Genomic DNA, 56,967 nt, shown 5'->3' on the forward strand with positions numbered 1-56,967 from the left:
CCACCTGTCGGCCGTCACCCAGGCGACCGCCCTGGCCGCCCTGGAACACACCGGCACCCTGCTGGGCTATGTCGAGCAGCTCAAGGCCGAACGGGACCGCCTGGTCACCGAACTGCTCGCCCTCGGCTACGAGGTGACCGCGTCGGACGCGAACTTCGTGCAGTTCGGCCGCTTCGAGGACTCCCACGAGACCTGGCGGAAGATCCTCGACCGGGGCGTCCTGGTCCGGGACAACGGCGTGCCCGGCTGGCTCCGGGTCACCGCCGGAACCCCCGAAGAGAACGACGCGTTCCTCGACGCGGTACGTGAGTTGAAGAAGGAGCAGAGCACATGAGCCGCGTAGGCCGCATAGAGCGGGTGACCAAGGAGACCTCGGTCCTCGTCGAGATCGACCTCGACGGCACCGGGAAGACCGACATCAAGACCGGCGTCGGCTTCTACGACCACATGCTCGACCAGCTCGGCCGGCACGGTCTGTTCGACCTCACCGTGAAGACCGAGGGCGATCTGCACATCGACTCGCACCACACCATCGAGGACACCGCCCTCGCCCTCGGCGCCGCCTTCAAGCAGGCCCTCGGCGACAAGGTGGGCATCTACCGCTTCGGCAACTGCACGGTCCCGCTGGACGAGTCCCTCGCCCAGGTCACCGTCGACCTGTCCGGCCGCCCCTACCTCGTGCACACCGAGCCCGAGAAGATGGCGCCGATGATCGGCGAGTACGACACCACCATGACCCGGCACATCCTGGAGTCCTTCGTGGCCCAGGCCCAGATCGCGCTGCACGTGCACGTGCCCTACGGGCGCAACGCGCACCACATCGTGGAGTGCCAGTTCAAGGCGCTCGCCCGGGCCCTGCGGTACGCCTCCGAACGCGACCCGCGCGCGGCCGGCATCCTCCCCTCCACGAAGGGCGCCCTGTGAACGGCACCTCGACCCTGCTGATCGTCGTCGGCCTGTTCCTCGTCGGCGGGATCTACTCCTTCGTCAAGCAGAAGATGCCCAAGGGCCTGATCGTGCTGCTGTCCATCGGCGCCGCGATGTGCCTGGCGGCCGGTGTGGTGAGGCTGGAGGTGTGGAATTGAGCAGCCCCCTGAAGTCGCGGAAGAAGGTCGTCGTCTTCGACTACGGCTTCGGCAACGTCCGCTCCGCCGAGCGCGCCCTCGCCCGCGCGGGTGCCGACGTGGAGATCACGCGTGAGTACGACAAGGCCCTGAACGCCGACGGCCTGCTGGTGCCCGGCGTCGGTGCCTTCGCCTCCTGCATGACGGGCCTGCGCGAGGCCCGCGGCGACTGGATCGTCGACCGCCGGCTGTCCGGCGGCCGCCCGGTCATGGGCATCTGCGTCGGCATGCAGATCCTCTTCGCGCGCGGCATCGAGCACGGCGTGGAGAGCGAGGGCCTCGACGAGTGGCCCGGCTCCGTCGAGCCGCTCCAGGCCGAGATCGTGCCCCACATGGGCTGGAACACCGTCGAGGCGGCCCCCGGCTCGCAGCTGTTCGCCGACCTCGACCCGGACGCCCGCTTCTACTTCGTGCACTCCTACGCCGTCCACGACTGGTCGCTGGAGACGCACAACCCGGCGATGACGGCCCCCAAGGTCACCTGGTCCACCCACGGCAAGCCGTTCGTCGCCGCCGTCGAGAACGGCGCCCTGTGGGCCACGCAGTTCCACCCCGAGAAGTCCGGCGACGCCGGAGCCCAGCTCCTCACCAACTGGATCGGAACACTGTGAGCAAGCTCGAACTCCTCCCCGCCGTGGACGTCCGGGACGGCCAGGCCGTCCGCCTGGTGCACGGCGAGTCCGGCTCCGAGACCTCCTACGGCTCCCCGCTGGAGGCCGCCCTCGCCTGGCAGCGCTCCGGCGCCGAGTGGCTGCACCTGGTCGACCTGGACGCCGCGTTCGGCACCGGCGACAACCGTGAGCTGATCGCCGAGGTCGCCGGGGCCATGGACATCAAGGTGGAACTGTCCGGCGGCATCCGCGACGACGACACCCTCGCCGCCGCCCTCGCCACCGGCTGCAGGCGCGTCAACCTGGGCACGGCCGCCCTGGAGACGCCGGAGTGGGTCGCCAAGGTCATCGCCCAGCACGGCGACAAGATCGCCGTAGGTCTCGACGTCCGCGGCACGACCCTGCGCGGCCGCGGCTGGACCCGCGACGGCGGCGACCTCTACGAGACGCTGGAGCGCCTCGACAAGGAGGGCTGCGCCCGGTACGTCGTCACCGACATCGCCAAGGACGGCACGCTCCAGGGCCCCAACCTGGAACTGCTGCGCAACGTGTGCGCCGCCACCGACCGCCCGGTCGTGGCGTCCGGCGGGGTTTCCTCGCTCGACGACCTGAGGGCCATCGCCGACCTCGTCCCGCTCGGTGTCGAGGGGGCCATCGTCGGGAAGGCGCTGTACGCGAAGGCGTTCACCCTTGAAGAGGCCTTGGAGGCTGTGTCGTCATGACCGTGCGACGTGTGCAGAGCGGAAGTCCCTGGGAAGAGTCCTTCGGTTTTGCACGCGCCGTCGCGGCGGGCGACCGGGTGCTGGTCGCGGGCACGACCGCGTTCAAGGGCGATGTGCTCTACGGCGAGGGCGACCCGTACGAGCAGGCCAAGGTGGCCTTCACCACCGCCCTGGAGGCGATCGCCGAGTTCGGGCTCGCGCCCGAGTCCGTGATCCGCACCCGTGTGTGCCTGGCACACGCCCGGGACGTCGACGCGGTGGGCCGGGCCCACAAGGAGATGTTCGACGCCGTACGCCCGGTCACGACCCTGCTGATCGTGCAGGGCTTCATAGACTCCCGGGTCCTGGTGTCGGTGGAAGTGGAAGCATTCCGAGGGACACCCTCCGAAGAACTCTAGAGGAGCACGATTCATGACCCTGGCGGTCCGAGTCATCCCCTGCCTGGACGTGGACAACGGCCGGGTCGTCAAGGGCGTCAACTTCCAGAACCTCCGCGATGCGGGCGACCCCGTCGAGATGGCCAAGGTGTACGACGCCGAGGGCGCCGACGAGCTGACGTTCCTGGACATCACCGCCTCGTCGGGCAACCGCGAGACCACCTACGACGTGGTGCGCCGCACGGCCGAGCAGGTGTTCATCCCGCTCACGGTCGGCGGCGGCGTCCGCACCGCCGAGGACGTGGACAAGCTGCTGCGGGCGGGAGCGGACAAGGTCGGCGTCAACACCGCCGCCATCGCCCGTCCGGAGCTCATCCGCGAGATCGCCGAGCGCTTCGGCCGTCAGGTCCTGGTCCTGTCGGTGGACGCCCGCCGCACCGACTCGGGCTCCTTCGAGGTGACCACCCACGGTGGCCGCCGCTCCGCCGGCATCGACGCCGTCGAATGGGCCCACCAGGCAGCGGAACTGGGCGCGGGCGAGATCCTGCTCAACTCGATGGACGCGGACGGCACCAAGGACGGCTACGACCTGGAGATGATCCGGGCCGTCCGCAAGCACGTCACGGTCCCCGTCATCGCCTCGGGCGGCGCGGGCCGGCTGGGCGACTTCCCACCGGCCGTCGAGGCCGGCGCGGACGCGGTGCTGGCGGCCTCGGTGTTCCACTTCGGGGACCTGCGCATCGGCCAGGTCAAGGAGACGCTGCGGGAGGCGGGCCACCCGGTGCGCTGACGCCGCCCCTGACCGCCGAGAGCCCCGGCCGCACCCTGCGACCGGGGCTCCGGCATGCCCGCTCGGATTCCGGGCCGCCCAACCTCAAGCTGCCGAGACCTCAAGCTGCTCGGGTCCCGAGCTGCCGAGACCTTGAGCTGCTCGGGTCCCGAGCTGCCGAGACCTTGAGCTGCTCGGGTCCCGAGCCGCCCAGACCTTGAGCTGCTCGGGTCCCGAGCCGCCGAGACCTCAAGCTGCTCAGATCCCGAGCTGTTTCGTCTCGTTGAGTTTCGCGATCGCGTTCTCGTCGCCGTCCAGATCGACCTTGGCCGCGCTCTGTCGGCCGTAGGAGAACAGCACCAGCTCGGACGGCTCGCCGGTCACCGTGACCACCGGGGTGCCGCGGTGGGCGACCGCCGTCTGCCCGTCGGGGCGGCGCAGGACCAGGCCCGTCGGGACGCCGCGGCCCATCAGGCGGGCGGTGCGCTCCAGACGGGACCACAGGGCGTCCTGGAAGACCGGGTCGAGATCGCGCGGCGACCAGTCGGGCTGGGCGCGCCGGACGTCCTCGGTGTGGACGTAGAACTCGATGATGTTCGACGCCTCGTCGACCGGCTTGAGGGAGAAGGGCGAGAACCGCGGGGGGCCCGTACGGATCAGCTGGATCAGCTCCTCGTACGGCTTGTCGGTGTACTCCGCCATCACCTTGTCCAGGCGCGGCGCGAGCTGCTTGATCAGCATCCCGCCGGCGGCGTCCGGGCGGCGCTCGCGCACCACCACGTGTGCGGCGAGGTCCCGGGTCCTCCAGCCCTCGCACAGGGTGGGCGCGTCCGGGCCCGCGGTCTCCAACAGGTCGGCGAGGAGAAGTCGTTCACGCTTGGCATGGGTCGACATGCGGCCAGCCTACGGCCGCCCTCCCGCTCGGCCCAGCAGACGTGCCGTTCCCGGCCGCAGCACCGGTCCGCACAGTGGACACCGGGCCGGTCCGGCCGGTGGCGCGCGGCACAATGGTCACCATGACCAGCACGCCCAGCCCTCTCGACCCGGAGATCGCCGCGCGCCTCAAGCGCAGCCCCGACGGTCTCCTGCCCGCCATCGCCCAGCAGTACGACACCGGAGAGGTGCTGATGCTCGGCTGGATGGACGACGAGGCGCTGCACCGCACCCTGACCACCGGCCGGTGCACGTACTGGTCGCGCAGCCGCCGGGAGTACTGGGTCAAGGGCGACACCTCCGGCCACTTCCAGTGGGTGAAGTCCGTCGCCCTGGACTGCGACGCGGACACCGTGCTCGTCAAGGTCGACCAGGTCGGCGCCGCCTGCCACACGGGAGCCCGCACCTGTTTCGACGAGGACGTGCTCCTCAAGGACGGCGGCACCGACCGCCCCGCCCGGGATCAGTAAGGTCAGCGGCCATGGACCTCGAGACGTTCCGCAAGCTCGCCACCGACCGGCGGGTCATCCCCGTCACCCGCAAGCTCCTCGCCGACGGCGACACCCCGGTCGCGCTCTACCGCAAGCTCGCCGCCGAGCGGCCCGGCACCTTCCTGCTGGAATCCGCCGAGAACGGCCGCTCGTGGTCCCGGTACTCCTTCGTCGGCGTGCGCTCCGCCGCGACGCTGACCGCACGGGACGGACAGGCCCACTGGCTCGGCGCCCCGCCCGTCGGCGTCCCCACCGACGGTGACCCCCTCGCCGCCCTGCGCGCCACCGTCGAAACCCTGCACACGCCCCACCAGGAGGGCATGCCGCCCTTCACCGGCGGCATGGTCGGCTACCTCGGTTACGACATCGTCCGCCGCCTGGAGAAGATCGGCCCCGGCGAGCGCGACGACCTCAAGCTGCCCGAGCTGACCATGCTCCTCACCAGCGACCTGGCCGTGATGGACCACTGGGAGGGCTCGGTCCTGCTGATCGCCAACGCGATCAACCACAACGACCTGGAGACCGGCGTCGACGAGGCCCACGCCGACGCCGTCGCCCGCCTCGACGCGATGGAGGCCGACCTCTCCCGCGCGGTCGCCCAGCCCCCGGCCGTCCTCCCGCCCTCCGAGCTCCCCGAGTACACCGCGCTGTGGGGCGGCCCCGACTTCCAGGTGGCCGTCGAGGACATCAAGGAGCGCATCCGGGCCGGTGAGGCCTTCCAGGTGGTCCCCTCCCAGCGCTTCGAGACGCCGTGCACCGCGAGCGCGCTGGACGTCTACCGGGTCCTGCGGGCCACCAACCCGTCCCCGTACATGTACCTGTTCCGTTTCGACGGGTTCGACGTCGTCGGCTCGTCCCCCGAGGCCCTGGTCAAGGTCGAGGACGGCCGGGCCATGGTGCACCCCATCGCCGGCACCCGCTGGCGCGGCGCCACCCCCCAGGAGGACCAGGCCCTCGCCGACGAGCTGCTCGCCGACCCCAAGGAGCGCGCCGAGCACCTCATGCTCGTGGACCTGGGGCGCAACGACCTGGGGCGGGTCTGCGAGCCCGGCTCGGTGGAGGTCGTCGACTTCATGTCCGTCGAGCGGTACTCGCACGTCATGCACATCGTCTCGACCGTGACGGGCCGCGTCGCCCCGGGCCGCACCGCCTTCGACGTCCTCACCGCCTGCTTCCCGGCCGGCACCCTCTCCGGCGCCCCCAAGCCTCGCGCCATGCAGATCATCGACGAACTCGAACCGTCCCGCCGCGGCCTCTACGGCGGCTGCGTCGGCTACCTCGACTTCGCCGGCGACTCCGACACCGCCATCGCCATCCGCACGGCCCTCCTGCGCGACGGCACCGCCTACGTCCAGGCCGGCGCGGGCATCGTCGCCGACTCCGACCCGGTCGCCGAGGACACCGAGTGCCGCAACAAGGCGGCCGCGGTCCTGCGCGCCGTCCACACGGCGAACCGGCTCGGAAAGGCCTGAGATGAACCCCGGGTGACGCTTCGCCCGGGGTTCAGGCGATAGTGGGGTACGTGACTGCTGTACCTCACCCCCGTTCCGAAGCCCCCGGATCCGCCCGGGCCGGCCGCCTGAGCCTCGCCGTCGCGCTGCTGAGCGGCGCGCTCGGCGCTGCCGTGGCGCTGCTCGCCACCCGGCAGGAGTGGTCGCAGGGCACCGCGACGGTGGCCGGCGGCGCCTTCCCCCTGACCGCCAAGGGCAGCGACGTCACGGGCGTTCCCGCGGCGCTCGCCATAGTGGGCCTCGCCGCGCTCGTCGCCGTGTTCGCGGTCCGTCGCGCCGGTCGCCTGGTCGTCGCCGCGCTGCTGGCGCTCTCCGGCGTCGGCATCGCCGCCGCGGCCCTGCTCGGCGCCTCCGACAGCGCCGCGCTCGACGAGCAGGCCGCGCAGGCCTCCGGCGACACCTCGGCCTCCGTCGACGCCCTCGGCCACACCGCCTGGCCGTACGTCGCGGTCGCCGGCGGCGTGCTGATCCTCCTGGCCGGGCTGCTCGCCCTGCGGTACGGCCGGCTGTGGCCCGGCATGTCCGGCCGCTACGAGCGGTCCGGCACGCCCCAGCCACGGCGCAAGGCCCCCGCCGTCGACCCCGACCGGCCCGAGGACCTGTGGAAGGCACTCGACCGCGGCGAGGACCCGACCGGGGCCTGAGCCCACACGGGCGACCGCGGCGACCGGGGGAGTACCCCCGCTCACCCGGCACGCGCGCGTGCGGGACAATGGGCCCGAGCGTCCTGCTCAGACACGCACACAGCAACGAGGAGCAAGCAATGGCGGGCAGCAGCCACGGTCACACCCCGGCCGCCTGGACCGGTGTCACGATCGCCTTCATCGGTTTCTGCGTCTCGGGCGCGTTCATGGTGTTGGACCAGCCGGTGGGCTTCTGGGCGGGCATGGTGGTCGTGCTGCTCGGCGGTGTCGTCGGCGGCATCATGCGGATGATGGGCCTGGGCCAGCCCAAGGACCTGCACCAGCCGCACCGGATGACGGGCGACCGCGAGCCGGCGAGCGCCGAGGGCTGACCCCCTGCGGAACACCCTGGTCGTGTGAGGGGCGGCCGGCACTCGGGTGCCGGGACCGCCCCTCACGCGCGTGCGGGGCACAATGCATACCGTGAACGCCGAGAGCCGAAGGGTGACGCCGAGCGTCCCGAGCCGTCTGGCCGTCCCCGCCGGGGTGCTCGCGGCCGTCGCCGCCGCCTTCGCCTACGTGGGCGCCGTGGACCCCAACGAGCCCGGCCAATACCCCGTCTGCCCGCTGCTGCGCTACACCGGCCTCTACTGCCCCGGCTGCGGCGGCTTGCGCAGCGCGCACGCCTTCGTCCACGGGGACGTCCTCACGGCGCTGCACGCCAACGCGCTCGCGACCCTCGGCTATCTGGGCTTCGCCGTGCTGTGGACCGTATGGGTGGTCCACGCGGCCCGCGGGCGCCCGCTGCGGATCGACCCCCGCCCGGGGCTGGTGTGGAGCCTCGGGGCGTTGCTGGTGATCTTCTCCGTCGTCCGGAACCTGCCCTTCGGCGGCCGGCTCCATCCTTGATCAACGGACGGACGTCCAGTACGGGGGCACCTCCCGCCCGAGCCGTGCGAAGCTGGTTCGAGGGTGGGGGAGGGGCCGGCGTCAACCGGATGCGAGGCCTACGCCCCGCTGCGGATACCATCGCAGTGACCATCGCTTTTCCGATCGGTCGCTGGAACTGTCAAGAGTCTGGAAGGGGGCCGCTCGCGTGAGTGTGCTCGACGAGATCATCGACGGAGTCCGTGCCGACCTCGCGGAGCGGCAGGCGCGCGTCAGCCTCGACGAGCTCAAGGAGCGCGCGGCGAAGGCTCCCGCGGCCAAGGACGGCGTGGCCGCACTGCGCGGCGACGGTGTCAAGGTCATCTGCGAGGTCAAGCGCTCCAGCCCGTCCAAGGGCGCGCTGGCCGCGATCGCCGACCCGGCCGGTCTCGCCGCGGACTACGAGGCGGGCGGAGCGGCCGTCATCTCCGTCCTCACCGAGGAGCGCCGCTTCGGCGGCTCGCTCGCCGACCTGGAGGCGGTCCGCGCCCGGGTGGACATCCCGGTCCTCCGCAAGGACTTCATCGTCACGTCGTACCAGCTGTGGGAGGCCCGTGCCTACGGCGCCGACGTCGTGCTGCTGATCGTCGCCGCCCTCGACCAGCCCGCCCTGGAGTCCCTCATCGAGCGCGCCGAGTCCATCGGGCTCACGCCGCTCGTCGAGGTGCACGACGAGGACGAGGTCGAGCGCGCGGTCGACGCCGGCGCCCGTGTGATCGGCGTCAACGCGCGCAACCTCAAGACCCTCGAGGTCGACCGCGGCACCTTCGAGCGGGTGGCACCGGAGATCCCCGACCACATCATCAAGATCGCCGAGTCCGGCGTCCGCGGCCCGCACGACCTCATCGCCTACGCCAACGCCGGCGCCGACGCGGTGCTGGTCGGCGAGTCCCTGGTCACCGGCAAGGACCCCAGGACGGCCGTCTCGGACCTCGTCGCGGCCGGCGAACATCCCGCACTCCGGCACGGCCGGAGCTGATCACCGCTAAAGTTGCCCCGATGACTCTCACCCTGACGACCGTGGACCGGTACGCCCGCCTCGCGCGCGGCTGCCGCCCCCGCGGCTGCCGTGCGCCGGCCCGCCGGGTCCACGGCCGCCGCGTCCGGTACGTCATCGGTGACGAGCCGGGCCAGGTCAACGGCATGCGATGGCAGCAGCGCCCCGTAAGGGGCGCGGGGAACGGCGCGACCAGCCCCGACGGGCCCGCGGCCGACTGACCGTCCCCGCCCCCACGGCGAATAGTGATCAACACACACACTCACCGTGAGGTATTCGCATGCCCAGCCAGTTCTTCATCCCCGACCCCGAGGGTCAGACCCCGAGCCCCGAAGGCTACTTCGGGGCCTTCGGCGGCAAGTTCATCCCCGAGGCCCTCGTCGCCGCAGTCGACGAGGTGGCCGTCGAGTACGACAAGGCCAAGCACGACCCCGAGTTCGCCAAGGAACTCGACGACCTCCTGGTCCACTACACCGGCCGCCCCAGCTCCCTCACCGAGGTGCCGAGGTTCGCCGAACACGCCGGGGGCGCACGGATCTTCCTGAAGCGGGAAGACCTCAACCACACCGGCTCCCACAAGATCAACAACGTCCTCGGCCAGGCCCTGCTCACCCGGCGCATGGGCAAGACCCGGGTCATCGCCGAGACGGGCGCCGGACAGCACGGCGTGGCCACGGCCACCGCCTGTGCGCTATTCGGCCTCGACTGCACGATCTACATGGGCGAGATCGACACCCAGCGCCAGGCCCTCAACGTGGCCCGCATGCGGATGCTCGGCGCCGAGGTCATCGCCGTGAAGTCCGGCAGCCGCACGCTGAAGGACGCCATCAACGAGGCCTTCCGCGACTGGGTCGCCAACGTCGACCACACCCACTACCTCTTCGGCACCGTCGCAGGACCGCACCCCTTCCCCGCGATGGTCCGCGACTTCCACCGGGTCATCGGCGTCGAGGCCCGCCGCCAGCTCCTGGAGCGCGCCGGACGCCTGCCCGACGCGGCCGTCGCCTGCGTCGGCGGCGGCTCCAACGCCATCGGCCTCTTCCACGCCTTCATCCCGGACGCCGACGTCCGCCTCATCGGCTGCGAACCGGCCGGGCACGGCGTCGAGACCGGCGAGCACGCCGCGACCCTCACCGCGGGCGAGCCCGGCATCCTGCACGGCTCGCGCTCCTACGTCCTCCAGGACGACGAGGGCCAGATCACCGAGCCCTACTCGATCTCCGCCGGCCTCGACTACCCGGGCATCGGCCCGGAGCACTCCTACCTGAAGGACTCCGGCCGCGGCGAATACCGCGCGATCACCGACGACGCGGCGATGCAGGCCCTGCGCCTGCTGTCGCGCACCGAGGGCATCATCCCGGCCATCGAGAGCGCCCACGCCCTGGCCGGCGCCCTGGAGGTCGGCAAGGAGCTGGGCAGGGACGGGCTGATCGTCGTCAATCTGTCCGGCCGCGGCGACAAGGACATGGACACCGCCGCCCGCTACTTCGGCCTGTACGACACCGACGCCGAGGTCGCCGCCGACGCGGACACCGACACCGCCGAGATCGAGGGGGACGCCAAGTGAGCGGGAACATCGAGTTGTTGGGCGACACCCTCGCCGCGGCCCAGGCCGAGGGGCGCGCCGCCCTCATCGCCTACCTCCCGGCCGGGTTCCCGACCGTGGACGGCGGCATCGAGGCGATCAAGGCCGTCATCGACGGCGGCGCCGACGTCGTCGAGGTGGGCCTGCCGCACAGCGACCCGGTCCTCGACGGCCCGGTCATCCAGACCGCGGACGACATCGCCCTGCGCGGCGGCGTGAAGATCGCCGACGTGATGCGCACGGTCCGCGAGGCCCACGCCGCCACCGGCAAGCCGATCCTCGTCATGACGTACTGGAACCCCATCGACCGCTACGGCGTCGAGCGGTTCACCGCCGAGCTCGCCGAGGCGGGCGGCGCCGGGTGCATCCTGCCCGACCTCCCCGTGCAGGAGTCGGCGCTGTGGAGGGAGCACGCCGAGAAGCACGGTCTGGCCACCGTCTTCGTCGTCGCCCCCAGCAGCAAGGACGAGCGGCTCGCGCAGATCACCGCGGCGGGCAGCGGCTTCGTCTACGCCGCTTCCCTCATGGGCGTCACCGGCACCCGCGCCACTGTCAGCTCGCAGGCCCAGGGCCTGGTGGAACGCACCCGGGCCACGCGCGCCGACCTGCCCGTCTGCGTCGGGCTCGGCGTCTCCAATGCCACCCAGGCGGCCGAGGTGGCAGGCTTCGCCGACGGCGTGATCGTCGGCTCGGCCTTCGTCAAGGCGATGCTGGACGCCCCGGACGACGCGGCCGGTCTGGAAGCCGTGCGCGCGCTCGCGGGCGACCTCGCCAAGGGCGTGCGCCGGCAGGCGTAAGAAGGCGGGAAGTCATACAGGTCCCTCGTACGGGTGGACCTGGGGCCGGGGAGGCGCGGTGCGCCTCCCCGGTTCGTTTCCCGGGGTGTGAGCGAGAAGAACCGTGAGGGAAAGCGCACCGCCCGGGAGAAGCTGGCGGTCGAGCGCGAGAAGCAGAAGTCCGCGGACAAGCGCCGGCGCGCGCTGGTGGTGGGCGGGGCCGTCGTCGCCGTCCTGGGACTCGCGGCGGTGATCGGCGTCGTCGCGGCCAACGCCGGCAAGGACGACGGCAGCGAGGCCGAGGCCTCGGGCCCGGTCGTGGTGCCCTCCGGAGCCCAGGGCAAGGACAGCCTCGCCCTCCCGGTCGGCAAGGACAGCGCCAAGTCCACGCTCACGGTGTGGGAGGACTTCCGCTGCCCCGCGTGCAAGTCCTTCGAGACGGCGTACCGGCCGGTGATCCACGAGCTGACGAACGCCGGCGAGCTGAAGGTCGAATACCACCTGGTCACCCTGATCGACGGCAACATGCGCGGCACCGGCTCCCGCAACGCCGCCAACGCGGCGGCCTGCGCCCAGGACGCCGGGAAGTTCCCCGCGTACCACGACGTGCTCTTCGACAATCAGCCCTCGGAGGTCGACGACGCCTACGCGGACAACGCCAAGCTGATCGAGCTGGCCGGCAAGGTCGACGGTCTGGACACCCCCGCCTTCCGCACCTGCGTCGAGAAGGGCACGCACAACGGCTGGGTCGCCAAGTCCCACCAGGCGTTCAACAAGGGCGGCTTCTCGGGCACGCCGACCGTGCTGTTCGACGGCGAGAACATCTACCAGGACCGGACGATGACCCCGGCCAAGCTGAAGCAGATGGTGCAGGAGGCGAACAAGGGGTAAGGGGCATTTCTCCCGCCCCTGTTATGGACCCGTAGCCGGGCTGCCTGCCGCGGGCCCGGTGCGGCACGGTAGCGTCGACCTTGCCATGGAACTTGCCTTCATTCCCAGCCCGTCGCGCGGGGTGCTGTACCTCGGCCCCATTCCGCTGCGCGGCTACGCGTTCTGCATCATCATCGGCGTCTTCGTCGCGGTCTGGCTCGGCAACAAGCGCTGGATCGCCCGGGGCGGGCGGGCCGGCACGGTGGCCGACATCGCTGTCTGGGCCGTCCCCTTCGGCCTGGTCGGCGGCCGCCTCTACCACGTGATCACGGACTACGAGCTGTACTTCAGCGAGGGCCGTGACTGGGTGGACGCCTTCAAGATCTGGGAGGGCGGCCTCGGCATCTGGGGCGCGATCGCGCTGGGCGCGCTGGGCGCGTGGATCGGCTGCCGTCGCCGCGGCATCCCGATGCCCGCCTACGCCGACGCCGTCGCGCCGGGCATCGCCTTCGCCCAGGCGATCGGCCGCTGGGGCAACTGGTTCAACCAGGAGCTGTACGGCAAGCCCACCGATCTGCCCTGGGCCCTGGAGATCACCTCCTCGTCCGACGGGCGGGTGCCGGGCACCTACCACCCGACGTTCCTGTACGAGTCGCTGTGGTGCATCGGTGTGGCGCTGCTGGTCATCTGGGCCGACCGCCGCTTCCGGCTCGGACACGGCCGGGCGTTCGCGCTGTACGTCGCCGCGTACTGCGCGGGGCGCGGATGGATCGAGTACATGCGTGTCGACGACGCCCACCACATCCTGGGTGTCCGGCTGAACGTCTGGACCGCGATCCTCGTGTTCCTGCTCGCGGTGACGTACCTGGTGGTGTCGTCGAAGAAGCGGCCCGGCCGGGAGGACGTCGTGGAGCCGGGCGCGGATGCCTCCGGCGGCGAGACCGACGGTGCCGAGTCGGCCGATGCGGCGGGCAAGGCCGATCGGGCCGAGGACGCCGGTGAGGACGACGAGCCCGCGGACGAGGCCGAGGCCGACGGTGCCAGGAACGAGGCCGGGTCGGGGAAGAAGACCTGACGGTCCACCGTATGTGACACGCCGAGGGCGCCCGGGAATCTCCCCGGGCGCCCTCGGCACGTCAGCGGTGGCGGGTCGGGTCGTGGGCAGGGGGTTGGGCCGTGGCCTTCGGCACGTCAGCGGTGGCGGGTCGTGGGCAGGGGTGTCGGGCCGGGGCTCGGTGCGTCAGCGGGGGCGGGCCATGGACAGGGTGCGTCGGGCCGCCGTGACCATCGCCGCGTCGATGAAGCGGCCGTCCGGCAGGGCCTGGGCGCCCTGCTCGACGGCGGCCGCCTTGAGAACCGTTTCCGCCTGCTCGATCTCCTTCTCATCGGGCAGATACGCCCGCTCGATCACCGGCAGCTGGCGGGGGTGGATCGCGGCCCTGCCCAGAAAGCCCAGGGCGCGGCCGTGCGCGCAGGACGCGGCCAGGCCCTCCTGGTCGTGGATGTCCGGGTGGACCGACTGGGCCGGTGGCGGCAGGCCCGCCGCGCGCGCGGCCACGACCACCCGGGAGCGGGACCAGTCCAGGCCCGTGCCGTCGCGAACGCCGAGGTCGGCACAGAGGTCGGCCTCTCCGAGGGAGATGCCGCGCAGACGGGGGTGGGCGGTCGCGACGGCGTAGGCCTGCTCCACGCCGAGGGCCGTCTCCAGGAGCGCGTACAGGTCGGTCCGGGCCGTGCGGCGGGCCACGTGGACGATCTCGGCGGCCGAGGTCACCTTGGGCAGCCGCAGCCCGGACAGGCCCGGCGTTCCCACGAGGGCGGCGATGTCCTGCTCGCCCCAGCCGCCCGACGCGTTGACGCGGACATGGACCGGCACCGGAGGCCGGTCCGTGAGCAGCTCCGCGGTGGCGGCGCGGGCGTAGGCCTTGCGGTCCGGGGGGACCGCGTCCTCCAGATCGATGACGACGACGTCGGCGCCGCTGGTGAGGGCCTTCGCCACCACGTGGGGTCGGTCGCCCGGCGCGTAGAGCCAGGTGAGCGGGTACGCCGTCACAGGGCGCCCTCCGCGCGCAGCGCCGTGAGGTCGTCCGGGGTCAGGCCCAGTTCGGTGAGGATCTCCTCGGTGTCGGCGCCGTGCGGGCGGCCGGCCCAGCGGATCGCGCCGGGCGTGGCGGAGAGCCGGAACAGGACGTTCTGCATGCGCAGCGGGCCGAGTTCGGGGTCGTCGACGGTCGTGATGGTGTCCAGGGCCTGGTACTGCGGGTCCGCCATCACGTCCCGGACGTCCTGGACCGGGGCCACCGCCGCCTCGGCCTTGTCGAAGGCGGCCAGGACGTCGGTGCGGGTGCGTGCGGCGATCCAGCCGCCGACCGCCTCGTCCAGGACGTCGGCGTGGCGGGCGCGGTCGGCGCCCGTGGCGAACCAGGGCTCGTCGATCAGTTCCGGGCGGCCGACCAGGTGCATCACGCGTTCCGCGACCGACTGGGCGGAGGTGGAGACGGCGACCCAGGTGCCGTCCGCGGTGCGGTAGACGCCGCGCGGGGCGTTGTTGGGGGAGCGGTTGCCGGTGCGGGGCTGGACGTGCCCGAGTTGGTCGTACCAGAGGGGCTGGGGGCCGAGGGCGGCCAGGATCGGCTCGATCAGGGCCGTGTCGACGACCTGTCCCTCGCCGGTGCGCTCGCGGGCGGCGAGCGCCGTCATCACCGCGTACGCCGTGGTCAGGCCCGCGATGGCGTCGGCCAGACCGAAGGGCGGGAGGGTCGGGGGCGCGTCCGGTTCGCCGGTCATCGCGGCGAAGCCGCTCATCGCCTCGGCCAGGGTGCCGAACCCGGGCCGGTGCGCGTAGGGGCCGAACTGGCCGAAGCCGGTGACGCGGGCCAGGACCAGGCGGGGGTTGACCGACGACAGCTCCGGCCAGCCGAGATCCCACTTCTCCAGGGTGCCGGGGCGGAAGTTCTCGATGATCACGTCGGTGCGGGCGGCCAGGCGCAGGAGGGTGGCGCGGCCGCCGGGCTTCGACAGGTCGAGGGTCATGGTCCGCTTGTTGCGGCCCAGCATCTTCCACCACAGGCCCACGCCGTCCTTGGACGGGCCGTGGCCGCGGGAGGGGTCCGGCTTCCGCGGGTGCTCGATCTTGATGACGTCGGCCCCGAAGTCGCCGAGCAGGGTGGCGGCCATCGGGCCGGCGAAGAGGGTGGCGAGGTCCAGGACACGGAGGCCGGTGAGGGGCGCCTTCGGGGGCGCCGGCGTGGACGCGGTCATGGGCGGCGGGTCTCCCGGTGCGTGAGGTGGGCGAGGGTGTCGAAGCCGATGCCGTTGAAGTCGCCGACGGACGTGGCCAGCCGGTTCTTCAGGGGTGCCGTCCAGCGGTCGGGGAGCGCGGCGGGGTGCCCGGCCAGCAGTCCGGTGATGCTGCCGGCCGTCGCGCCGCCCGAGTCGGTGTCCCAGCCGCCGCTCACAGCGCGGCAGACGGAGCCGGTGAAGTCGCCGTTCGCGTGGGTGAGGGCGGCGGCGATCAGAGCGGTGTTGGGCACGGCGTGCACCCAGTGGTAGGTGGCGGCGTGGGTGGCGTGGAGGGTGTCGACGACGGTGTCGAAGTCCTCGTGCTCGTGCGCGAGCCGGACGGCTTCGCGGACGGCCCGGGCGAGGCGGGAGCGTGGCGGGACGACGGTGAGGCCGGTGCGCAGACAGGTGTGGACGTCGTGGTCGCCGGTCGCGGCCGCCGCGATGGTGGCCGCGGTGAACATCGCGGCGAAGACGCCGTTGGCGGTGTGCGTGAGGGTGGCGTCCCGGTGGGCCTGCTCGGCCGCCGCGGCCGGGTCGCCGGGGTTGGTCCAGCCGTGGACGTCGGCGCGGATCAGGGCGCCGATCCATTCGCGGAACGGGTTGCGGTGGCGGGCGGTGTGCGGGGGCTCCAGGCCGGTCAGGAGGTTGCGGTAGGCGACGCGCTCCGCGGTGAACGTGCGGCCGGCGGGGAGTTCGTCGAGCCAGGTCCGGGCCACGTCCGTGGTGGTGAAGGCCCTGCCGTGCCGCTGGAGCAGGACGAGGTTGAGCACGGGGTAGTCGAGGTCGTCGTCCTCGGGCATGCCGTCGATGTTCTCGGCGAGGGAGGTGGCGGCCGAGCGGCGGTTCCAGGGATGCCGTTCGAGGAGTTCCGCCGGGACTCCCCGGGCGGTGAAGTACGTGGTGAGGGGCCAGTTGCCGGTGGACCGGGCGAGCCGGCGGATGGCGTCGAGGGGGAGCTTCTCGACCGGCTTGCCCAGGAGGCAGCCGGCGGCGCGGCCGAGCCAGGCGGCTTCCAGGCGGTGTGGGGTGGTGGCCGGGGTGTCCACGGGCCCGGGCCAGTCGGGGCATGCCGCCTTGATCCTCTCCAGGTCCGTGGGTTCGTCGTCGGTCAGGTGGCTGGGAAGGTCCTCCAGTTCGTCGAGGAGGTCTGCGGCCAGTCGGCGCAGGTAGCGGGACGCGGGGGTGGGGGAGGCGCCCGCGGTGGCCGGGGCGTCCGGGCCGCCCGCCGCGCGCCAGCGGGCCGCGACCGCCTTGGGCTCGCGGCCGTCCTGGGCCGCCTGGCGGAGTTCGTGGCCGATGAGGTCCTCCGGCTGGACCCAGGTCAGTCGGAGCATTCCCGGCCTCCGAGGGACGCGAAGGCCTGCTCGTGGGCCCGGCGGCGGGACATGTCCCGGTCGAAGATCTCGCGGGTCACGGCCGTGAGGGTGACCGCCGGTTCCCAGAGGTCCAGTCGGCTCGCCTCCGCGACCGTCTCGGCCCAGTCCTCCGGGACCGGTGAGCCAAGGGCCCCCGCCAGGGCGCCGGCCATCGTGGCGATGGAGTCGCAGTCGCGGCCGTAGTTCACCGCGCCGAGGACCGCGTGGCGGTAGTCGCCGCGTGCCACCAGCACCATGCCCAGTGCGACGGGCAGTTCCTCGATCGCGTGCAGGCGGGACGGGCGGCGGGCGCCGAGCGAGGGGGAGCGGTAGTCGGGGCCCACCGTGTCGTAGGGGGTCACGGCCTCACGCAACGGCCGCAGTGCCGACTCGTAGTCCGTGTGGCGGGCCGCCTCCTCGCAGACCCGCTCGATCGCGGCCCGGGTGCCGTCCTTCGCGAGGGAGAGACACGAGGAGACGACCGACTCCGGGGTCGCGCCGGGCGTGCACGCCGCCGCCACGGCCGCGGCCAGGACGCCCGCCGCCTCACGGCCGTACGACGACTGGTGGGCGCCGGCGATGTCGAGGGCCTCGGCGTAGGCCGCACGCGGGTCGGCCGCGTTGACCAGTCCGACGGGGGCCATGTACATCGCCGCCCCGCAGTTGACGATGTTGCCGGTGCCGGCCTCGCGCGGGTCGGCGTGGCCGTAGTGGATCCTCGTCACCAGCCACTTCTCCGCCAGGAAGATCCGCTGGAGGGGGAGGGCCTCGCTCTCCAGTTCCGGGATCCAGCGCGGCCCGGTCATCAGGTCCGGGACCAGGTGGTCGGCGACGGCGTAGGCGTCGAGGTGGTCGCGGACCCGGGCGTAGACGCGGACCAGGGCGTGGGTCATCAAGGTGTCGTCGGTGACGTGGCCGTCGCCCTTGTGGTACGGGGCGAGGGGACGGGCCGTGCGCCAGTCGTCGCCGTGCCAGGGGCCGACGATGCCGTGGACGCGGCCGCCGTGGCGTTCGAGGATCTGTTCGGGCGAGTAGCCCTCGACGGGGCCGCCGAGCGCGTCGCCGACGGCCGCCCCGACCAGGGCTCCGGCGATCCGCTCGTCCAGCGGGGTGTTTTGATGGGTCTTGGGCTGCATGGCCGCATCATCCACCCGGCCGGGCCGGTTGTACGGCTTCCAGGAGTTCGGCGAGTTCCACGAGGTCCGTGCCGGTGAGGCGGGGCAGGACGCAGCCGGAGAGGGTGCGGCAGGTCTCCCGCCAGGACGCGGGGATCGACGCGCCGCCGCCCAGCGCGCCGGTGAGGGCGCCCGCCAGGGCCGGGGCGGAGTCCGCGACGCGGGACAGGCAGGCCGCCGCGGGGATCGCCTCCGCGATGCGGCCGCGCGCGGCGGTGGCCAGGGCGAGGGCGACCGGGACGGTCTCGGCGGCGGCGATGCCGTAGCTGTAGACGTGGTCGACGATCTGGTGCTCCAGGGGTGGGACCAGGGCGAAGGCGCTGTCCGCGCCGGTGGCGAGCCGCAGGGCGTGCCGGGCGTTGCGGCCGATCTCCGTCTCCTCGGGGAGTTCGGTGAGGGCCGCGGTGACGCAGGCGTCGACGTCCGCGCCGGCCAGGGCGAGGGCGAGCGCCGCCGCCATCGCTCGGGCGCCGTGGACGCCGTCGCCGTCCTGGGTGTAGCGGGCGTCGAACTCGGCGAGGTCGGCGGCGCTTCGGGGGTCGCCGGGGTGGGCCACGGCCAGGACGCAGGCGCGTACGCAGGCGGCGTCGTCGAAGTAGTGCGGGTTGTCGTGGCCGGTGGCGGGCGGGCGCAGGCCGGTGGCGAGGTTGCCGAGGCCGGCGCGGACGGAGATGCGGGCGCGCAGGGGGAGGACGGCGGATTCGATCTCGGGGGCGCGGTCCGCCGCGGCGGCGACCTCGGCGGCCAGGGCGTTCCAGGTGAGGTCGATGGCGGCCCGGGTGCGGCGTTCGCGGCTGAGGTCGTTCAGGACGGTGTCGTCGCCTGCGCGCAGGAGGGCTTCCGCGGCGAAGGCCGCCCATTCGGCGTCGTCGGAGGGGCCGAGGCGGAGGGGTTCGGGGGGCTGGTTCAGGGCGATGGGGACGGGGAGGGTGGTGGTGGCGTTGTGTTCGGCGAAGGTGTCCAGTTCGCGGGTGAGGCGGCGGGTCCAGTCGGGCATGCGGGCGGCTCGGTGCCGGGCTGCGGGCCAGCCTGCGGCGTCGCCGGCGGCCAGTCCGAGCAGGAGGCCTTCGGCCTTTTTGTCTCCCGCCCGCGCACCGCCCGTAACTGTCACCCGAGGGGTCCTGGTCGCCCGTGGTGCGCCCTCGCCGTCGGCGGCCGCGGGTTCGCGTGCCGGCACGCCGAGTGCCGTCGCGTCGTGTGTCGTCCCGCTGTGTGTCGTCCCGCTCTGTGCCGGCGCGTCGTGTGTCGTCGCGCCGTGTGTTGTCCCGCTGTGTGTCGTCATGTCGCGTGCCGGCGCGTCGTGGGTCGTCACCTCGTGTGCTGTCGCGTCGTGGGTCGTCATGAGGGGGTCTCCGTTCCGTCGCCTGCCAGGACGAAGTCCGTCGGTTCCGGTTCTGTGGCGTCGGGTGCCGGTGCCAGCAGGTCCGCCACGTCCAGGACGTGGTAGCCGGCCATCGCCGGGAGGCATCTGCCGCGGACCGGGCCGATGGGCGTCGCCCAGGCCTGCGGGATCGCCGACACGCCCTGCGTCGCGCCCGCCAGCGCCCCCGCCACCGCCGCCGTCGTGTCCGCGTCGCGGCCCATGTTCACCGCGGTCAGGACCGACTGCTCGAAGTCGCCGTCGGCCGCCGCGTACGCGCCGAAGGCGAGGGCGACCGCCTCGGGGGCCAGGTCGGTCCAGGGGTAGCCGCCGATGACGACCGCGGAGCGGACCGCGCGTTCGCCGCGGTGGGCGACGGCCACCGCGCGGCGCAGGCTGCGGGCCGTCCAGGAGTCGTCGGGGACGACCGCGAGGGCCGCTGCCACCACCGCGTCCGACGGGGCGCCCGCCATCGCCGCCGCGACACCCGCGGCCACGGCCCGGCCGCCGTGGATGCCTTCGCCGTCATGGCTCACCGAGCCGTCGATCGCGACCAGCCGGGCCGCCTCCGCCGGGCGGCCCGCCGCGAACACCCCGAAGGGGGCCGCGCGCATGGCCAGGCCGTCGCTCCAGGCGTGCCGGTGCTGGGCGGAGATCGGGGCGGCCAGGCCCCGGCGGAGGTTCTCCAGGGTGCCGCGTTCGCTGAACCCGGCGCCCCGGAAGGGGCCCTCGTCACGGTCGGCGATCCACTCGTGCCAGGCCGCTTCCACATGGCCCGGAGTGAGGGCGGAGCCGTGCCGGGCCAGCAGCAGGCCGGAGAAGATCGCGTACTCGGTGTCATCCGTGCCGGACGGGTTATCAGAGACGTACCCGGTGATCCGGCCCCACCGGGCGCGGATCTCGGAGGGCTTCATGTTCTCGGCGGGGGCCCCGAGCGCGTCACCGACGGCCAGGCCCAGCAGTGCGCCCCGTGCCCGTGCCCGGAGCCCGATCGATGCCATGGGGGATGTGTCCCACTCCGGTGACTCCGCCGAGCCTCACGAGCCCCAGCATCACCCGGTCGACATCTGCGCGCAGTGATGATCAAGTGAGCGGAAAAGGGTAAACCTGCAGGTTAGCCCAGCCTTTCCTTGCTGGCGGAGATGGAATCCGGGGCGTAGTTTTGGCGTTGTAAAACTCTGGAACGTGTCCAAAGAGCGCGTTCCGGAGACAGTCCGTGGACGGGGAGTGGGGTTCTTCTCATGGCCATCATCGAGACCGAGGCGACGCTGCACGAGGCGCACCGGGACAATCACACGCACCGGGACGTGAACGGCGGCTGGCTGCGTCCCGCGGTGTTCGGCGCGATGGACGGCCTCGTCTCCAACCTCGCCCTGATGACCGGTGTCGCGGGCGGTGCGGTCAGCCAGCACACCGTCGTCCTCAGCGGACTCGCGGGCCTGGCCGCCGGTGCCTTCTCGATGGCCGCCGGCGAGTACACCTCCGTCGCCTCGCAGCGCGAGCTCGTCGAGGCCGAGCTGGACGTGGAACGCCGCCAGCTGCGCAAGCACCCCAAGGACGAGGAGGCCGAGCTCGCCGCCCTCTACGAGTCGAGGGGCGTCGAGCCGCGGCTTGCCCAGGAGGTGGCCCGGCAGCTGTCGAAGGATCCCGAGCAGGCCCTGGAGATCCACGCCCGGGAGGAGCTGGGGATCGACCCCGGCGATCTGCCCTCGCCGACCGTGGCGGCCGTGTCGAGCTTCGGCTCGTTCGCCCTGGGCGCGCTGATTCCCGTCGCCCCCTATCTGCTGGGCGCGAGCAGCATGTGGCCCGCGGTGTTGCTGGCGCTGCTGGGGCTCTTCCTGTGCGGCGCGGTGGTGGCCAAGGTGACGGCACGCACCTGGTGGTACAGCGGGCTGCGGCAGCTGTTCCTGGGAGGCGCGGCGGCCGGTGTGACGTACGCCCTGGGCACCGTGTTCGGAACCGCCGTAGGATAGCGCGGCTCGGACTTATGCAAGGGACTGCATAAGTAGTCGTTACTCGTTGGTTTCGGATGTGCGACCGCCGGGCATGAGCCGTAAGCGCTGCGGGCAACGACGCTCGCCGCGCACCCTCAGCGGGTCGGGCGAAGACGCTTGCCCCGCCCCTCGGGCCGACGCAACCGATCTGACCAGATCGTTTCGTGCGGCCCCTCCACAGCTTCCACTGCTGGTGCGGTACCCCCGCCGCGAACCCGCAGTGTCCGCATGCTGGAACGGATTATCCCGGTTCCCGAGAACCGCTCCATCATGTAACCTGCACGAAATTTTGCGATCACGCGAGGGCCAACGTCGTCCCTCGGCACTTGCAATGCCACCTGACGACGACGGGAGAGCCGATGCGTACGCCGCGCCAGCCGTCCCAGCATTCCGCGAATGGCCAGAACTGGTCGTTCATGGATGCTCGCCCTGCTGCGCAGGGTATGTACGACCCCCGCAACGAGCACGACGCCTGCGGCGTCGGCTTCGTCGCCACCCTCACCGGCGAGGCGTCCCACACCCTGGTCGAGCAGGCTCTGACCGTCCTGCGCAACCTCGAACACCGCGGCGCCACCGGCTCCGAGCCCGACTCCGGCGACGGCGCCGGCATCCTGTCGCAGGTCCCGGACGCCTTCTTCCGTGACGTGGCCGGATTCGAACTGCCCGACGCCGGCTCCTACGCCGTCGGCATCGCCTTCCTGCCGGAGGACTCCACCGCCGACGCCGTCTCGCAGATCGAGACGATCGCGGCCGACGAGGGCCTGACCGTCCTCGGCTGGCGCGAGGTGCCGGTCGCGCCCCAGCTGCTGGGTGCCACCGCCCGGTCGACCATGCCGGTCTTCCGCCAGATCTTCGTCAGCGACGGCACTTCGGAGGGCATCGCCCTCGACCGCAAGGCCTTCGTGCTGCGCAAGCGCGCCGAGCGCGAGGCCGGCGTCTACTTCCCGTCGCTGTCCGCGCGGACGATCGTCTACAAGGGCATGCTGACCACCGGCCAGCTGGAGCCCTTCTTCCCGGACCTGTCCGACCGCCGCTTCGCCTCCGCGATCGCGCTCGTGCACTCCCGGTTCTCGACGAACACCTTCCCGTCATGGCCGCTGGCCCACCCGTACCGCTTCGTCGCGCACAACGGTGAGATCAACACCGTCAAGGGCAACCGCAACTGGATGGTGGCCCGCGAGTCGCAGCTGGTCTCCGACCTGTTCGGCTCCGACGACAAGGCCATCGACCGGATCTTCCCGGTCTGCACGCCGGACGCCTCCGACTCCGCGTCCTTCGACGAGGTCCTCGAACTCCTGCACCTGGGCGGCCGCTCCCTGCCGCACTCCGTGCTGATGATGATCCCGGAGGCGTGGGAGAACCACGACTCCATGGACCCGGCCCGGCGCGCCTTCTACCAGTTCCACTCCACGATGATGGAGCCCTGGGACGGCCCGGCCTGTGTCACCTTCACCGACGGCACCCAGGTCGGCGCGGTCCTCGACCGCAACGGCCTGCGCCCCGGCCGCTACTGGGTCACCGACGACGGCCTCGTCGTCCTCGGCTCCGAGGTCGGCGTCCTGGACATCGACCCCTCCAAGGTCGTCCGCAAGGGCCGCCTCCAGCCCGGCCGCATGTTCCTCGTCGACACCGCCGAGCACCGCATCATCGAGGACGACGAGATCAAGGCCGAGCTCGCCGCCGAGAACCCGTACGCGGAGTGGGTCGAGGCCGGCGAGATCGAGCTGTCCGACCTGCCCGAGCGCGAGCACATCGTGCACACGCACGCCTCGGTCACCCGCCGCCAGCAGACCTTCGGCTACACCGAGGAGGAGCTGCGCGTCCTCCTCGCGCCGATGGCCAAGGCCGGCGCCGAGCCGATCGGCTCGATGGGCACCGACTCGCCGATCGCCGCGCTGAGCGACCGCCCGCGGCTGCTCTTCGACTACTTCACCCAGCTCTTCGCGCAGGTCACCAACCCGCCGCTGGACGCGATCCGCGAGGAGCTCGTCACCTCGCTGCGCTCCGCGCTGGGCCCGCAGGGCAACCTGCTCGACCCGAGCGCCGCCTCCTGCCGCAGCGTCCTGCTGCCCTTCCCGGTGATCGACAACGACGAGCTGGCCAAGCTCATCCACATCAACGCCGACGGCGACATGCCCGGCTTCAAGGCCGCGACGCTGTCCGGCCTGTACCGGGTGCACGGCGGCGGTGACGCGCTGGCCGCGCGGATCGAGGAGATCTGCACCGAGGCCGACGCCGCCATCGAGAACGGCGCCCGCCTGATCGTCCTGTCGGACCGCCACTCGGACGCCGAGCACGCGCCGATCCCGTCGCTGCTGCTCACCGCGGCCGTCCACCACCACCTCATCCGCACCAAGCAGCGCACCCAGGTGGGCCTGCTGGTCGAGGCCGGTGACGTCCGCGAGGTCCACCACGTCGCCCTGCTCATCGGCTACGGCGCCGCCGCCGTCAACCCGTACCTGGCGATGGAGTCCGTCGAGGACCTGGTCCGCGCCGGCACCTTCCTGCCCGGCGTCGAGCCCGAGAAGGCCATCCGCAACCTCATCTACGCCCTCGGCAAGGGCGTGCTGAAGGTCATGTCGAAGATGGGCATCTCGACCGTCGCCTCCTACCGCGGAGCCCAGGTCTTCGAGGCCGTCGGTCTCGACGACGCCTTCGTCGAGAAGTACTTCAACGGCACGGCCACCAAGATCGGCGGTGTCGGCATCGACGTCGTCGCCAAGGAGGTCGCCGCCCGGCACGCCAAGGCCTACCCGGCCTCCGGCATCGCCCCGGCGCACCGCGCGCTGGACATAGGCGGCGAGTACCAGTGGCGCCGCGAGGGCGAGCCGCACCTGTTCGACCCGGAGACGGTCTTCCGCCTCCAGCACTCCACGCGCTCCGGCCGCTACGACATCTTCAAGAAGTACACCGAGCGCGTGAACGAGCAGTCCGAGCGCCTCATGACGCTCCGTGGGCTCTTCGGCTTCAAGTCGGACCGGCAGCCGATCTCCATCGACGAGGTCGAGCCGGTCTCCGAGATCGTCAAGCGCTTCTCCACGGGCGCCATGTCGTACGGCTCCATCTCCCAGGAGGCGCACGAGACCCTCGCCATCGCCATGAACCAGCTGGGCGGCAAGTCCAACACCGGTGAGGGCGGCGAGGACCCGGAGCGCCTGTACGACCCGGCCCGCCGGTCGTCCATCAAGCAGGTCGCCTCCGGCCGCTTCGGTGTGACCTCCGAGTACCTGGTCAACTCCGACGACATCCAGATCAAGATGGCCCAGGGCGCCAAGCCCGGCGAGGGCGGCCAGCTGCCCGGCCACAAGGTCTACCCGTGGGTCGCCAAGACCCGTCACTCGACCCCGGGTGTCGGTCTGATCTCCCCGCCGCCGCACCACGACATCTACTCCATCGAGGACCTCGCCCAGCTGATCCACGACCTGAAGAACGCCAACCCCCAGGCGCGGATTCACGTCAAGCTGGTCTCCGAGGTCGGCGTCGGCACGGTCGCGGCCGGTGTGTCCAAGGCTCACGCGGACGTCGTCCTCATCTCCGGCCACGACGGCGGCACGGGCGCCTCCCCGCTCACGTCGCTGAAGCACGCCGGCGGCCCCTGGGAGCTCGGCCTCGCCGAGACCCAGCAGACCCTGCTGCTCAACGGCCTGCGCGACCGTATCGTCGTGCAGACCGACGGCCAGCTGAAGACCGGCCGTGACGTGGTCATCGCCGCGCTGCTCGGCGCCGAGGAGTTCGGTTTCGCGACCGCGCCGCTCGTCGTCTCCGGCTGCGTCATGATGCGCGTCTGCCACCTCGACACCTGCCCGGTCGGCATCGCCACACAGAACCCGGTCCTGCGTGAGCGCTACTCCGGCAAGGCCGAGTACGTCGTGAACTTCTTCCAGTACATCGCCGAAGAGGTCCGCGAGATCCTCGCCGAGCTGGGCTTCCGCTCCATCGAGGAGGCCGTCGGCCACGCCGAGACGCTCGACGTGACCCGCGCGGTCGACCACTGGAAGGCGCAGGGCCTGAACCTGGAGCCGCTGTTCCACGTGCCCGAGCTGCCCGAGGGCACGGTCCGCCACCAGCTGATCGCCCAGGACCACGGTCTGGAGAAGGCGCTCGACAACCAGCTGATCAAGCTGGCCTCGGATGCGCTCGCCGCGACCGGCGCCACCGACGCCCAGCCGGTGCGCGCCCAGGTGCAGATCCGCAACATCAACCGCACGGTCGGCACCATGCTCGGCCACGAGGTGACGAAGAAGTTCGGTGGCGCGGGCCTGCCCGACGACACCATCGACATCACCTTCACCGGCTCCGCGGGCCAGTCCTTCGGCGCCTTCGTGCCCAGCGGTGTCACGCTGCGCCTGGAGGGCGACGCCAACGACTACGTCGGCAAGGGCCTCTCCGGCGGCCGGATCGTCGTCCGCCCGGACCGCGCTGCCGACCACCTCGCCGAGTACAGCGTCATCGCCGGCAACACCATCGGCTACGGCGCCACCGGCGGCGAGATGTTCCTGCGCGGCAAGGTCGGCGAGCGGTTCTGCGTCCGCAACTCCGGCGCCACGGTCGTCTCCGAGGGCGTGGGCGACCACGGCTGCGAGTACATGACCGGCGGTCACGCGGTGGTGCTCGGCGAGACCGGCCGCAACTTCGCGGCCGGCATGTCCGGCGGTATCGCGTACGTGATCGACCTGGACCGCGACAACGTCAACGTCGGCAACCTGGACGCCGTCGAGCCGCTGGACGACACCGACAAGCAGTGGCTGCACGACGTGGTCCGCCGCCACCAGGAGGAGACCGGCTCGACCGTCGCCGAGAAGCTCCTGGGCGAGTGGGACACCGCCGTCGAGCGCTTCAGCAGGATCATCCCCAGCACGTACAAGGCAGTGCTCGCCGCCAAGGACGCCGCCGAGCGAGCCGGTCTCTCCGAGACCGAGACCCACGAGAAGATGATGGAGGCGGCGATCAATGGCTGACCCGAAGGGCTTCCTGAACCACGGGCGCGAGCTCGCCAAGTCCCGCCCCGTCGAGGAGCGCGTCAAGGACTGGAACGAGGTCTACGTTCCCGGCTCCCTGCTGCCCATCATCAGCAAGCAGGCCAGCCGCTGCATGGACTGCGGCATCCCGTTCTGCCACAACGGCTGCCCGCTGGGGAACCTCATCCCCGAGTGGAACGACTACGCCTACCGCGAGGACTGGGCGGCGGCGCAGGAGCGTCTGCACGCCACCAACAACTTCCCGGAGTTCACGGGCCGCCTGTGCCCCGCTCCGTGCGAGTCGGCGTGTGTGCTCGGCATCAACCAGCCGCCGGTCACCATCAAGAACGTCGAGGTCTCGATCATCGACAAGGCGTGGGAGACCGGGGACGTCGCCCCGCAGATCCCGGAGCGCCTGTCCGGCAAGACGGTCGCGGTCATCGGCTCGGGCCCGGCGGGTCTCGCCGCCGCCCAGCAGCTGACCCGCGCCGGCCACACCGTCGCCGTCTACGAGCGCGCGGACCGCATCGGAGGCCTCCTCCGCTACGGCATCCCCGAGTTCAAGATGGAGAAGCGGCACATCAACCGCCGTATCGAGCAGATGCGCGCGGAGGGCACCCGCTTCCGCACGGGCATCGAGATCGGCCGCGACCTGAAGGCCACGGACCTGAAGAAGCGCTACGACGCGGTCGTCCTGGCCGTCGGCGCCACCACGGCCCGTGACCTGCCGGTGCCCGGCCGTGAGCTCAAGGGCATCTACCAGGCCATGGAGTACCTGCCGCTGGCCAACAAGGTCCAGGAGGGCGACTACGTCACCACTCCGCTGTCGGCCGAGGGCAAGCACGTCGTGGTCATCGGCGGCGGCGACACCGGCGCGGACTGCGTGGGCACCGCCCACCGCCAGGGCGCGGCCTCCGTCACGCAGCTGGAGATCATGCCCCGCCCGGGCGAGGAGCGGAACGCGGCCTCCCAGCCGTGGCCGACCTTCCCCATGCTGTACAAGGTCACCTCGGCGCACGAGGAGGGCGGCGAGCGGGTCTACTCCGTCTCGACGACCCACTTCGAGGGCGACGAGGACGGCAACGTCCAGTGGCTGCACCTCACCGAGGTGGAGTTCATCGACGGCAAGCTGACCCCGAAGCCGGGCTCCGAGCGCAAGATCCCCGCGCAGCTGGTGACCCTCGCGATGGGCTTCACCGGCACCGACCGGGAGAACGGCCTGGTCGAGCAGTTCGGCCTGGAGCTCGACGAGCGCGGCAACATCGCCCGCGACGCCGACTTCCGGACGAACGTGCCGGGCGTGTTCGTCGCCGGTGACGCCGGCCGCGGCCAGTCGCTCATCGTCTGGGCGATCGCGGAGGGCCGCTCCGCTGCGCGCGGAGTGGACCGTGCCCTCACCGGCGCGAGCGAGCTGCCGGCGCCGATCCGTCCCACGGACCGCGCGCTGATGGTCTGACCGCACCGCACAAGACGTCCCGTACAACGGCGTACGGAACACTGACGGCGCCTGCCCCACAGTCCCCGACCGGACGCCCGGGCAGGCGCTGTCGCACGTCCTCAGCCGTTCCCGCCGCCGCTCTCGACGCCGTTCCCGCCATCGGTCCTGCCGCCGTTCCCGCCGTCGGTCCTGCCACCGTTCCCGCCGTCGGTCCTGCCGTCGTTCTCGCCGTGGGTCCTGCCTTCGTACCCGTCGCCGTTCTCGCCGTCGTTCTCGTCCGGCCGTACCTGGATGTGGTCCTCGGCCAGTTCCAGCAGCACCCGGTCCGCCATGCCCAGGGCAGCCGTGTACTCGGCGGGCAGCTGAAGGCGGCCCGCGCGGTCGAGCATCGCGTACTCACGCGCCACGAGGGACTCCCGGCCCGTCTCGTCGACCTCCGTGCGGCGCAGCACCTCCGTCGAGGTACGGCCGTCGCGGATGGCGACCGTGCGGCGGACCTCACCGGCGACCGCCTGGTCGTGCGTGACGATGACGATCGTCGTGCCCAGTTCCTCGTTCGCCCGGCGGAACGCCGCGAAGACCTGCTGTCCGGTCGCCGAGTCCAGCTCGCCGGTCGGCTCGTCGGCGAGCAGCACGGCGGGGTCGTTGGCGAGGGCGACCGCGATCGCGACGCGCTGTTGCTGACCGCCGGACATCGCCTGCGGACGCCGGTCCCGGCAGTCGGCGACGCCCAGCAGGGACAGCAGATCGTCCACCCGCCCGGCACGTTCGCGCCGGGAGCCGCCCGCCAGCTGCATCGGCAGGGCGACGTTCTGTGCGGCCGTCAGATACGGCAGCAGATTGCGCGCCGTCTGCTGCCAGACGAAGCCCACCACCTCACGCCGGTACCGCAGCCGCGCCTTCGCGTCCATCGTCAGCAGATCACGGCCCGCGACCTTCGCGGCGCCCGCCGTCGGGACGTCCAGGCCCGCGAGGATGTTCATCAACGTCGACTTGCCGCTGCCGGACGCTCCCACCAGGGCCATCAACTCGCCCTCGCGCACCAGCAGATCGAGCCCCTGGAGCGCCTGCACCTCCACCGCGTCCCCGCCCCCGCGCCGGGCGAAGATCCGCACCAACCGGTCGCAGGCGATCAGCGCGTCGTGCCCGTACGCGGGCCGGTCGCGCTGCCGCGCCACCCGGCGCTGAAGCTCCTCGAGCGACTCCGTCGTACCGCTCATCGCATGTCTCCCGCCCTGAGGTGAGTGATCGGTGTCCGGCGCCCCGCCCACCAGGCCTGGGCGACCGCCACCGCCCCCGCCAGCAGCACCGCGCCCGCGGCCGGCAGAGCCAGCGACCACACGTCGGCCCGCAGCACGGCATCCGGGGCCGTCACACCGGAGATGCCGGCCAGGGCCAGCCGGTCCAGGTCGATGCCGGGGGAGAGCAGCCCCACCGTCGCCCAGCCGGCGGCCATGCCCCCGCCGGCCGCGAGCAGCGTCTGCGGCAACGCCTCCAGGCCGAGCAGGCGCCTGCCCTGGCGGGTCGTCATGCCCAGTGTGCGCAGCCGGGCCAGCAGGGCGGCCCGCTCCGGAGCGGACCGCAGCAGACCGAGCACCAGGGCGAGCACGGCGTAGCCCGCACCCGCGGCGACGGCCCAGACGTAGATCCGTTCGGCGCCCTCCTGCAGCGGCGAGTCGGACAGCGCCGCGCGTTCCTCGCTCCGCAGGGTCACGGCCAGGCCCGGATGGGCGCCGCGCACGGCCGCCCGCAGTGCCTTCCCGTCGAGCCCGGCGCCGGCCGCCAGCAGGACCGAAGGGCCGGGCGAGCCCTTCAGCCCCGCCGCGTCGACCAGCAGGAACTCCCCCTCGGGGACGGCCGGGGTGCGGGGCCGCACCGCGGTGACCCGCACGGTCACGGGCCCGTAGTCGGTCACGATCCGGCGCGGCGACTTCCCCAGCCGCTCGGCGACGCTCGGGGAGGCGACCGCGTCCAGCACCCCGCCCCGGGTCCGCAGGGCGTCCGCCGCGAAACCCCCGAGCCCCACGTGCCGGGCCAGTCCCGCGTACGAGTCCGGCTCGACCCCCACCAGGGGCAGCGACCCCGACTCGTCGGACGCGCGCTCCGAGGCGTACCCGATGCCCACGGCCGTCACTTCCCGGACCCCGGCCACCTCCCTCACCGCCCGCGCCAGTCCCGTCGGCAGTGCACTGCCGTCGGTGGCGACAGCCGCGTCCGCACCCGTCTTCAGCAGCGCTGCCCGGTCCCGGGCGACCGCCACGCCCGTCAGCACGGACCCTCCGAACGCGGCCGTGGTCAGGGCCGTCAGCAGGGCGAGCAGCGGCAGCGTGGCGACCGCGGCCGGTGAACGGCCCGCCCGGGCCAGCGACAGGAACCCGACCACGCCGCGCAGCCGCCCGGCCGGGCCGGCCGCCCACCGCAGGGGCAGCGGATACAGCCGGACCAGGACCAGCGCCGTCACCAGCCCGACGAGCACCGGAGCGGCGCTCACCAGCAGATCGCCCGGCTCGCCCGCACCGCGGCGGCGCAACGTCAGCACCGAGCCGGCGGCCAGCACCAGCACGGTCAGTTCGACGACCGTGCGGCGCCCGCCGGGCCTGGCCCGGGCCAGATCGTCGCGCTCCCGGTGCGCCCGCGGCCTGCGGTGCGCCACGGCCGCGCGCACCGGCAGCGCCGCACAGGCGAGCAGCGCCACGGCGCCCGCCCCGAGGACGGCGGGCAGCAGCCGGGCCCCGTCCACGACGAGCACGGCCGGCAGCAGGCCGCAGGCCGCGGCGGGCAGCGCCGGCGCCGCGCACTCGGCCAGTAGCCGCCCGGTGATGCCCCGCAGGGAGCCGCCCCGGGCGCGCAGCAGGGCGAGTTCGGCGTCGCGGCGGGAGGCGGCCAGACCACCGCTCATGACCAGGACGACCGAAGCGACCGCGGCGATACCGAACACCGCCACGGCGACCACGGGGGCGATGGCGTCACGCGTCTGCGTGAAGGAACCGACGACCTGCTCCAGACCGGTGGACAGGTCCGCGAGCGGACCGGCGGCTCCGCGCATCCGCACCAGCCCGGGCCCGTTCTCCAGGGACGCGATCGCCGCGACCAGCGCCGCGGTGTCCGTCCCGGTGAGCCGCCCCGTCGCGGGCGCGTACCGCCAGTACTTCTCCGGCTCTCCCTGCCCGCCGAGCAGCGCGGGTGCGGAACCGGGCGCCAGCAGGACGCCCGCCTCCCAGTAGAACTGCGGCGGACGGCCGCCGAAGGAGGCCAGGGCCGGTGTGCGCAGAACCGGCTCCGCCGACCAGTAACTGCGCTGCGGGTGCCGGGGCTGGAGGATGCCGGTGATCCGTACGGTCAGCGGCCCGTCGGGAAAACCGGCCAGGGTGAGCGAGGAGCCGGAGCGCAGCCGCAGCGTGCGGGCCGTCTCGGTGGTCACGGCGCCTTCCACCTCCCTGGCGCCCATGGACACCCGGCCGGCGGCGGGCAACCGGCCCTCCCGCACGGTGGCATGGCCGGCCAGTCCCGACTGGGTGGCCAGGGTGAAGCGGGGCGGCACCCCGTCGGGCCGCGGCAGCGACGCGTCCAGCGCCTCCAGACTCTTACCCGTCCGCACCCCGTACGCCGACTCGGCCGGGTCCGCCCGCAGCGGTGCGGGCAGCAGCGCACGGGCCTGGGCGTCGACCGCCGCGAGCGCCTCCGGCCGGACCTCGTTCGCACGGGCACGGTCCGGCCGTTCGAGACCGGGCTGCGGCGTCTTCAGTTCCAGCACGGTGGACTCGGGGGCGGCGACGGCGACGGCCTCGCGCAGCCCGTCCGTCTCGTACGCCTCGACGGCCCGGGGCAGGAGCGCCGCGAGGAACGCCGTGACCAGCACCAGCACACCGAAGGCGACGGTGGACCCGGGCGCGGCCCGCAGCCGGGTCCGTACCCAGGGCGCGCCCTGCGCGTTGCGCGGCATGTCAGTCCTCCCCCTGGTGGCGCAGCGCGACCGCCGGGTCGGCGCGGCGCAACGCCGACACGACGGTGATCAGCAACAGCGGGGCGGCCACCCCCGCGAGGAGCAGGGCCACCCGGGCCTGCGGGAGTTCCACGAGGACGGGCGGGACCGGCCGTGCCGCATCGGAGGTCAGTACGATCAGCGGCACCACGGCCCGCGTCAGGACGGCGCCGAGACCCAGCCCGGCGAGCAGCCCGGCGCCGATGAGCAGGCTCTGCTCCGTCGCGACCAGCCGGGCGAGGTCCCGGCGGGGCGTGCCCAGGGCGCGCAGCACCGCGAACTCCGCGGACCGCTCCCGCCGCGCACCCGCGGCGCTCACCGCGAAACCCCCGGCGGCCAGGGCCGCGGCGGCCACCGCCACCGCCGTCAGCGCCGAGCGCGGGCCCGCGCCCAGCGGGTCCCGCAGCAGCTCGGCAGCGGTCTCGTCCCGTACCAGCACCTGCTGGTCTTCGAGATCGGGGCGCGCCCGCAACGCGGCGGCGACCTCGGCGGCCTTGCCGGGCGCGGCGCTCACCCACCACTCGGTGGGCACGAGCGGCGCGGCGGCCCGCCGGTCCAGCACGGCGTCGACGGCCCGCAGGTCGAGCAGCAACGCCCCGCCCCCCACCGCCTCACCGTTCGGTCCGGCCGCGGTGGTCGGCAGCGCCTCCACCGCCCGGACGATCCGCACCCGCAGCTGCTCCCCGGACAGTGGTACGTCGATGGTGTCGCCCGGCCCGGCTCCCGCTGCCCGCAAAAAGTCCCGGGTGGCCACGGCGGCGAGCGTCCGCGGCGCCCCGGCCCCGACGGTGGCGACACGGACGGAGTAGAGCGGGGGCGTGTTGACGCTCTCGTCGGGATCGGCGCCCGTGCCGTACGACACGGTCAGCGGCGCGCCGGCGGACACGGCGGGCCTCGTGGCCCCACGGGCCAGGACGGTGCCGTTCTCCGTCACGGTACGGCTGCCCCGCCAGCGCGTCGCGGCGGGCGCGGGGACGGCCCGCGCGGCACCGTCGGAACCGGTGGCGAGCAGTCGTTCGACGGTGAACCGGTGCTGTTCGGGGCGGCCGACGGGAGAGGTGTCATCGAGCTGAAACCCGGTCAGCCGAAGTGGCCCGGCCGGGGCGGCGCGGCGGCCGGACGCCGTCACGTCGAGGTCGAGCGCGACCCGGCGCACCCGCCCGTCCACCACAACCTCCCCGGCGCCCATCCGGTACGCGATGCCGTACCGGTCCTCGACGACCACCGTGAGCTGCGGCGCACGGCCGGAGGGGGAGCGCCCCGTCCGGGCCCGCAGATCGGTGATCCGCACGTCGAGGCCGAGCCGCCGGGTGCCGTCGGGAAGCCGGACGGCCCGGTCCTCGTCCGGCGCGGGAGGAGCCAGTGACCGCAGCAGCCTCGCCGGGGGCTCACCGGCGAGGTCGCCGCGCATCAGCAGCCCGGCCCCGGCACGGGCGGTGTCCAGGGCGAGGACCGTCGCGTCCCGGTCGCCGGACAGGCTCAGAGAGGTGCGATGCGCGGGAGCGGCGTCCCCGGCCCCGGGCAGCCCGGAGTAGAGACCGGTCTGCCCGGGACTGCCCGGACTCTGGTCGAGGACCCGGACCGAGGCACCCGTCCGGAAGTCGGCCTGGTCGTCCTGCGACCGGTCCCAGGACGCGCCGTGCCCGATGGCCAGCATCCCGGTCGCCACGGCGATGACCAGCAGCAACACCGGACCCGCCCCACGCAGCGGACGCCGGCTGAACTGCCAGCCCGCCAGCGCCGCCGGCAGCCCCCGCCCGTGCGAGGAACGCCGCTCGGCCAGCCGGGCGGCCGGCGGCAGCAGACGCAGCGTCAGTACGGTGCCCGCCAGCAGCGCCAGCGCGGGCGCCGCGACCAGCAGCGGATCGATGCCCAGCCGGCCCGCCCGGTCGAAACTGAGCACCCCGCCGCCGGTCGTGTCGGTCTGCCGTTGCAGCTGCCAGTACGCCACGGCCGCGATCAGCAGCAGCCCCGCATCGGCTCCGGCGCGCAGGGGCGCGGCCGTCGTGGCGGCACGCAGCCGGCGCAGCCGCACCGGCGTGCCGGCCGTCGCCGCCAGCGCGGGCGCCACAACCGCCACCGCGCACCCCAGCGCCACGCCGGCCGCCACCAGCCAGACCCGTCCCGACGGGGCGGTGTCCAGCCGCAGCCCGATCCGGTCGAGCGAGGACGAGCGGGCCAGCAGCCGGGTCAGCGGGCCGGACAGCAGGGCGGCACAGACCGCGGCCGGCACCGCCAGCAGCAGCGCCTCCAGCGCGGCGAGCCCCGCGATCCGGCCACGCGAGCCGCCCCGGGCGCGCAGCAGTTCGGTCTCTCCCGCGCGCTCACCGTCGAGCAGCCGGGCCACCAGCAGCAGCGCGTACCCGGCCAGCAGGACCAGCTGCACGGAGACGATCGCCAGGGTGGACCGGGACACCAGCAGGGTCCGTTCGGTCCGCTCCAGAACCTCCGGCAGTCCGTTGCGCACGCTCGCGGCGCCCCCGAGCGCCGGGCTCACGCGCAGCGCCCCGGCCGCGCGCAGGGCGTCCGCGCGGAGCGCGCCGATGTCGCCGGTGGTGAGGGTGCGGTAGTCGGCCGTCGCCACCCAGCCGGTGGTGTCCGCGGAGGCACGGCCGGAGGCGAGCACCGACGCCTCGGCCAGCAGCGGCCCGTAGGTGGTGAAGGCCAGGGTGCGCACGCCCCGCCCGCCCACCGTGTCCGCCTGCCAGTAGGGATCGGTGCCGTCGGCCGCCCGGTACACCCCGGTCACCCGCACCCTCAGCGGTGCGCCGCCCAGCCGGTCGGTGAGCTTCAGACGTGCCCCGGGCCGCAGCTTCAGCCGGTCGGCCGCCGCCTCGGGCAGGGCGACGGGCACGGTGGATCCCCGGCCCGCCGGCGCCGGGCCGGGCAGAGCCCCCGAGACCAGCCGGATCCGGGACCGGTCCAGAGCGGCGAGATGCGTCAGGTCGGGCTGCCCGGCCCGGGCGTCCGCGTCCCGCAGGGACCGGGGCAGCGCGTACGGCCCGGACCGCTCCAGCCTCCGCACGGTCACCGGCAGCCCGCCGAAGACCTCCCGCGCCCCGCGCACCACCGCCCGGTGCGCCGCGTCCCGCCGCTCCCGGGGCACGTCCGCCTCGACGAAGAGGGAGGCGGAGAGCGCGGACCTGCCGGCCAGCGTGCCCCGCAGCGCCGCGTCCCCGACGGAGCCGGAGAAGGCCGTGAGGGCGGCGAGCACCGAGGTGGTCAGCAGGACGGCGAGCAGGGCGGCCGTGAGCAGCAGCCGATGCGCGCGCAGGCGCAGCAGCAGTAAGCCCGTCACTCTTCCCCCACCGATGCGCGAGCCGCTTTTCCCCCAACCCGGCATGCATATCACGGAGTTACCGGCCCGGCACATGAGTTCGAAGCCGCGTTGTCCGGCCCTTGACCGTCCGGACCCGTTCCGTATGGGATGCGGTGATGACCGAGAACAGCAGCCCCGGGTCCGGTGCCGCCCTCGCCGACGACACGGCCGGGGAACCGATGCTGCGGGTGGCGGACCTGCACCACTCCTACGGCACCGGGGCCGCGGCGGTACACGCGCTGCGCGGGGCCTCCTTCGCCGCCCGGCGCGGTGAACTGGTCGCCCTCAAAGGCCGCTCGGGCTCCGGAAAGTCGACGCTGCTCCATCTGATCGGCGGTCTCGACACCCCGCAGCGCGGCCGGGTCGTCGTGGGCGGCACCGACCTGTCGGCGCTCGGCGAGAGCGAGCTGCTGGAACTGCGCCGGGACCGGATCGGTTTCGTCTTCCAGTCCTTCGGGCTCATCCCCATCCTCACCGCCGCCGAGAACGTGGGCGTGCCGCTGCGGCTGCGCCGGACCGAGCCGCGGGAACGGGAGGAGCGGGTGGCGATGCTGCTGGCCCTGGTGGGACTGGCCGGACACGAGGCACAACGGCCCGCCGAGCTCTCCGGCGGACAGCAGCAGCGGGTCGCCATCGCCCGGGCCCTCGCCAACCGCCCGGCCCTGCTGCTCGCCGACGAGCCGACCGGCCAGCTCGACGCGGCCACCGGCCTGGCGGTGATGGAGCTGCTGCGCGCCGTGGTCCGCAGCGAGGGCGTCACGGCGCTCGTCGCCACCCACGACCCGCAACTCCTCGGCCTGGCCGACCGGGTGCTGGAACTGAGCGACGGAGTGGTCGTCGAGAGCTGAGAGGATGCGGCCCATGGTCGCGATCAGTCTGAGCAAGGTGCAGGAGACCGCTCCCGCGCTGGTGAACCTCTACAAGAGCGCCGGGGTGTCCCTCGTGAAGCACGGGCTGGACGGGCTGCGGGCCGCGGTCTACCTCGTGGTCGACTACTCCGGCTCGATGAAGCCGTACTACAAGGACGGCAGTGTGCAGGCGCTGGCCGACCGGGTGCTCGGGCTGTCGGCGCACCTGGACGACGACGGCAGCGTGCCGGTCGTGTTCTTCTCCACCGATGTCGACGCCGAGACCGAGATCGCCCTGGCTGGCCACCAGGGGCGGATCGAGCGGATCGTGGCCGGGCTCGGGCACATGGGGAAGACCAGCTATCACCTGGCGATGGACGCCGTGATCGACCACTACCTCGACAGCGGCTCGACGGAGCCCGCCCTGGTGGTGTTCCAGACCGACGGCGGGCCCATCAACAAGCTCGCCGCGGAACGCTACCTGTGCAAGGCGGCGAAGCTGCCGCTGTTCTGGCAGTTCATCGGGTTCGGCGACCCGGGCAGCAAGCAGTTCGACTTCCTGCGCAAGCTGGACGAGCTGGCCGTGCCGGGCAAGCGGGTCGTCGACAACGCCGGGTTCTTCCACGCGGGGCAGGACCCGCGGAAGGTCCCGGACGCCGAGCTGTACGACCGGCTGGTGAGCGAGTTCCCGAAATGGCTCATGGCCGCACGGGCACAGGGGATCGTCCACGACCCCGGCGGTCGCTGACCGGCGCTCGCCCCTCTGGCCCAACCGCCCCGCCCCTTGGCCCACGCCCCGTTTGCACGGCCGCGACGCCGTGCCACGCTGGGAAGGATCCCACGGGGAGGCGACGACGTATGGGCGACGACGGCGCACGACGGGTGTACGGGACGGATTCCGCTCGCAGGCCTCCGGTCGGCAAGGGCGAGAAGCTCGCCGACTGGGCCGACGGACGGCTCGGGCTCTTCGCCCTGGCCAAGGCCAACATGCGCAAGGTCTTCCCGGACCACTGGTCCTTCATGCTGGGCGAGGTCACCCTCTACAGCTTCGTCGTACTGATCCTCACCGGCGTCTACCTCACCCTGTTCTTCGAGCCCAGCATGCAGGAGGTCGCCTACAACGGCTCCTACACGGAGCTCAACGGCGTCCTCATGAGCAAGGCGTTCGAGTCCACGCTGGACATCAGCTTCGACGTGCGCGGCGGGCTGCTGATCCGGCAGATCCACCACTGGGCGGCGCTGGTCTTCATCACCGGCATGCTGGTGCACATGATGCGGGTGTTCTTCACCGGAGCCTTCCGCAAGCCGCGCGAACTGAACTGGCTCTTCGGCTGGACCCTGCTGATGCTCGGCATCATCACCGGCCTGACCGGCTACTCCCTCCCCGACGACCTGCTGTCCGGCACCGGCATCCGCTTCGCACAGGGCGCGATCCTGTCGATCCCGATCGTCGGGACGTACCTGTCGTTCTTCCTGTTCGGCGGGGAGTTCCCGGGCGAGGACATCATCTCCCGGCTCTATCCCGTCCACATCCTGCTGCTGCCCGGGATCATGCTGGGCCTGGTCACCGCCCATCTGATCCTGGTCTTCTACCACAAGCACACCCAGTTCCCCGGCCCCGGACGCAAGGAACGCTCGGTCGTCGGGATGCCCTTCCTGCCGGTCTACATGGCCAAGGCCGGCGGCTTCTTCTTCCTCGTCTTCGGCGTGCTGACGGTGATGGGCGCCATCGCCCAGATCAACCCCGTGTGGGCGTTCGGCCCCTACCGCCCCGACCTGGTCACCACCGGCGCCCAGCCCGACTGGTACCTCGGCTTCTCCGAGGGCCTGATCCGGGTGATGCCGGGATGGGAGATCAACCTCTGGGGGCACACCCTCGTCCTCGGCGTGTTCATCCCCTTCTCGCTCTTCCCGCTGATCCTGTTCGCCCTCGGCCTCTACCCCTTCCTCGAGGCGTGGATCACCGGCGACAAACGCGAGCACCACATCCTGGACCGGCCGCGCAACGCGCCCGTGCGCACCGGCCTCGGCGTGGCCTGGCTGACGCTGTACGCGGTGCTGCTGATCGGCGGCGGCAACGACATCGTCGCCACCCATCTGCACCTGTCCATCAACGTGATCACCTGGTGCGTGCGGATCGGGGTCTTCGTGCTGCCGGTCGCCGCCTTCATCGTCACGAAGAAGATCTGCATGGGCCTGCAGCGCCGCGACCGCGCCAAGGTGCTGCACGGCAGGGAGACCGGCACCGTCAAGCGGCTGCCGACCGGCGAGTACATCGAGGTCCACGAGCCCCTCACCCAGGGCGAGCTGTTCACGCTCACCCAGCACGAGCAGAACCCGCCCTACGAGATCGGGCGCGAGGTCGACGCCGGGGGAGTCCGCCGCAGGGTCAAGCGGTCCGAGCGGCTGCGAGCCCGGCTCGCCAAGGCCATGTACGGCCCCGACGCACGGATCGAGAAGCCGACCGTGGAGCAGTACCGGGAGATCACCAGCGGCGACCACCCGCACTGAGGACGGCCGAGCCCCGACGCCGAAAGCGCAACTCCCGGCCCGCTCCGCCCACGCCCCCTACGTATCGCACTCCAGCACGCTGCGGCACAGCGCGCACCGCGCCCGGACCCGCCCCCGCACCGGCACCCTGATCCGCTGATGGCACGTGGGGCAGGGGAACGACACCCGCAACCGCCCGCCCCCGTCGGGCGAGAACGCGTACGGCGCCCCCGGCTGCTGCGGGCCCGCCGCAGCGTGCCGCCGGTCCCGGGCGTACCGCCGCCGCCCCGCCCATCCCGCCGCCGTCAACGGCGGCTGCCGCTCGTCACGGCGGGCCAGCTCCATCCCCTTCACATACGCCGTGTACGCCTGCGCACTGGTGAACCACACCGCCGGGTCCTCCCCGAACGCCAGCGCCCGCTTGGCCAGCACGTACCCGAACTCCTCCGGCGTGAGGTACCCCAGCTTCTGCGACGACGCCCCGTCCTCCCGGTAGGCGTCCAGCAGCAGCCACCCCGCACCCAGATACGTCGTCACCGTGTCCGTGAGGATCTCGTTGTCCCGCACCCCCGGGAAGGACAGGTCCAGGCGATGCAGGTACACATGCGTCACCTCGTGCGCCAGGGCCGCCCCGATGTCCCGCCGATGCGTACGGAACCGGTCGTTCAGCTCCACGAAGTACTCCGGCCCGGCCGTGAGCTCCACATTCGCCGCGTGCCGCATCTCCCGGAAACTCACGACCAGCCGGGCATCCGGCAGCCGGTAGTGCCGCACCAGCTCGTGCGCCACCCGCTGCGCCCCCAGATACAGATCGTCCGTGTCGCAGAACGCCACGTCGACGGGGAGCACACTCGACGCGAACGTCCGGACGGTGTCGTGGGACAGTCGCCTGTACAGCGCCGTGACAGCGGCCCGCACCGTCTCCAGATGCGGGTAGCCGTGCTCGACCGGCCCGTCGTTCGCCACGTCTCACCCCCAAGACGCCCCTGAACCCGGTTCCACTGTACGAGGACGAGCCCCACCACGGACGGCCCCGGCACGGCGAAATCCGGCCGTCACCTCTCGCGCACCACCGGCAGCATCCGGGCCGTGACCAGCGAAAGATCGTCCCCACGTACAGCTCCCGGGCACCCCGCTTCCACCCGCGGCCCGGCTCCCGGGAACGGACCCGCGTCCGGGCCGTCCCCGGCGGCCACGAGGACATCCGCTTCCACAAGCAACTCTTACCGCCGAGGGATGAGACGCCCTTCGGCCACCCGTCATGATCCCCGTAGGCTGACGCCCCATGACCACCAGCAACACCGGTTCCCGCGACGTCGACCCCGCCGTCCGCGAAGAGCTCGCCCGGCTGCGCGACAGCATCGACAACATCGACGCCGCCGTCGTCCACATGCTCGCCGAGCGCTTCAAGTGCACCCAGCAGGTCGGCCACCTCAAGGCCCGGCACCAGCTGCCGCCCGCCGACCCGGCTCGCGAAGCCCGCCAGATCGCCCGGCTGCGCGCCCTCGCCGAGAACGCCAAACTCGACCCCGCCTTCGCCGAGAAGTTCCTGAACTTCATCGTCGCCGAGGTCATCCGCCACCACGAGCGCATCGCCGACGAAGCGCTCAACGGCGCCACCCCCGGCGGCAACTGACGTCCCGCGCGCCCCGGGGAGTGACACGGCGGCCCGCTCGGGGCATGCTGCGCTGTACACAGCATGTCAGCCGGCGAGCACTGCGCGTCAGTGTCCCGGACTACTCTGGTCCTCCACGAGGGAGGGGCGTGGGGCCATGCCGTCGGATACCAGGATCCTCATCGTCGACGACCACGAGGACACGCTGTACGCGCTCGAAAGCGCCCTGGCCCCGCTGGGCTACCAGCTCAGCCGGGCCACCAGCGGCGACGAGGCACTCAAGCAGGTGCTCCGCGGCCAGGTCGGCCTGCTGCTGCTCGACGTGCGCATGCCCGGCGTCAGCGGACTGGAGGTCGTGCGCTACATGCGGCGCGTGGAGCAGACCCAGCACATCCCCGTGATCCTGCTCACCGGCTTCGGCGCCGACCACGAACTGACCACCACCGCCTTCCGGCTCGGCGTCGCCGACCTCGTCCTGAAACCCGTCGACCCCTGGGCCCTGCGCACCAAGGTCCGCTACCTCTACGACGCCCACCGGCGCCATCTCGCCCTGCAACGGGAGGTGCACCGCCTGCGCGCCCTCGCAGGGGAGCACACCGAGACCGCCGCACACCCCGCGCGCCCCGCACTGCCGCATCCCGACGCGCACGTGCCCACCCAGCGCCCCATGGGGGCGCACGCCGGGGAGCTCGAAAAGGACCGCACCTAGACCGGACATTGGGCACGTACCGATCCGCCTCTGTGCCTTGCCGACGCCATCAGGCAGCATGTCTCGCATGTCCGTACTGACGCGCGACGAAGCGCAGACCCGAGCAGAGCTCCTCGACGTCCACCACTACACGATCGAACTCGACCTGACCGGCGGCGACGACACCTTCGACTCCCGCACCCTGATCAGGTTCGCTGCCCGCGTGGACGGGGACACCTTCGTCGAGCTCAAGCCCGCCGAGCTGCGCTCCGTCACCCTCGACGGACACCCCCTGGACCCGGAGGCACTGGACGGCAACCGGCTCACCCTGCCGAACCTCACCGCCGGCGAGCACGAACTGCACGTGGACGCCCGGATGCGCTACTCCCGCACCGGCGAGGGCATGCACCGCTTCACCGACCCCACCGACGGCGAGACCTACGTCTACACCCAGCTGTTCATGGAAGACGTCCAGCGCGTCTTCGCCGCCTTCGACCAGCCCGACCTCAAGGCCGTCTTCGAACTGTCCGTGACGGCCCCGCAGAACTGGACCGTCCTCGCCAACGGCATCACCGAACAGGCCGACGGCGTATGGACCGCGGCCCCCACACCGCTCATCTCCACCTACCTGGTCGCCGTCGCCGCAGGCCCCTGGCACTCCGTGCGCACCGAACACCGCGGCCTGCCCTTCGGCCTGCACTGCCGCCGCTCCCTCGCCCCCCACCTGGACGCCGACGCCGACGAACTCCTCGACGTCACCCGCGCCTGCTTCGACCGCTACCACGAGAAGTTCGACGAGCCCTACCCGTTCGACTCCTACGACCAGGCCTTCGTGCCCGAATTCAACGCCGGCGCCATGGAGAACCCGGGCCTGGTCACCTTCCGCGACGAGTTCGTCTACCGCTCCGCCGTCACCGACACCGAACGCCAGACCCGCGCCATGGTCATCGCCCACGAGATGGCCCACATGTGGTTCGGTGACCTCGTCACCCTCAAGTGGTGGGACGACATCTGGCTGAACGAGTCCTTCGCCGAGTACATGGGCTACCAGACCCTCACCGAAGCCACCCGCTTCTCCGACACCTGGACCGACTTCGGCGTCACCCGCAAGTCCTGGGGCTACGACGCCGACCAGCGCCCCTCCACCCACCCCGTCGCCCCCGAGGCCGTCGACGACACCGCCTCCGCGCTGCTCAACTTCGACGGCATCTCCTACGCCAAGGGCGCCAGCGCACTGCGGCAACTGGTCGCCTGGCTCGGCGAGAAGGACTTCCTCGCCGGCATCAACGCCCACTTCGCCCGGCACAAGTACGGCAACGCCACCCTCGCCGACTTCATCGACAACCTCGCCGGCGCCACCGACCGCGACGTCCACGCCTGGGCCGACGCCTGGCTGCGCACCACCGGCGTCGACACCCTCACCCCGCGCATCACACCCGGCGAGCACGGCACCTGCGCCCTCACCGTCGACCGCGCCGGCAGCCGCCCGCACCGCATCGCCGCAGGCCTCTACGACCGCGACCTCGGCGACGACGGCGGCCAGCTCGTGCTGCGCGAACGCCTCCACCTCGACCTCCCGCACACCGAGACCCACCCCATCGGCAAGCGGCCCGCCCTGCTCCTCCTCAACGACGGCGACCTCACCTACGCCAAGGTCCGCTTCGACCCCGAGTCCTTCGAGACCGTCCGCAAGGAACTGTCCGGACTGCCCGAACCGCTCACCCGCGCGGTCGTCTGGAACGCCCTGCGGGACGCCGTCCGCGACGGCGAACTCGCCCCCGTCGCCTACCTGGAGACCGCCCGCGCCCACCTCCCGCTGGAGACGGACCTCGCCATCGTCCAGGGCGTGCTCGCCTTCGCCGCCACGTACATCGCCGACCGCTACCTCACCCCCGAGGAGCGGCCCGCCGCACTCGCCACCCTCTCCGAACTGTGCCGCGACCTCATCCGCCGCACCGAGGACGGCGACAACCCCGGCCTGCGCCTGATCGCCGTACGCCACCGCATCGACGTGGCCGCCCACCCCGACACCATCGCCGCCTGGCTCGCCGACGGCACCGTGCCCGGCGGCCCCGAGCTCGACCCCGAGCTGCGCTGGCGCGTGCTCGCCCGGCTCGCCGTCCTCGGCGCGACCGACGAGGCCGCCATCGCCGCCGAACTGGAACGCGACCCGAGCGCCACCGGCCAGGAGGGCGCCGCCCGCTGCCGCGCCGCCCTGCCCGACCCCGAGGCCAAGGCCCGCGCCTGGCAGGCCATGTTCGGCTCCGACGACCTGTCCAACTACCTGTTCACCGCCACCGCCCGCGGCTTCTGGCAGCCCGAACAGGGCGAGCTGGTACGCGAGTACGTCGGGCGCTACTACGCCGACGCGGTCGCCGTCGCCGACCGCCGGGGCCCCGCCATCGCCGACGCCGCCGGCCGCTGGGCCTTCCCCGCCCACGCCGTCGACGCGGACACCCTCCGCCTCGGCGAGGAATGCCTGCGCGCCGCCGACCCCATCCCCGCGCTCCGGCGCAAGCTGGTGGACCAACTGGACGATCTGGCGAGGGCGTTGCGGGTTCAGGGGGGATGACGGGGGCTAGGACCGACGGGGACGGGGATGCGGTCGCCGACCTGCGACCTGCGACCTGCGACCTGCGACCTGCGACCGGCGACAACGCGGCAGATGCGCGTGCCGGGCCCCGCGTCTGAGACCTGATCCAAACGACAGGCCCTGGGGCGCTCGAACGGGCCGCTGACCGCTTCGCCCCTTCTCGGCCCGGGCCGAGGGCCGCACGGCCGACTCCGGGAACCCGGGCCGGCGGCCGCGCGCCCGGGCCGGTTCTCGGGCTTGTGGACGTGCGGGTCGGCCTGTTCAGCGGTCGCTGGAGGTGCGGGGCCGGACTGTTCAGCGGTCGCTGGACGTGTGGGATCGGCCTGTTCAGCGGTCGCTGGAGGTGCGGAGCCGACCTGTTCAGCGGTCGCCGGACGTGCGGGGCCGGCCGGTTCTCGGGCTTGTGGACGTGCGGGGTCGACCTGTTCAGCGGTCGCTGGAGGTGCGGGCCGACCGGTTTGCCCCGCGGGAGATACCTCCACCCGGGTCGGGTCGTTGAGCCGTACGGGCGTCTCGCCCCGCGCCCCGGAGGTCAGACCCATGAGCACGCCGCCCCTCGCCTCAGGCCCCGAAGGCCCCCGCGCCCTGCGGCCGTTGCTCGACACCGTCCTCGAGGCGCTGGACACCGGCGCCCGGGCCCGGGGCGGACCGCTGCCGACGGGCGGACCAGGCGTGGTCGCCGCCCGCCTGCGGGAAGCGGTGGGGGAGCTCCTGCCCGACCAGGGCGACCCCCACGCCCTGCCCACCCTGGTCCGGGCCTTCGCGGAAGGCGCCGCCGACCCGGCCCACCCCCTGTGCGCCGCCCACCTCCACTGCCCACCCCTCGCCGTCGCCACCGCCGCCGACCTCGCCGCCTCGGCCCTCAACCCGTCCCTGGACTCCTGGGACCAGGCCCCGGCGGCCTCGGAACTGGAGGCCCTGGCGGCAGGCGTGCTGGCCAGGCTGGTCTACCCGGACAGCGACACGGCCGACTCCCTCGTCACCACCGGCGGCACCGAATCCAACCAACTCGCCCTGCTCCTCGCCCGGGAAGCGCACGGCGGATCCGTCCGGCTCGTGTGCGGAACCAACGCCCACCACTCACTGCCCCGCGCTGCCTGGCTGCTCGGACTGCCCGAACCCGTCGTCGTACCCGCCCCGGGCGGCACGCTCGACCCCGACACGCTCGACGAGACGCTCACCCGCCTGCCCGGCCCCCTGCTCGTCGCCGCCACCGCCGGCACCACCGACGCCGGACGCATCGACCCACTGCCCGAGATCGCCGCCCGCTGCGCCGCCCACGGCGCCCGTCTGCACATCGACGCCGCATACGGCGGAGGCCTCCTCTTCAGCGACCGCCACCGCACACGGCTCACCGGACTCGACGCCGCCCACACCGTCACCCTCGACCTGCACAAACTCGGCTGGCAACCGGTCGCCGCCGGCCTCCTCGCCGTCCGCGACCCCCGCGACCTCGCCGCCCTGCGGCAGCACGCCGACTACCTCAACGCCGACGACGACACCGAGGCCGGACTCCCCGATCTGCTCGGCCGGTCCCTGCGCACCACCCGCCGCCCCGACGTCCTCAAGATCGCCGTCACCCTCAAAACCCTGGGACGCGCCGGCCTCGGCGCGCTCGTCGACCAGGTCTGCGCCCACGCCCGGGTGTTCGCCGCCCTCGTCGACGCCCACCCCGGCTTCGAACTGCACGCCCCGCCCGACATCAGCACCGTGCTGTTCCGGCCCAAGGGCGCCACCGACACCACCGTGGCCGCCGTACGCCGCGCGCTGCTCACCGACGGCCGGGCCGTCCTCGGCCGGGCCCGCCTCGACGGCCGGCTCTGGCTCAAGGCCACCCTCCTCAACCCCGCCACCGGGCCCGACGACCTGGCCGCCCTGCTGCACCTCGCGGCAACGAGCCGAGCCACCCTCGTGGAAGGACACACCCCCCGATGAACCCCGCACCGACCCCCGACCCCGACGCCCCCCGCGACCTCGTCGGCATCGGCATCGGCCCCGCCAACCTCTCCCTCGCCGCCCTCGCCCACCCGCTCGGCGGCCTCGACACCGTCTTCTACGACCAGAACCCCGCCTTCGGCTGGCACCCCGGCCTGCTCATCGAGGGCGCCACCCTCCAGGTCCCGTTCCTCGCCGACCTGGTCTCCCTCGCCGACCCCACCAGCCCCTGGACCTTCCTCAACTACCTCAGGAGCCGCGAGCGGCTCTTCCCCTTCTACTTCGCCGAGCGCTTCCACATCCACCGCGCCGAGTACGACGCCTACTGCCGCTGGGTCAGCGAGAACCTCCCCGGGCTCCACTTCGGCCACCAGGTCGACGCCGTCCGCTGGAACCCCGAACGCGACGTCTTCGAGGTCGACTTCACCCAGCTCGACAGTGACGGAGAAGCAGAAGCCCTCGGCCGCACCTACACCCGCGACGTCGTCCTCGGCATCGGAACCGAGCCCTACGTCCCCGACCCCCTCAAGCCCCTCGTCGAGGCCCCCGGCGTGCCCGTCGTACACGCCGCCGACTACCTCGACCACCGCGCCGCCCTGCTCGCCGCCGAACACGTCACCGTCGTCGGCATCGGACAGTCCGGCGCCGAGGTCTTCCTCGACCTGCTGCGCAACCGGCCCGCCGGACGCGAGAAACTGCACTGGCTGGGCCGCACCGAGGCCTTCGCGCCCATGGAGTACTCCAAGCTCGGCCTGGAGCACTTCACCCCGGACCACACCCGCTACTTCCACGCCCTGCCCGAATCCACCCGCGACCGGCTCGTCGAGGGCCAGTGGCAGCTGCACAAGGGCATCGACGCCGCCACCATCGCCGCCGTCCACGACGAGCTCTACCGCCGCACCCTGCACGGCGGCTGGCCCGACGCCGTCCTCACCCCCGGCGTACGGGTCCGCACCGCCGGCCGGGTCGCCACCACCAAAGTGGAACTGCACCTGGAGCACGACCTGCAAAGCAGCCGCTCCCGCCTCACCACCGACGCCGTCGTCCTCGCCACCGGCTACCGCGAACGCCCCCTCGACCGGATCCTCGCCGGCCTCGACCCCTACATGCGCCGCGACAACAAGGAGCGGCCCCGCATCGACGAGGACCACCGGCTCGTCCTCGACCCGTCCGTCACCGGCACGGTCTACGTCCAGAACGCCGAAACCCACACCCACGGCGTCGGCGCCCCCGACCTCGGCCTCGCCGCCTGGCGCAGCGCGATCATCCTCAACTCCCTGACGGGCAGGGAAGCCTACGCACTCCCGAGCCGCACCGCCTTCACCACCTTCGGCCTCACTCAGCGGGCGCACGTCCCGCCGCCCCGCGAGGCACCGGCCCTGACGCCGCTGGTCGACGACCGAAGGTGACGAAGCGCGCGGCTCAGAAAACGGGCGTGCCGTCGCGCGTGAGCTTCCAGTCCACCCCCGCGAAGGCGGCCGGGTCGATCGACCCCTTCGCCTTCACCCAGGCGATCATGGTGTTGCGGATCTCCTCCGAGTTCGACCACAGCACCCGGGCCGCGGCGACGTGCGGGAAGTTCCCGCCGCCGTTGGCGCGGTAGTTGTTCACCGCGAACACGAACTGCGCGTCGTCCGCGAGCGGCTGCCCCTCGAACCGCACGTTCGCCACCCGGGACCCGGCCGGCTTCGCGATGTCGATCTCGTACGACAGGCCGCTCACCACGTCGTAGTTGTAGTCCGGCGTGCCGTTCGCGTTCGTCAGCTTCGCCGGATCCACCGGGGCGTCCGGCGCGGTCTGCACGTAGTAGTTCGCCGAGAACTCCAGGTACGCCTTCATCTGCGCGCCCGTCATCAGACGCGCCTCCAGCGTGTTCTCGAAGACGTACAGACCCGCCACGTCCCGGATCGTCACCTGACCCGCCGGGATCCGCGCGCTGCGCGAGAAACACGCCGCCTGCGACAGCACCGGCAGCGCGGCGTACTCCGTGCCGGCCAGCGCCTGCTTCACCGTGTCCGCCTGGATGTGGTTGATCAGGTCGATGATCGGCACGTCCTTGTACGGCGCCTCGGCCGACGTCATCTCCGCCGTGTTGGTGCCGATGACCTGGTTGACGTACGCCACGACCTTCTCGTGCTCGTCCGTCAGCAGCTTCGTGATCTTCGGGTCCTCCTCCACGGTGTTGGAGTTCAGGACCTTCGCACCGACCTTCTCGACCTTCCAGCAGCCCTTCTCCCAGACCAGCTCGAAGTCGAACAGCGTCAGCCGCTGGCCCCACTTCAGCGGCTCCGACAGCACGACCTTCTTGCCGGTCTTCTTGTTCGCGACGAAGTACTCCGGGATCTCCGTGTGCGCGTGACCGACCAGGATCGCGTCGATGCCCGGCACCTGCTCGGCCACCAGAGCGGCCGCGTTCTCGATGTACGGCAGCTGGTCACCGTAGGACGACGTCCCCGACGAACCACTGTGCGCCGACACGATCACGACGTCCGCGCCCATCGACCGCAGCTTCGGCACCCACTTCGCCGCCTGCTCCTCCAGGCCCGGGAACGTCATCTTCCCCTGCACGTTCGCCTTGTCCCAGATCGCGATGCCCGGGTTGGTCAGCCCCAGCACCGCCACCTTCACGTCCCGCCCGTGCGGCGTGCACAGCCGGTGCATGCTGTACGGCGCGAACGCCGGCCGCAGCGTCTTCGCGTCCAGCGCGTTCGCACCCAGCAGCGGGAAATCGCACTGCTGCTCGAACTTCCGCAGCACCGGGATGCCGTAGTTGAACTCGTGGTTGCCGAGCGCCGCCGCGTCGTAGCCCATGGCGTTCATCGCCTGCGCCATCGGGTGCACCGGGCCGCCCGTGGCGGTGATCGGGTCCACCTTGGCGTAGTAGTACGACAGCTGCGTGCCCTGGATGGTGTCGCCCGCGTCGATCAGCAGCGTGTTGCGGCGGCCCTTGTCCGCACGGACCCGGTTCACCAGCGTCGAGACCTTCGCGAGGCCGACATCGTTGTGGTCCTTGTCGTCGAACTCCTTGTCCGTGAAGTAGTCCCAGTTGAAGACGTTGCCGTGCAGGTCCGTCGTCCCCAGCACGGTGAACGCGTAGCGCTTGGCGCCCCGCTTCGCCTCGGCCGCCTGCGCACCCGGGGCCGAGACCGCACCGGCCAGCGCCACCCCCGCTCCCGTCACGGCGGACTTCTCCAGGAACTTCCGGCGGTTCAACGGCATATCTGGCTCCCCTTGCGGAATCTGTGAACGACGCGCGTAGATAACGCGCGTAGATTCTGACCCGTCCATGACCGGCCGCAACAGACCCGGCAGGTTGCGATCTGATGACTCGGCCCCCCGATCCCCGGCCGCCAACCAGCCCAGACATGACAGAGTGGGGCGTATGACCGCGGCCACCCCAGACGCCTCCCAGCCCGCCGTCCCCTACGGCACACCCGAGGCCCCCCGCATCGCCGTCCGCGGCGAGGCCCGCCTCGAAGTCGACCCCGAGATCGCCCGCATCGGCATCACCGTCGCCGCCCGCGGCCGCGACCGCCGCTCCGCCCTCGACGACCTCACCCGCCGCAACGCCGGCCTTCTCGACCTCGTCAAGTCCTACGGCGACGCCGTCGAACGGCTGGAGACCGGCGCCTTCTCCATCACCCCCGAACTCACCAAGCACGGCCGCGGCGAACGCGTCCGCACCTACCACGGCAGCGTCCGCGTCACCGCCGAACTCACCGACTTCACCGCCCTGGGTGAACTCACCACCCGCCTCGCCGACCTCGAACTCACCCGCGTCGACGGCCCCTGGTGGGCCCTGCGCCCCGACTCACCCGCCCACCGCGAAGCCCGCAAGAAGGCCGTACACGAAGCCGTCCAACGCGCCCGCGAGTACGCCGAAGCCCTCGGCACCCGCCTCTCCGCCCTGGTCGAACTCGCCGACATCGGCGCCGAGAGCGCCCCGCCGCCCTACCCCCAGGCCCCCGGCCGCATGCGCTCCGCGGCCTTCGCCGGCGCCGCCGAGGACACCCCCGCCCCCCTCGACCTCGAACCCCAGCGCCAACGCGTCCACGCCCAGATCAACGCCCGCTTCACCATGGTGCCGCCCCAGCTGTAAGGCACTCCCGCGAGCCCATTTCCGAAAATCCGACCGAATTCCGCGAGCGCTCATCGGAGCACCCCTGCGCACAATTCGACACTTGTCAATAACGCTTCACGCAAAGTCTGTTGAGTGGCCATGCCCGACCAATTCTCTACCGGTCGGTAACTCATAGGCTCCTTTCATGCGCCGAGCAAAAATCGTCTGCACCCTTGGACCCGCCACCGACTCGTACGACCGGATCAAAGACCTGGTCGACGCCGGAATGGACGTAGCCCGCCTCAACCTCAGCCACGGCGGCCACGCCGAACACGAGGAGCGCTACCACCGGGTCCGCAAAGCAGCCGACGAGACCGGCCGCAGCGTCGGCCTCCTCGCCGACCTCCAAGGCCCCAAAATCAGGCTCGGCCACTTCACCGAAGGCCCCGTACTCCTCGAACGCGGCGACACCTTCACCATCACCGTCGAAGAAGGCGTCGAAGGCGACGGCCACATGTGCGGCACCACCTACGCCGGCCTCGCCGCCGACGTCACCACCGGCGAACGCATCCTCGTCGACGACGGCAAGGTCTGCCTCAAGGTCACCTCCGTCGACGGCCCCCGCATCCACACCACCGTCCTCGAAGGCGGCGTGATCAGCGACCACAAGGGCCTCAACCTCCCCGGCGTCGCCGTCTCCGTCCCCGCCCTCTCCAAAAAGGACGAGGACGACCTCCGCTGGGCCCTGCGCACCGGCTTCGACGTCATCGCCCTGTCCTTCGTCCGCTCCGGCCGCGACATCCAGGACGTCCACCGCATCATGGACGAGGAAGGCCGCCGCCTCCCCGTCATCGCCAAAATCGAAAAACCCCAGGCCGTCGACACCATCGACGAGATCGTCGCCGCCTTCGACGGCATCATGGTCGCCCGCGGAGACCTCGGCGTCGAAATGCCACTCGAACAGGTCCCGATCGTCCAGAAACGCGCCATCAAACTGGCCAAACGCAACGCCAAGCCCGTCATCGTCGCCACCCAGATGCTCGACTCGATGATCGACAACGCCCGCCCGACCCGCGCCGAAGCCTCCGACGTCGCCAACGCGGTCATCGACGGCACCGACGCGGTGATGCTCTCCGGCGAGACGAGCGTCGGCAAACACCCCATCGCAACCGTCCGCACGATGGCCCGCATCGTCGAAGCGGCGGAAGAGGACCTCCTCGCGAAGGGCCTCCCGCCCCTCACCGACCGCAACAAACCCCGCACCCAGGGCGGCGCGGTCGCCCGGGCGGCAGCCGAGATGGGCGACTTCCTGGGCGCCCGCTTCCTGGTCGCCTTCACCCAGTCCGGCGACACCGCCCGCCGCCTCTCCCGCTACCGCTCCCCGATCCCCCTCCTCGCCTTCACCCCCGACCAGGCGACCCGCTCCCAGCTCAGCCTCACCTGGGGCGTCGAAACCTTCCTCGGCCCGTGCGTCGACACCACGGACGCGATGGTCGACCAGGTCGACGAACTCCTGCTCCGCTACGGCCGCTGCAGCCCGGGCGACACGGTCGTCATCACATCCGGCTCCCCGCCCGGCGTCTCGGGCTCGACGAACATGGTCAGGGTCCACCACATCGCTGAGTAGCCGGGTCAGTACTTGGGCCCGACGTGGGCGTCCATGAGAGCGACGGAGGCTTTGCGGGCGACGGAGATGTTGAACGGGTTGCCGTTACGGGTGCAGTGCGTCCACTCGATGCCGAGCTTGTCCAGGGTGTCGGTGTACAGCCGCCGGATGTCGTCGGAGACGTTGGTGAAGAAGTACCGGGGATACTCGTAGCGCTTCCGCTCACCGGCGACCGTCCGGGTCGTCCAGTTGGTGATCCGACAGCCGTCGGAGTGGATGAGACCGCGGATGAATTCCCAGGGGTGGGCGTCGACGATGGCCTGTTGCCAGGGTTCGAGGGCGATGCGACGTTCATGCTTCTTGCCGGGGCCGTGTTGGGGGAACAGGCAGTGCAGGTGCTTCGAGTAGACCTTCACGTTGCTGCAGCCGGTTCTGCGGACACGGCAGGTCGAATTCGCGGGGAAGACCGCCCGCATGGCCGCTTCGCAGGCGTCCATGAGACCGGGCCATGACTCTGTGCAGGCGATCATGAGGTTGGGTACGCGGTGCTCGGAGTAGTGGCTGATGTGTCCGTCCCCGAGATACAGACCCAGCAGATAGGAATAGGCGGGCTCGTCCAGATCCCGACCGTCGCACCGGGGGCATTTCGGATCGTGGCGCCCGGGGCACTCGCCGCGCTTCGCGCGGTCCAGATGCTTCCAGTAGCCGACCGTCCCCAGTGGCACGTTGAGGCTACGGGCCACCTCCGCGTTCCTCGCGCCCCCGCGCAGAAGAGTGATGGCCTTCTGTCGCACGTCAGTGCCATGGAAATTCATGCGACCACTGTGTGTCGCTGACGGTGACCGTGAGCAGCAAAAAGCGGAGAACCACGCGAACGTGATCCTCCGCTTCTGATCTTGTGGTGCCCGGTGTGGGATTCGAACCCACATGCCCAAAGGGCACGGCATTTTGAGTGCCGCGAGTCTGACCAGTTCCTCCAACCGGGCAAGTCAGGGGACCGATGAGCAGTGTACCGGTTCACTGTGGGGCCTTGCTGCTAGGTACGCTGCTTGGGAGCAGTACCGGCCTGCCCCTACCAAGGAGCCCACGTGAGTGCCCCCGAGTCGCCCCAGCCTGTTGACGTGCCTGAAGAGGACAAGTCGCACGTGCCTCCGTTGACGACGCGGGTCGTCATCGCCGAGGACGAGGCGCTGATCCGGCTCGATCTCAAAGAGATGCTGGAGGAGGAGGGGTACACCGTCGTCGGTGAGGCCGGGGACGGTGAGCAGGCGGTGGAGCTGGCTCGTGAGCACCGGCCCGATCTGGTGATCCTGGACGTGAAGATGCCGAAGATGGACGGTATCTCCGCGGCGGAGAAGATCGCGGAGGAGAGCATCGCGCCGGTGCTGATGCTGACCGCGTTCTCGCAGCGCGACCTGGTGGAGCGTGCCCGGGACGCGGGTGCGATGGCGTATCTGGTGAAGCCGTTCAGCAAGACGGATGTCGTGCCGGCGATCGAGATGGCCGTCTCGCGGTTCACGGAGCTGAAGGAGCTGGAGAAGGAGGTCGCCGACCTCACGCTCCGGCTGGAGACGCGCAAGCTGGTGGACCGGGCGAAGTCGATTCTGCAGACGGAGTACGGGCTGTCGGAGCCGGCTGCTTTCCGGTGGATCCAGAAGACGTCGATGGACCGGCGGATGTCGATGCAGCAGGTTGCGGAGGCCGTCATCCAGGACGCCGACGAGAAGAAGGCCAACAAGGGCTGAGGACAAGACGCCAAGAGGCCCGCTTCCCTTCCGGACCGGAGGGGGAGCGGGCCTCTTGGCGTACGGGCCGGGACCTCAGTCCTCGCCCAGGTACGCCTTGCGCACCGACTCGTCGTGGAGCAGGTCCTGCCCTGTTCCGGAGAGGACGATGTTGCCGACCTCCATGACGTGGCCCTGGTCGGCGAGGGAGAGCGCGGCCTGGGCGTTCTGTTCGACGAGGAGGATCGTCGTGCCCTGGGACTTGAGCTCGGAGATGGTCGCCATGATCTTCTGCATCATGATCGGGGAGAGGCCCATGGAGGGCTCGTCGAGCATGAGGAGCTTGGGCTGGGACATGAGGGCGCGTCCCATGGCGAGCATCTGCTGTTCGCCGCCCGAGAGGGTTCCTGCGGCCTGCTTGCGGCGTTCCCCGAGGATGGGGAAGAGGTCGTAGGCGCGCTGGATGTCTTTTTCGATGCCGTCCTTGTCCTTGCGGAGGAACGCTCCGAGCTGGAGGTTCTCGGCGATGGTGAGGCGGGGGAAGATGTGCCGGCCTTCGGGGGAGTGGGCGAGGCCGAGGGCGACGATCTTGTGGGCGGGGACCCCGCTCAGCGGCTTGCCGTCGAAGAGGATCTTCCCGGAGGTGGGCTTGAGGAGGCCCGACAGGGTGCGCAGGGTGGTGGTCTTGCCGGCGCCGTTGGTGCCGATGAGGGTGACGACCTGCCCGGCGTCGACGCTGAAGGAGATGCCCTTGACGGCTTCGATCTTGCCGTAGGAGACCCGGAGGTCCTCGACCTCGAGGAGTGCGGTCACTTGGCTTCTCCCTTGGTGCTGCTGGTGGTGCTGGGCGCTTCCGCGGCGGCTTCGGCGGCCTCGACCTCGGCGGCTTCGGCCTCGCCGGGGTCGCCTTCGAACGGCTCTCCGAGGTACGCGGCGATGACGCGCTCGTCGGCCTGGACGACGTCGGAGGTGCCTTCGACGAGCTTTTCGCCCTGGACGAGGACGGCGACGCGGTCGGAGAGGTTGAAGACGAAGCGCATGTCGTGCTCGATGAGCAGGACGGCGATGCCCCGGTCGCGGATGGCGAAGACGAGTTCCTCGGTGGCCCGTGTCTCCTGGGGGTTCATGCCGGCGGTGGGTTCGTCGAGGAGCAGCAGGCCGGGTTCGGAGGCCATGGCGCGTGCGATCTCGAGCTTGCGCTGCTCGCCGTAGGGGAGGTTGCGGGCGAGGTGGTCGCGCTTGTGGGCGAGGCCGATGAACTCCAGGAGTTCCATGGCGCGTTCCTCGCTGGCGCGTTCGGCCTTCTTGAAGCCGGGGCCGCGCAGGAGGGCGGACCAGAGGCCTTCCTTGGTGCGGGTGTGGCGTCCGACGAGGACGTTTTCCAGGACCGTCATGTTGGCGAACAGGCGGATGTTCTGGAAGGTGCGGGCGATGCCGGCCTGGGTGACCAGGTGGGGCTTCGGGGGGAGGACGGTGCCCTTGTAGGAGACGGTGCCCTCGGTGGGGACGTAGAGGCCGGTCAGGCAGTTGAAGAAGGTGGTCTTGCCGGCGCCGTTGGGGCCGATGAGGCCGACGATCTCGCCGGCGTTGACCGTGAAGTCGACGGAGCGTACGGCGGTGAGGCCGCCGAAGCGCATGGTGACGTCGCGTGCTTCGAGTACAGGTGTGGTCATGTTTCTTACGCCCCCGCCTTGGTGACGGCCGGTTCGTCGGTCAGCGTGGTCTGTTTGGGTACGTCGAGTTGGCCGGTCTCGTGGAATTCGAGCTGGCGACGGCGGTTGGCGATGATGCCTTCGGGGCGGAAGCGCATCAGGAGGATGAGCGCGATGCCGAAGGCGAGGAGCGACTTGTCCTGGAGGAAGACCAGCTTCTCGGGGAGCAGGTAGAGCAGGGCCGCGCCTAGGAGCGGTCCGGCCACGGTGCCCATGCCGCCGAGGACGACCGCGGCCAGGAGGAACGCGGAGTTGGGCGGGGTGGAGCCGGCGAACTGGTACGGCGTGGGGACGACGCTGTAGGTGACGTGGGCGCTGACGGTGCCGGCGAGGCCGGCGAGGGAGGCGCCGAGGGCGAAGGCGACGAGCTTGACGCGGAAGCCGTTGATGCCCATGGCGGTGGCGGCGGTCTCGTCCTCGCGGATGGCGATCCAGGAGCGGCCGATGCGGGAGTCCGCTGCACGCGTGTAGACCAGGACGACGATGGCCATGATGAGGACCATCAGGAGGTAGTAGTTGGCGAAGCGGCCGAGGGTGAATCCGCCGATGTCGTGGGCCTGGCCGAAGTTGAAGCCGAAGAAGTTCAGGTCGGGGATGTTGGCGATGCCGTTCGGGCCGTTGGTGACGTCGGGTCCGGAGTCGCCGTCCATGTTGTTGACGGCGATGCGGAAGATCTCTCCGAAGCCGAGGGTGACGATGGCGAGGTAGTCGCCGCGCAGTCGCAGGGTCGGGGCGCCGATGAGGACACCGAAGACGAGGGACGCGGCGGCGCCGGCCAGGGCGGAGGCCCAGAAGGGCAGGTGGACGCCGGAGATGGTGGAGAACTCGGAGCCGGAGACGAGGGCGGCGGTGTAGGCGCCGACGCCGAGGAAGGCGACGTATCCGAGGTCGAGGAGTCCGGCGAGGCCGACGACGATGTTGAGGCCGAGGGCGACGGTCCCGAAGATCAGGATGTTGACGCCGATGTTGGCGTAGTGGTCGTCGGTCTGGGTGAAGGGGAAGGCGATGGCCGCGGCGAAGCCCATGGCGAGGGTGAAGCTGCGGTTGGCGGCGACGAGGGCCGAGAAGCGGTCCATGAGGCCGGCGGTGTGCAGGGCCCACATGGCGAAGGTGACGACGAAGAGGTAGCCGATGAAGAGTTCGCCGTACTCGGTGTCGATGCCGTAGGTGAAGACGCCGAGGCCGATGATGGTGACCACGGTGATCACGGCCCGCTGGATCCAGGGCGCGGTGGCCTGAGCGGCGGGGATGCGGTCGGGCTTGGCGACGTAGGCCTTGAGGGTTTCCTTGGTGCCGTCGGTGCCGGTGCGCTCCTGGGGGAGGGCGAAGGCGCCGAGGACGGGCAGCAGGGAGGCGACGGCCGCTATCCAGCCACCGGGTTCGAGGTTGACGACGCCGCCGAGCTGGGCGCTGATGGCGATGACGGTGAACCAGGTGACGGTGAATCCGCCGAGTGCGGTGAGCACGAGGGGTGCGTTGTTGCGGGCGGGCAGCAGCCAGCCGAGTCCGCGGACGCCGTAGGAGGCGAGGGCGAACAGGGCGGTGAGGAGGCCGGCGGTGAAGGTCAGCCACTGCAGGCCACCGGGGTAGCCGTTGAAGGTGAGGTCGCCGGGGAATTCGGCGGTCCAGGTCCAGGCCAGGTACGCGGAGGCGGCGGTGGCGATGCCGCCGGCGAGCAGCAGGGCACGGGCGGCCGCGGTGGGCAGCGGGAGGAGACCGCGCGGGGCGGGCGTCGGGGTGGGGACGGCGTCCGGTGCCGGGGTCTTGGTCGTCTCGGTCATGTGATCACGCCCTGTCCGCGACGCGCTCGCCGAGCAGGCCCTGTGGCCTGAAGAGGAGCACGAGGATGAGGAGGCAGAAGGCCCACACGTTGGCCCAGCTCTGGCCGCCGAGCTGCTGCATGCCGGGGATCTCGTCGATGTAGGCGGAGGCGAGGGTTTCGGCGATGCCGAGGACGACGCCGCCGAGCATGGCGCCGTAGATGTTGCCGATGCCGCCGAGGACGGCCGCGGTGAAGGCCTTGAGGCCCATCAGGAAGCCCATGCGGTAGTCGACGTTGCCGTACTTCAGTCCGTAGGCGACGGCGGCGACGGCGGCGAAGAAGCCGCCGATGGCGAAGGCGATGACGATGATGCGGTTGGTGTCGATGCCCATCAGCTGCGCGGTGTCGGGGTCCTGCGCGGTGGCCTGCATGGCGCGGCCGGTGCGGCTGCGGCGCACGAAGATCGCGAGGGCGGCCATGCAGAGGACGGCGGCGAGGATGAGGAAGACGTCGGCGTCCTTGATGGTGACGGAGCCGATGTCGTGGGTGGCGTCGAGGCCGGGGAAGGCGCGGGCGCGGTCGGCGCCGGGGTAGAAGTTGCGCACGACCTCCTGGAGGGCCAGGGAGAGGCCGATGGCCGTGATGAGGGGCGCCAGGCGTGGGGCTCCGCGCAGGGGGCGGTAGGCGAACCGTTCCGCTCCGACGGCGATGAGGATGGCCACGAGGGCGCCGCCGATGAGCATCAGCGGTAC

49 protein-coding genes and 1 tRNA gene (2 of these 50 running past the window's edge) are annotated in these 56,967 nt (G+C 71.9%); 32 read left to right on the forward strand and 18 right to left on the reverse strand.

Features of this window, described 5'->3' with window-relative positions:
* The 7 genes in view from FDO69_RS09865 to hisF are tightly spaced (at most 13 nt apart) and all read left to right on the forward strand, a layout consistent with a single transcriptional unit that may run on beyond the window.
* Positions 1–334 carry the final stretch of a histidinol-phosphate transaminase gene (locus tag FDO69_RS09865; protein WP_104779381.1) on the forward strand. 779 nt of this gene lie to the left of the window's left edge, so only the last 334 of its 1,113 coding nucleotides appear in the window; its start codon lies beyond the left edge, outside the window; its stop codon occupies positions 332–334.
* Positions 331–924: an imidazoleglycerol-phosphate dehydratase HisB gene (gene hisB / locus FDO69_RS09870; RefSeq protein WP_053671868.1), complete on the forward strand. Its 594-nt coding sequence runs from the start codon at positions 331–333 to the stop codon at positions 922–924. Before FDO69_RS09865 ends, hisB begins: the two co-directional genes overlap by 4 nt.
* On the forward strand, positions 921–1,085 hold the full coding sequence (locus FDO69_RS41110) for a hypothetical protein (RefSeq protein ID WP_003989585.1): 165 nt from the start codon (positions 921–923) through the stop codon (positions 1,083–1,085). The genes hisB and FDO69_RS41110 overlap by 4 nt, the downstream gene beginning before the upstream one ends.
* An 8-nt stretch (positions 1,086–1,093) precedes the next feature.
* Positions 1,094–1,735, forward strand: coding sequence for an imidazole glycerol phosphate synthase subunit HisH (hisH, locus tag FDO69_RS09875; RefSeq protein WP_420878500.1), 642 nt, complete (start codon positions 1,094–1,096; stop codon positions 1,733–1,735).
* The gene (priA, locus tag FDO69_RS09880) at positions 1,732–2,457 is read left to right on the forward strand and encodes a bifunctional 1-(5-phosphoribosyl)-5-((5-phosphoribosylamino)methylideneamino)imidazole-4-carboxamide isomerase/phosphoribosylanthranilate isomerase PriA (protein WP_104779383.1); all 726 of its coding nucleotides are present in this window, start codon (positions 1,732–1,734) and stop codon (positions 2,455–2,457) included. The genes hisH and priA overlap by 4 nt, the downstream gene beginning before the upstream one ends.
* The gene (locus FDO69_RS09885) at positions 2,454–2,855 is read left to right on the forward strand and encodes a RidA family protein (RefSeq protein WP_104779384.1); all 402 of its coding nucleotides are present in this window, start codon (positions 2,454–2,456) and stop codon (positions 2,853–2,855) included. The genes priA and FDO69_RS09885 overlap by 4 nt, the downstream gene beginning before the upstream one ends.
* A 13-nt stretch (positions 2,856–2,868) precedes the next feature.
* The gene (gene hisF / locus FDO69_RS09890; RefSeq protein WP_104779385.1) at positions 2,869–3,624 is read left to right on the forward strand and encodes an imidazole glycerol phosphate synthase subunit HisF; all 756 of its coding nucleotides are present in this window, start codon (positions 2,869–2,871) and stop codon (positions 3,622–3,624) included.
* A 237-nt stretch (positions 3,625–3,861) separates the two neighbouring features.
* Here the strand turns inward: hisF and FDO69_RS09895 are convergent, their stop codons facing one another.
* On the reverse strand, positions 3,862–4,497 hold the full coding sequence (locus FDO69_RS09895) for a TIGR03085 family metal-binding protein (RefSeq protein ID WP_104779386.1): 636 nt from the start codon (positions 4,495–4,497) through the stop codon (positions 3,862–3,864).
* Positions 4,498–4,619: 122 nt separating this feature from the next.
* On the opposite strand from FDO69_RS09895, the gene hisI reads away from it, so the two are divergent.
* The 11 genes from hisI to lgt all read left to right on the forward strand — a co-directional run bounded on the left by hisI (position 4,620) and on the right by lgt (position 13,391).
* Positions 4,620–5,006 carry a phosphoribosyl-AMP cyclohydrolase gene (gene hisI, locus FDO69_RS09900; protein ID WP_104779666.1) on the forward strand — a complete coding sequence of 129 codons (387 nt, stop codon included), beginning with the start codon at positions 4,620–4,622 and terminating at the stop codon, positions 5,004–5,006.
* Positions 5,007–5,017: 11 nt separating this feature from the next.
* A complete protein-coding gene (locus FDO69_RS09905; protein WP_104779387.1) occupies positions 5,018–6,499 on the forward strand; it encodes an anthranilate synthase component I in 1,482 nt (493 codons plus the stop codon).
* Between the two features lie 41 nt (positions 6,500–6,540).
* Positions 6,541–7,182 carry a TIGR02234 family membrane protein gene (locus FDO69_RS09910; RefSeq protein ID WP_104779388.1) on the forward strand — a complete coding sequence of 214 codons (642 nt, stop codon included), beginning with the start codon at positions 6,541–6,543 and terminating at the stop codon, positions 7,180–7,182.
* A 119-nt stretch (positions 7,183–7,301) separates the two neighbouring features.
* Positions 7,302–7,553, forward strand: a complete 252-nt coding sequence (locus FDO69_RS09915; protein ID WP_104779389.1) for an HGxxPAAW family protein — start codon at positions 7,302–7,304, stop codon at positions 7,551–7,553.
* 82 nt (positions 7,554–7,635) lie between these two features.
* Positions 7,636–8,070: a DUF2752 domain-containing protein gene (locus FDO69_RS09920; protein WP_104779390.1), complete on the forward strand. Its 435-nt coding sequence runs from the start codon at positions 7,636–7,638 to the stop codon at positions 8,068–8,070.
* A 187-nt stretch (positions 8,071–8,257) separates the two neighbouring features.
* On the forward strand, positions 8,258–9,067 hold the full coding sequence (gene trpC / locus FDO69_RS09925; RefSeq protein ID WP_104779391.1) for an indole-3-glycerol phosphate synthase TrpC: 810 nt from the start codon (positions 8,258–8,260) through the stop codon (positions 9,065–9,067).
* A gap of 20 nt (positions 9,068–9,087) precedes the next feature.
* Positions 9,088–9,306 carry a tryptophan biosynthesis modulator TrpM gene (gene trpM / locus FDO69_RS09930; protein WP_104779392.1) on the forward strand — a complete coding sequence of 73 codons (219 nt, stop codon included), beginning with the start codon at positions 9,088–9,090 and terminating at the stop codon, positions 9,304–9,306.
* A 59-nt stretch (positions 9,307–9,365) separates the two neighbouring features.
* Complete coding sequence (gene trpB / locus FDO69_RS09935; protein WP_104779393.1) at positions 9,366–10,652, forward strand: tryptophan synthase subunit beta; 1,287 nt, start codon at positions 9,366–9,368, stop codon at positions 10,650–10,652.
* A complete protein-coding gene (trpA, locus tag FDO69_RS09940; protein WP_104779394.1) occupies positions 10,649–11,467 on the forward strand; it encodes a tryptophan synthase subunit alpha in 819 nt (272 codons plus the stop codon). The genes trpB and trpA overlap by 4 nt, the downstream gene beginning before the upstream one ends.
* Positions 11,468–11,554: 87 nt before the next feature.
* Positions 11,555–12,337, forward strand: coding sequence for a DsbA family protein (locus FDO69_RS09945; protein WP_167526562.1), 783 nt, complete (start codon positions 11,555–11,557; stop codon positions 12,335–12,337).
* An 85-nt stretch (positions 12,338–12,422) separates the two neighbouring features.
* Entirely contained in the window at positions 12,423–13,391 is a 969-nt protein-coding gene (gene lgt / locus FDO69_RS09950; protein WP_104779396.1) for a prolipoprotein diacylglyceryl transferase, read from the forward strand.
* A gap of 165 nt (positions 13,392–13,556) precedes the next feature.
* On the opposite strand, the gene FDO69_RS09955 is transcribed toward lgt, so the two are convergent.
* Genes FDO69_RS09955 through FDO69_RS09980 form a run of 6 tightly spaced genes read right to left on the reverse strand, consistent with a single transcriptional unit; the run spans position 13,557 to position 20,492 of the window.
* Positions 13,557–14,369: an HpcH/HpaI aldolase/citrate lyase family protein gene (locus tag FDO69_RS09955; RefSeq protein WP_104779397.1), complete on the reverse strand. Its 813-nt coding sequence runs from the start codon at positions 14,367–14,369 to the stop codon at positions 13,557–13,559.
* Positions 14,366–15,577, reverse strand: a complete 1,212-nt coding sequence (locus tag FDO69_RS09960) for a CaiB/BaiF CoA transferase family protein (protein ID WP_104779398.1) — start codon at positions 15,575–15,577, stop codon at positions 14,366–14,368. The genes FDO69_RS09955 and FDO69_RS09960 overlap by 4 nt, the downstream gene beginning before the upstream one ends.
* Positions 15,574–16,935, reverse strand: coding sequence for an ADP-ribosylglycohydrolase family protein (locus FDO69_RS09965; RefSeq protein WP_104779399.1), 1,362 nt, complete (start codon positions 16,933–16,935; stop codon positions 15,574–15,576). The genes FDO69_RS09960 and FDO69_RS09965 overlap by 4 nt, the downstream gene beginning before the upstream one ends.
* Entirely contained in the window at positions 16,923–18,092 is a 1,170-nt protein-coding gene (locus tag FDO69_RS09970) for an ADP-ribosylglycohydrolase family protein (RefSeq protein ID WP_104779400.1), read from the reverse strand. Before FDO69_RS09970 ends, FDO69_RS09965 begins: the two co-directional genes overlap by 13 nt.
* A 7-nt stretch (positions 18,093–18,099) precedes the next feature.
* A complete protein-coding gene (locus FDO69_RS09975) occupies positions 18,100–19,473 on the reverse strand; it encodes an ADP-ribosylglycohydrolase family protein (protein ID WP_234387886.1) in 1,374 nt (457 codons plus the stop codon).
* Positions 19,470–20,492, reverse strand: a complete 1,023-nt coding sequence (locus FDO69_RS09980; RefSeq protein WP_104779402.1) for an ADP-ribosylglycohydrolase family protein — start codon at positions 20,490–20,492, stop codon at positions 19,470–19,472. The genes FDO69_RS09975 and FDO69_RS09980 overlap by 4 nt, the downstream gene beginning before the upstream one ends.
* Before the next feature lie 240 nt (positions 20,493–20,732).
* Between FDO69_RS09980 and FDO69_RS09985 the strand changes: the two genes are divergently transcribed.
* The 3 genes from FDO69_RS09985 to FDO69_RS09995 all read left to right on the forward strand — a co-directional run bounded on the left by FDO69_RS09985 (position 20,733) and on the right by FDO69_RS09995 (position 27,899).
* Complete coding sequence (locus FDO69_RS09985) at positions 20,733–21,464, forward strand: VIT1/CCC1 transporter family protein (RefSeq protein ID WP_104779403.1); 732 nt, start codon at positions 20,733–20,735, stop codon at positions 21,462–21,464.
* A 380-nt stretch (positions 21,465–21,844) separates the two neighbouring features.
* Positions 21,845–26,443: a glutamate synthase large subunit gene (gltB, locus tag FDO69_RS09990; protein ID WP_104779404.1), complete on the forward strand. Its 4,599-nt coding sequence runs from the start codon at positions 21,845–21,847 to the stop codon at positions 26,441–26,443.
* A complete protein-coding gene (locus FDO69_RS09995) occupies positions 26,436–27,899 on the forward strand; it encodes a glutamate synthase subunit beta (protein WP_104779405.1) in 1,464 nt (487 codons plus the stop codon). The genes gltB and FDO69_RS09995 overlap by 8 nt, the downstream gene beginning before the upstream one ends.
* A gap of 101 nt (positions 27,900–28,000) precedes the next feature.
* On the opposite strand, the gene FDO69_RS10000 is transcribed toward FDO69_RS09995, so the two are convergent.
* Genes FDO69_RS10000 through FDO69_RS10010 form a run of 3 tightly spaced genes read right to left on the reverse strand, consistent with a single transcriptional unit; the run spans position 28,001 to position 35,161 of the window.
* Positions 28,001–29,101: an ABC transporter ATP-binding protein gene (locus tag FDO69_RS10000; protein WP_104779406.1), complete on the reverse strand. Its 1,101-nt coding sequence runs from the start codon at positions 29,099–29,101 to the stop codon at positions 28,001–28,003.
* The gene (locus FDO69_RS10005; RefSeq protein ID WP_104779407.1) at positions 29,098–31,824 is read right to left on the reverse strand and encodes a hypothetical protein; all 2,727 of its coding nucleotides are present in this window, start codon (positions 31,822–31,824) and stop codon (positions 29,098–29,100) included. The genes FDO69_RS10000 and FDO69_RS10005 overlap by 4 nt, the downstream gene beginning before the upstream one ends.
* A 1-nt stretch (position 31,825) precedes the next feature.
* The gene (locus FDO69_RS10010; protein ID WP_104779408.1) at positions 31,826–35,161 is read right to left on the reverse strand and encodes an FtsX-like permease family protein; all 3,336 of its coding nucleotides are present in this window, start codon (positions 35,159–35,161) and stop codon (positions 31,826–31,828) included.
* 137 nt (positions 35,162–35,298) lie between these two features.
* On the opposite strand from FDO69_RS10010, the gene FDO69_RS10015 reads away from it, so the two are divergent.
* From FDO69_RS10015 to qcrB, 3 genes are all read left to right on the forward strand, one after another.
* Entirely contained in the window at positions 35,299–36,030 is a 732-nt protein-coding gene (locus FDO69_RS10015) for an ABC transporter ATP-binding protein (protein ID WP_104779409.1), read from the forward strand.
* 13 nt (positions 36,031–36,043) lie between these two features.
* On the forward strand, positions 36,044–36,778 hold the full coding sequence (locus FDO69_RS10020; protein WP_104779410.1) for a vWA domain-containing protein: 735 nt from the start codon (positions 36,044–36,046) through the stop codon (positions 36,776–36,778).
* Between the two features lie 110 nt (positions 36,779–36,888).
* A complete protein-coding gene (gene qcrB / locus FDO69_RS10025) occupies positions 36,889–38,541 on the forward strand; it encodes a cytochrome bc1 complex cytochrome b subunit (protein WP_104779411.1) in 1,653 nt (550 codons plus the stop codon).
* A 57-nt stretch (positions 38,542–38,598) separates the two neighbouring features.
* Here qcrB and FDO69_RS10030 read toward each other — a convergent pair whose 3' ends face one another.
* Positions 38,599–39,486, reverse strand: a complete 888-nt coding sequence (locus FDO69_RS10030) for a hypothetical protein (protein ID WP_104779412.1) — start codon at positions 39,484–39,486, stop codon at positions 38,599–38,601.
* 319 nt (positions 39,487–39,805) lie between these two features.
* Here FDO69_RS10030 and FDO69_RS10035 point away from each other — a divergent pair, with 319 nt between their 5' ends.
* From FDO69_RS10035 to FDO69_RS10055, 5 genes are all read left to right on the forward strand, one after another.
* The gene (locus FDO69_RS10035; RefSeq protein ID WP_104779413.1) at positions 39,806–40,156 is read left to right on the forward strand and encodes a chorismate mutase; all 351 of its coding nucleotides are present in this window, start codon (positions 39,806–39,808) and stop codon (positions 40,154–40,156) included.
* 136 nt (positions 40,157–40,292) lie between these two features.
* Complete coding sequence (locus FDO69_RS10040; RefSeq protein ID WP_104779414.1) at positions 40,293–40,844, forward strand: response regulator; 552 nt, start codon at positions 40,293–40,295, stop codon at positions 40,842–40,844.
* Positions 40,845–40,911: 67 nt separating this feature from the next.
* Positions 40,912–43,395 carry an aminopeptidase N gene (pepN, locus tag FDO69_RS10045; RefSeq protein ID WP_104779415.1) on the forward strand — a complete coding sequence of 828 codons (2,484 nt, stop codon included), beginning with the start codon at positions 40,912–40,914 and terminating at the stop codon, positions 43,393–43,395.
* A 561-nt stretch (positions 43,396–43,956) separates the two neighbouring features.
* Positions 43,957–45,351, forward strand: a complete 1,395-nt coding sequence (locus tag FDO69_RS10050) for a pyridoxal phosphate-dependent decarboxylase family protein (RefSeq protein ID WP_104779416.1) — start codon at positions 43,957–43,959, stop codon at positions 45,349–45,351.
* Positions 45,348–46,760, forward strand: coding sequence for a lysine N(6)-hydroxylase/L-ornithine N(5)-oxygenase family protein (locus FDO69_RS10055; RefSeq protein WP_104779417.1), 1,413 nt, complete (start codon positions 45,348–45,350; stop codon positions 46,758–46,760). The genes FDO69_RS10050 and FDO69_RS10055 overlap by 4 nt, the downstream gene beginning before the upstream one ends.
* Before the next feature lie 13 nt (positions 46,761–46,773).
* Here FDO69_RS10055 and FDO69_RS10060 read toward each other — a convergent pair whose 3' ends face one another.
* Positions 46,774–48,570, reverse strand: coding sequence for a bifunctional metallophosphatase/5'-nucleotidase (locus FDO69_RS10060; RefSeq protein ID WP_104779418.1), 1,797 nt, complete (start codon positions 48,568–48,570; stop codon positions 46,774–46,776).
* 163 nt (positions 48,571–48,733) lie between these two features.
* Between FDO69_RS10060 and FDO69_RS10065 the strand changes: the two genes are divergently transcribed.
* Both FDO69_RS10065 and pyk read left to right on the forward strand, forming a co-directional pair.
* Entirely contained in the window at positions 48,734–49,450 is a 717-nt protein-coding gene (locus FDO69_RS10065) for an SIMPL domain-containing protein (protein WP_104779419.1), read from the forward strand.
* Positions 49,451–49,616: 166 nt separating this feature from the next.
* Entirely contained in the window at positions 49,617–51,038 is a 1,422-nt protein-coding gene (pyk, locus tag FDO69_RS10070) for a pyruvate kinase (protein WP_104779420.1), read from the forward strand.
* Between the two features lie 5 nt (positions 51,039–51,043).
* On the opposite strand, the gene FDO69_RS10075 is transcribed toward pyk, so the two are convergent.
* The gene (locus tag FDO69_RS10075; RefSeq protein WP_104779421.1) at positions 51,044–51,832 is read right to left on the reverse strand and encodes a hypothetical protein; all 789 of its coding nucleotides are present in this window, start codon (positions 51,830–51,832) and stop codon (positions 51,044–51,046) included.
* Between the two features lie 84 nt (positions 51,833–51,916).
* Positions 51,917–52,003, reverse strand: a tRNA-Leu gene (locus FDO69_RS10080).
* Between the two features lie 102 nt (positions 52,004–52,105).
* Between FDO69_RS10080 and FDO69_RS10085 the strand changes: the two genes are divergently transcribed.
* Entirely contained in the window at positions 52,106–52,762 is a 657-nt protein-coding gene (locus FDO69_RS10085; RefSeq protein WP_104779422.1) for an ANTAR domain-containing response regulator, read from the forward strand.
* A 75-nt stretch (positions 52,763–52,837) separates the two neighbouring features.
* Here FDO69_RS10085 and FDO69_RS10090 read toward each other — a convergent pair whose 3' ends face one another.
* The 4 genes in view from FDO69_RS10090 to FDO69_RS10105 are tightly spaced (at most 5 nt apart) and all read right to left on the reverse strand, a layout consistent with a single transcriptional unit that may run on beyond the window.
* The gene (locus FDO69_RS10090; RefSeq protein ID WP_104779423.1) at positions 52,838–53,554 is read right to left on the reverse strand and encodes an ABC transporter ATP-binding protein; all 717 of its coding nucleotides are present in this window, start codon (positions 53,552–53,554) and stop codon (positions 52,838–52,840) included.
* On the reverse strand, positions 53,551–54,414 hold the full coding sequence (locus FDO69_RS10095; protein WP_104779424.1) for an ABC transporter ATP-binding protein: 864 nt from the start codon (positions 54,412–54,414) through the stop codon (positions 53,551–53,553). The genes FDO69_RS10090 and FDO69_RS10095 overlap by 4 nt, the downstream gene beginning before the upstream one ends.
* Positions 54,415–54,419: 5 nt before the next feature.
* The gene (locus FDO69_RS10100) at positions 54,420–56,234 is read right to left on the reverse strand and encodes a branched-chain amino acid ABC transporter permease (protein WP_104779425.1); all 1,815 of its coding nucleotides are present in this window, start codon (positions 56,232–56,234) and stop codon (positions 54,420–54,422) included.
* Positions 56,235–56,238: 4 nt separating this feature from the next.
* Positions 56,239–56,967 carry the 3' portion of a branched-chain amino acid ABC transporter permease gene (locus FDO69_RS10105; RefSeq protein WP_104779426.1) on the reverse strand. It continues 201 nt past the right edge of the window, so the window shows 729 of its 930 coding nt (coding positions 202–930); its start codon lies beyond the right edge, outside the window; it ends in the stop codon at positions 56,239–56,241.

The sequence above is a fragment of the Streptomyces tibetensis genome, from assembly GCF_007655005.1.
In the GTDB taxonomy this organism is placed as follows: Bacteria; Actinomycetota; Actinomycetes; order Streptomycetales; family Streptomycetaceae; genus Streptomyces; species Streptomyces tibetensis.

Excerpts from the sequence above, each read along its gene's own strand:
- FDO69_RS09920 (WP_104779390.1), top strand. The coding sequence starts at position 7,636 with ATGCATACCGTGAACGCCGAGAGCCGAAGGGTGACGCCGAGCGTCCCG.
- FDO69_RS09985 (WP_104779403.1), top strand. The coding sequence starts at position 20,733 with ATGGCCATCATCGAGACCGAGGCGACGCTGCACGAGGCGCACCGGGAC.
- FDO69_RS10000 (WP_104779406.1), bottom strand. The coding sequence starts at position 29,101 with ATGAGCGGTACGACGGAGTCGCTCGAGGAGCTTCAGCGCCGGGTGGCG.
- FDO69_RS10100 (WP_104779425.1), bottom strand. The coding sequence starts at position 56,234 with ATGACCGAGACGACCAAGACCCCGGCACCGGACGCCGTCCCCACCCCG.
- pyk (WP_104779420.1), top strand. The coding sequence starts at position 49,617 with ATGCGCCGAGCAAAAATCGTCTGCACCCTTGGACCCGCCACCGACTCG.
- FDO69_RS10055 (WP_104779417.1), top strand. The coding sequence starts at position 45,348 with ATGAACCCCGCACCGACCCCCGACCCCGACGCCCCCCGCGACCTCGTC.
- FDO69_RS10050 (WP_104779416.1), top strand. The coding sequence starts at position 43,957 with ATGAGCACGCCGCCCCTCGCCTCAGGCCCCGAAGGCCCCCGCGCCCTG.
- FDO69_RS09895 (WP_104779386.1), bottom strand. The coding sequence starts at position 4,497 with ATGTCGACCCATGCCAAGCGTGAACGACTTCTCCTCGCCGACCTGTTG.
- qcrB (WP_104779411.1), top strand. The coding sequence starts at position 36,889 with ATGGGCGACGACGGCGCACGACGGGTGTACGGGACGGATTCCGCTCGC.
- FDO69_RS09995 (WP_104779405.1), top strand. The coding sequence starts at position 26,436 with ATGGCTGACCCGAAGGGCTTCCTGAACCACGGGCGCGAGCTCGCCAAG.
- FDO69_RS10020 (WP_104779410.1), top strand. The coding sequence starts at position 36,044 with ATGGTCGCGATCAGTCTGAGCAAGGTGCAGGAGACCGCTCCCGCGCTG.
- FDO69_RS09960 (WP_104779398.1), bottom strand. The coding sequence starts at position 15,577 with ATGACCGCGTCCACGCCGGCGCCCCCGAAGGCGCCCCTCACCGGCCTC.
- trpM (WP_104779392.1), top strand. The coding sequence starts at position 9,088 with ATGACTCTCACCCTGACGACCGTGGACCGGTACGCCCGCCTCGCGCGC.
- FDO69_RS09975 (WP_234387886.1), bottom strand. The coding sequence starts at position 19,473 with ATGACGACCCACGACGCGACAGCACACGAGGTGACGACCCACGACGCG.
- FDO69_RS09905 (WP_104779387.1), top strand. The coding sequence starts at position 5,018 with ATGGACCTCGAGACGTTCCGCAAGCTCGCCACCGACCGGCGGGTCATC.
- FDO69_RS09965 (WP_104779399.1), bottom strand. The coding sequence starts at position 16,935 with ATGCTCCGACTGACCTGGGTCCAGCCGGAGGACCTCATCGGCCACGAA.
- FDO69_RS09970 (WP_104779400.1), bottom strand. The coding sequence starts at position 18,092 with ATGCAGCCCAAGACCCATCAAAACACCCCGCTGGACGAGCGGATCGCC.
- FDO69_RS10040 (WP_104779414.1), top strand. The coding sequence starts at position 40,293 with ATGCCGTCGGATACCAGGATCCTCATCGTCGACGACCACGAGGACACG.
- lgt (WP_104779396.1), top strand. The coding sequence starts at position 12,423 with ATGGAACTTGCCTTCATTCCCAGCCCGTCGCGCGGGGTGCTGTACCTC.
- gltB (WP_104779404.1), top strand. The coding sequence starts at position 21,845 with ATGCGTACGCCGCGCCAGCCGTCCCAGCATTCCGCGAATGGCCAGAAC.
- FDO69_RS10005 (WP_104779407.1), bottom strand. The coding sequence starts at position 31,824 with ATGCCGCGCAACGCGCAGGGCGCGCCCTGGGTACGGACCCGGCTGCGG.
- FDO69_RS10060 (WP_104779418.1), bottom strand. The coding sequence starts at position 48,570 with ATGCCGTTGAACCGCCGGAAGTTCCTGGAGAAGTCCGCCGTGACGGGA.
- FDO69_RS10075 (WP_104779421.1), bottom strand. The coding sequence starts at position 51,832 with ATGAATTTCCATGGCACTGACGTGCGACAGAAGGCCATCACTCTTCTG.
- FDO69_RS09885 (WP_104779384.1), top strand. The coding sequence starts at position 2,454 with ATGACCGTGCGACGTGTGCAGAGCGGAAGTCCCTGGGAAGAGTCCTTC.
- FDO69_RS10015 (WP_104779409.1), top strand. The coding sequence starts at position 35,299 with ATGACCGAGAACAGCAGCCCCGGGTCCGGTGCCGCCCTCGCCGACGAC.
- pepN (WP_104779415.1), top strand. The coding sequence starts at position 40,912 with ATGTCCGTACTGACGCGCGACGAAGCGCAGACCCGAGCAGAGCTCCTC.
- FDO69_RS09915 (WP_104779389.1), top strand. The coding sequence starts at position 7,302 with ATGGCGGGCAGCAGCCACGGTCACACCCCGGCCGCCTGGACCGGTGTC.
- hisB (WP_053671868.1), top strand. The coding sequence starts at position 331 with ATGAGCCGCGTAGGCCGCATAGAGCGGGTGACCAAGGAGACCTCGGTC.
- trpB (WP_104779393.1), top strand. The coding sequence starts at position 9,366 with ATGCCCAGCCAGTTCTTCATCCCCGACCCCGAGGGTCAGACCCCGAGC.
- hisF (WP_104779385.1), top strand. The coding sequence starts at position 2,869 with ATGACCCTGGCGGTCCGAGTCATCCCCTGCCTGGACGTGGACAACGGC.
- hisI (WP_104779666.1), top strand. The coding sequence starts at position 4,620 with ATGACCAGCACGCCCAGCCCTCTCGACCCGGAGATCGCCGCGCGCCTC.
- FDO69_RS10065 (WP_104779419.1), top strand. The coding sequence starts at position 48,734 with ATGACCGCGGCCACCCCAGACGCCTCCCAGCCCGCCGTCCCCTACGGC.
- FDO69_RS09980 (WP_104779402.1), bottom strand. The coding sequence starts at position 20,492 with ATGGCATCGATCGGGCTCCGGGCACGGGCACGGGGCGCACTGCTGGGC.
- FDO69_RS10095 (WP_104779424.1), bottom strand. The coding sequence starts at position 54,414 with ATGACCACACCTGTACTCGAAGCACGCGACGTCACCATGCGCTTCGGC.
- FDO69_RS10035 (WP_104779413.1), top strand. The coding sequence starts at position 39,806 with ATGACCACCAGCAACACCGGTTCCCGCGACGTCGACCCCGCCGTCCGC.